Origin of the sequence: Pelagerythrobacter marensis (genome assembly GCF_001028625.1) — a bacterium.
Lineage (GTDB): Bacteria > Pseudomonadota > Alphaproteobacteria > Sphingomonadales > Sphingomonadaceae > Pelagerythrobacter > Pelagerythrobacter marensis.
Window position 1 is genome coordinate 1,355,012 of record NZ_CP011805.1, and the last position, 57,671, is coordinate 1,412,682.

The window sequence follows — 57,671 nt, forward strand, 5'->3', positions numbered from 1 at the left end:
CGAACAGCTCGACAACGCAACGGCCGAACGGTTCGACGCGCTGCGCGAGAAAAGCGAGGCATTTCGTGTCGATCTGGAGGGGCGCGAGATCGAGACCCTGGCGGCGCTGCGGCGCCGTGCGGATGCGCTGTCGCAGGAACTGCGCACAGCGCATGAAACGCTGGCGTCGGAAGAGGAAGAGGCACTCGTTTCGCTGCGAGCACGCCTTGGCGGCCTGCGTGATGAGACAAAGACGATCGGCAAGGCCCTGCGCGAGGGCGAGGAAGCCGCGATCGAGACCTGGAATGCGCAGATCGAGGCCATGCAGGCCCGCCTGACAGAAGCGATCGAAGTCATCAAAGGCGTCGATGAAAACGCCCTCGCCTCTGCCAATCGCAAGCTGCAGGCGTTGAAGTCCGATGCGGAAATCGCCGACCGCGGGATCGAGGAACGCGATCGGCAGCTCGAAGAACGCATGGCGGAACGTCACGCCGCGCTCGACGCAGCGCAAAGCAGCATCGCCGAAACGTTTGCCGCGCAGCTCGCCGAAATCGACGCTGCGATTGCGGAGCGGCGTCAGGCACATATTGCTCAGGCCGAGGAACTGGCCGGCAAGGGCGAAGCGATCACCGCCAGAATCGCGCAGTTGCGCGACGAAGTCGAAGCCATCGCACGCCACGGCGGCGAGACGGAAGAGGCGCTGACGGGCAGTCTGGATCGGCTGGAGGGCAAACTGGTCGCCAGCCGTGCCTCGCTGGATGGGACCGACGAAGCCGTCGCCGGCCTGACCGAAGCAAGCGTCCGGTTGCTGGAACTGCTGCGCGCCAGCAGCCAGCATTCCGCAGAAGATCTACCAGCCGCCATTGGCGAGGCGGAAGGGCGCCTTGCCGCTGTGGAAGAGCGTGCGACCGCGCTCAGGGATACGGTCGAGGAAGCGAGCCTCACCAGTGCGCGACTTTCCGAATATGTGACGGGCGCGCAAGGCACGGGTCGCGAAACGATCGCGGATATCGATGCGCTTCACGAGCGCTTTGCACAGGCGAATGAGACTTACGCCGCACAGATCGCCCAACTGCGCGAAACGATCACCAACCTGGGCGAAGACGGCACCGCCGTCGCCGGAAAGGCGCAAGACGATCTCCGCGAAGCGATCGAGGCGCTGGAAATGGCGGCACGATCGGCACGCGCGGCAATCGGCGAGGATGCGAGCGAGAGCATTCGCGAACTGGCCGAGCGGATCGGCAACGAAGCCTCGCGAGCCCTTGATGCGGTCATTCAGGAAAAGACGGAACAGTCGATTGGCCAGCTTGAGAAGGCCGCATCCAAAGCGTCCGATTCCAGCCGGCAGGCTGCGGTCCAGTTGCGGGATCAGTTGGCCAAAGTGGACGAACTGGCTGGCAATCTCGAAACCCGGGTCGTCCGCGCACGTGAGCGCGCCGAAGAGCAGGTGGATAACGATTTCGCGCGCAGGATGGCACTGATCACCGAAAGCCTCAATTCGAACGCCATCGACATTACCAAGGCCCTCTCCAGCGAAGTGACGGATACGGCCTGGGCGTCGTACCTGCGCGGCGATCGCGGTATCTTTACGCGGCGCGCCGTTCGTTTGCTCGACAATGCCGAAGCGCGGTCAATCGCCGGCCTTTATGAAGACGAGCCGGACTTCCGCGAAAATGTGAACCGGTATGTCGCAGATTTCGAAGGCATGTTGCGCACGATGCTTTCGACCCGCGACGGCAATGCCCTGGGCGTGACGATCCTCAGTTCCGACATGGGCAAGCTCTATGTTGCGCTGGCCCAGGCGATCAAGCGGCTAAGAGGCTAGGCGCGTCACATCGAGGTCGGAAACACCGATCCAGCGATATTGATAGTTGAGCGTGAACAGGCCGGTCAGAACGGCCGCCAGTATCGATGCGCGCACGATGACCCGCCACGGACGGAAATTGCCGGGCGCGCTATCGGCCTGCCCCGGCACCTTCTCCATCCCAAGCTCTTCATGAGTGCGAATGCCCCACGGGAGCATGACGAAGGCACTGAGCACCCAGATCAGGAAATAGATCGCCAGAATCGACGTCCACTGCATCGCATCAACCCCCGACTATCACGACTTTAACCTGTGGGCTCTTGCCCGACCAGCGGCGCGCGGCGCGGCGCGCGGCCAGTCGTGCGGCTTCCGACACTTCGGCGCGGTCATTGTGCGCGTTGCCGCGCAGCTTGCCGATCGCACCGAGTATGTCGGCCTTTGTCTCGGCAATGAATTCGTCCATGTCTTCTTCCAGCGGCAGGCCGAACGTTTCGACTTCCACAGTCAGCCGCGGCCCAAGGACGACGATCAGCGCGCCTTCCGCCGCAATGCGCCGCCGCATGACGATCCCTTCGCCATTTGCGGGCGCGATAATGTCGCCATCGAGAACAAGCCGGCCGGCGGTCACTTCAGCAATCTTGCCCGGTTCGCCCGGCGCCAGACGCACCATATCGCCATTCTTCTGCGCCACAGCGCGCGGGATACCGTGCGCCAGACCAAGACGAGCCTGTTCCTGCATGTGACGCATCTCGCCATGAACCGGAACGAGGATTTCCGGCCGCAGCCATTCGTACAATGCCTCAAGCTCCGGCCGCCCCGGATGGCCCGACACGTGAATCTCGCTCTGCCGGTCGGCCACCATCACAATGCCCCGCTCCGCCAACTGGTTCTGCACACGGCCAATGGCGATCTCGTTTCCGGGGATCTGGCGGCTGGAAAACAGGATGACATCGCCTGCGGTCAGCTCAATCGGATGATTGCCCTCCGCAATCCGCGCGAGGGCCGCCCGCGGCTCCCCCTGCCCGCCCGTCGCAATGATCAGCACTTCGCCCCGTGGCAGGCCCATGGCGGTGTCGAAATCGACGAGATCGGGCAGCTCTTCGAGATAGCCGTTGTCCTGCGCGACTTCGATGATGCGGTCCAGCGAACGCCCGGCAACGCAAAGCTGCCGCCCGGTGGCCTTGGCCACCTCACCCAGGGTATGCAGGCGCGCGACATTGGAAGCGAACGTGGTCACCAGCACGCGCCGCCCCCTGTGGCGCTTCACCTCGTCCATCAGCCCGGTATAGACCGCACCTTCGGAGCCGCTGGGGTTCGGATTGAAAACATTGGTCGAATCGCACACCAGCGCGAGCACGCCTTCGTCGCCAACGGCAACCAGTTCCTCTTCGGTGGTGGGCACGCCCACGATCGGATCTTCGTCCAGCTTCCAATCGCCAGTATGGAACACCCGGCCATAAGGCGTATCGAGCAGCAGCGCGTGACCTTCGGCGATCGAGTGCGCAAGCGGCAGATAGGAAATGCCGAATGGCCCCAGGTCGAACCGATCGGTGTCTTCGACCACGTTGAGTTCGACCTGCCGCGTCAGCCCCGCTTCGTCGAGCTTGCGCCGGACAAGGTCGGCCGTGAATGGCGTGGCATAGAGGGGGACACCCAGTTCGGCCGCGAAATAGGGAACAGCGCCGATATGGTCTTCGTGGGCATGGGTCAAAACGATGCCGACCAGATCCTTCGCCCGATCTTCGATAAACTCGAGATCGGCGAACACGAGGTCCACGCCGGGATACTCGCCGCCCGAAAACGTCATGCCGAGGTCGACCATCAGCCACTTGCCGTCGCACCCATATAGGTTGACGTTCATGCCTATTTCGCCCGATCCGCCGAGCGCGAGGAACAGCAGCTCTTTCTCAGGCGCGAAGTTCTTTTTCATGTAGATGCCCTTTCGGCGAGAATGGCGAGCCCTTCCAGCGTCAGATCGGCATCGACCGCATCGAAAATCTCGGTGTGTTCGTCAAACAGGATCGCCAGGCCGCCGGTGGCGACGACTTTTGCCGGTCGGCCAATCTCTTCCCGCATGCGGGCGATCAGTCCCTCCATCATGGCGACGTAGCCCCAGAAAACGCCGATCAGCATCTGATCTTCGGTATTGGTGCCGATCACGCTTGCCCCCCGCGGCGCCTCGATCGCGATGCGTGGCAATTTCGCCGTGTTGCCGACGAGGGCATCGAGCGACAGATTGATGCCCGGTGCAATGATTCCGCCCTTGTAGGCACCATTGAAATCGACCGCGTCGAACGTCGTCGCGGTGCCGAAATCGACCACGATCAGGTCGCCCGAATAGCGCGCATGGGCGGCAATGGCGTTGAGAGCGCGGTCGGCACCCAGAGAGCGCGGATCGTCGACATCGACGGCGATGCCCCAGTCCGCTGCCCCTTCCCCGGCGATTATCGGGGTCAGACCGAAGTATTTCTCGGCCAGCACCGTCAGATTATGGACCGCGCGCGGAACCACCGACGCGAAGATTATCTGCGTGATCGCATCGCGCGCGACGCCTTCGATCTTCAACAGTTGGAGCAGCCAGACCGCATATTCGTCACCGGTGCGGCGCGCATCGGTCGCGATCCGCCAGCGCGCCCGGACTTCCCGCTGTCCGTCGCCATCCCGCGAAAACAGGGCGAAGACCACGTTGGTATTTCCGACATCGACGGCGAGCAGCATGACAGTTTTCCTTCAACCGAGCGTGACGTCGCCTGCATGGATGGCACGGGTCGTCCCGTCTTCCAAGCGCAGGAGGAGAGAGGCATCCGCCGCAAGCCCGGCAAACTGCCCAAAGGTCGGCACCCCTTCGGCATCGTGGACGCGCAGCGGCGTGCCAATCGCATGTGCAGCCGCCAGCCACCTGCGTATCAACGGTTCTACGCCGTAACTGCGCCAGCGTTCCAGTTCGCGATCGAACGTTTCGGCCAGCGTTCGTGCGAATGCATCCCGATCGGGCGCTGGGCCGAGTTGCGCCAGGGCCACTGTCGGTCGGTCCGGCAGATCGGGCGCCTGCGCCAGATTGATCCCGATGCCGATGACCACGGCATCGCCCGCCCGTTCCAGAAGTATGCCCGAAAGCTTGGCACCGCGCAGCAACAGGTCGTTGGGCCACTTGATAACCAGCGCCTGGGGATCGGCGAGAAGCGGTAGAACCGCCTCGTAAGCCGCCAGGGCCGTCACCAGCGTCAGCGTGTGTGGCGGGGGATCGCCAGGGCCGGGCCTGACGATGGTCGAGCCCATGAAGTTTCCGGCACCGTCCGACCATGGGCGCCCCTGCCGGCCCCGGCCCGCAGTCTGGCGGTCGGCAACCAGCCAGTCGCCTTCCGCCATCCGCTCACCGTCGCGCAGGCGCGTGGTGAGATCGGCGTTGGTCGATCCGGTTTCTGCGACGACTTCGATCAAGCGACGAACAGCAGGGCCTCTGCCGCGCGGTCTGCGAGATCACCCAGAACGCGTGTCAGCAGATAACCGAGCGGCGAGACGATCACGGTCGTAACGCCCAGAATCAACCAGTGCGCCCAATCGCTCCGGGCAGTCGCAACCCCGACCGGTTCGTCGAAGTACATCACCTTCACGACCTTGATGTAGTAGAACGCACCGATCACGCTCGCGGCGATGCCGATTGCGGCCAGCACCAGCAGGTCCGCTTCCACCGCAGCCCAGAACACCACGAACTTGCCCCAGAATCCGAACAGCGGCGGTATGCCGGCGAGGCTGAACATCATCATCGCCAGGCACAGCGCCAGCAGCGGGCGTGTGCTGGACAACCCGGCAATATCGCCGAGGCTTTCCACCTGATCGCCCTGCGCGTTGCGCAACATCAGCACCGCAACAAAACTGCCGAGCGACATCGCAACATAGATCGCGAGGTAGACAAACATCGCCGAAACGCCGGCTGCGGTCCCCGCGGCAAGGCCGATCAGAATGAAACCGACATTGTTGATCGAGGAATAGGCCAGCAGCCGCTTGAGATTGCTCTGCCCGATTGCGCCCAGCGCACCGACCACGATGGAGGCAAGCGCGGCGAAGATCACGATCTGCCGCCATGCGTCCATCTGCATGCCGAACGCATCGAGCGCGACCCGCGCCGTCAGCGCGACCGCGGCGACTTTCGGCGCAGTGGCAAAGAAAGTCGTCACCGGTGTGGGCGCGCCTTCGTAAACGTCGGGCGTCCACATGTGGAACGGGACTGCGGCGATCTTGAAGGCAAGGCCGGCGAGCACGAAGATCAGGCCGAAGAGCAGCCCCATCGACAGTTCGCCCGACATCGCCGCTCGCACGCCTTCGAACGACGTCGTTCCGGTGAAGCCGTAAACGAGACTGGTGCCGTAGAGCAGGATGCCGCTGGCGAGCGCGCCGAGCACAAAGTATTTCAGGCCCGCTTCTGCAGAACGATCATCGCTGCGCATGAACGATGCAAGGACGTATGCAGAAAGGCTGTTCAGTTCGAGCCCGAGATAGAGGGTCATGAAATCGGTCGCCGAAACCATGATCGCCATGCCGAGCGCGGCGAAGAGCATCAGCACCGGATATTCGGGCCGGATACCCCCGTCTCGTTCGAAGAACCGCGGCGCCACCATCAGGCAGCCGATCGCGGACACGAAGATCAGGATCTTGGCAAACGACGCGAACGCGTCAGCCGCGAACTGCCCGCCGAACGCAAGCGTGTCAGGCCCCATTGCCCCGCCGCACAGCGCGGGAGCGACAAGGAAGCTCGCCCCACCCAGCGCCACTGCTGCAAGGATGCTGACCAGTCGGCCTGCATTGCGGCTCCATGCCGCGATCAACAGCAGCGCCAGCCCCGAAAGGCCGAGCAGAATTTCAGGCGCAACCAGCGCGAGAGAAGACGTCATGTCCATCAGTGCGCTCCCTCCGCCTCGCCATCTGTGGCGTCATGTCCCGCCTCATGCTCGCCGGCCACGGCGTTGGCCGCCTCCGCCCGTGGCGTTCCCGCCGCAAGATGCGCATCGCCATCGGGCGCGGCGCGTGACAGGCGTGCATCGAGCGCGGCGATATCCTGGCGCATCGGCGCGAGGAAGCTTTCGGGATAGACGCCCATCCACAGCACCGCCGCGGCGATCGGCGCCAGCATGGCCCATTCACGGGGGTTGAGGTCGGGCATGGCCGCAGCATCGGCGTTCTTCTGAACACCGAAAGCGATCCGCCAGTAGAGATAGAGCATGTAACCCGCACCGAGGATGATGCCGGTCGTGCAGACCAGCGTGACCCAGGAATTGGCCTGATAGATCCCGGCCAGGCTGAGGAATTCACCGACGAAACCGCTCGTGCCGGGCAGGCCGATGCTGGCCATTGTGAACAGCATGAAGAACAGGGCGTACTTGGGCATGTTGATCGCAAGCCCGCCGTAACGGTCGATTTCGCGCGTGTGCAGCCGGTCGTAGATCACGCCGACGCAGAGGAACAGCGCGCCCGACACAAGGCCGTGGCTGAGCATGACGATCATCGCCCCTTCCAGGCCCTGGACGTTGAAGGCGAACAGCCCGACCGTCACGATCGCCATGTGCGCGACCGAGGAATAGGCGATTAGCTTCTTCATATCCTGCTGCACCAGCGCGATCAGGCTGGTGATCACGACCGCTGCCATCGACAGGCCCCAGACCAGCCACACGAACTGCGCGCTCGCTTCGGGGAACATCGGCAGGCTGAACCGGATGAAGCCGTAACCGCCCATCTTCAGCAGCACGCCGGCCAGAATGACCGAGCCGGCCGTCGGCGCCTGAACGTGGGCGTCGGGCAGCCAGGTGTGCACCGGCCACATCGGCATCTTCACCGCGAAGCTGGCGAAGAACGCGAGCCAGAGCCAGGTCTGCGCGCCCGGCGGGAAGTCGTACTGCATCAGCGTGGGAATGTCGGTCGTGCCCGCCTCGTTCACCATCCACAGCATCGCGATCAGCATCAGGACCGATCCGAGCAGGGTGTAGAGGAAGAACTTGTAGCTGGCGTAGATCCGGTCTTGCCCGCCCCAGATCCCGATGATCAGATACATCGGGATCAGGCCGGCTTCGAAGAAGATGTAGAACAGGAACAGATCCTGCGCCGCGAAAACGCCGATCATCAGCAGTTCCATCAGCAGGAACGCGGCCATGTATTCGCCCACGCGCTTCTGGATCGCTTCCCAGCTTGCGAGGATGCAGATCGGCATCAGGAACGTGCTCAGCACGATCAGCAGCAGCGCAATGCCGTCGATGCCCAGCGCATAGCTGAAACCGGCAAACAGCTCGTAGCGTTCGGTATACTGCCACTGCGCGCCGCCGATATCGAAATTCAGCCACAGCGCTATGCCCAGCGCCAGATCGATGAGCGTAGCGGCAAGCGCAATCGTGCGCGCTGCCTTCGCTTCGGCGAACAGGCACGCGATGCCCGCCAACAGCGGCACCGCCAGCATCAGCGAAAGGATCGGGAAGCCCCCCATTACATCAGCACCCAGGTGATCGCGGCGACCAGGCCAAGCAGCATGATCAACGCGTAGCTATAGAGATATCCGGACTGCACCTTGCGCGCGACGACCGCACCGCGGGCGACGACCCAGGCGGCCCCGTCGGGCCCGAAGCGGTCGATCAGGCCCTTGTCGCCGCGCTTCCAGAGCTGCCGGCCGAGCCAGAACGACGGCCGGATGAACACCAGATGGTACAATTCGTCGAAATACCATTTCCGATAGACGAAATTGTGCACGAGGCGGAACTGCTCGACGAACTTGCCAGGGATCGAGGTGTCGCGAATGTAGGCCAGCCAGGCCCCGAACAGACCGAGCAGCATCACAATGCTGGCGGTCAGCTTCACCCACAACGGTACGGCGTGCATCTCGTGAATCAGCGCCTCGTTGTAGAAGATCGAACCGCCCCAGAAGGCCGGATCGTCGAGGAAGGCGTGGCTGAACACCCAGCCTGCGAAGATCGCGCCGATAGTCAGCACGCCGAGCGGGATCAGCATCGAAACCGGGCTTTCGTGCGGATGATAGCCGCCGGTGGTGTCCGCCCCTGCCTCATCCGGCGTCTTGTGGACGCTGTGCTGGATGTGTTCGCTTTCGATCCAGCGGGGCTTGCCCCAGAAGGTGAGGAACATGAGCCGCCAGGAATAGAAGCTGGTCAGCAGTGCCGCGACCGCGCCCATCCAGAAGGCGAAATTGCCCAGCTCCGTGCCGCGCGCGAAGGCGACTTCCAGAATGGCATCCTTCGAATGGAACCCGGCGAAGCCAGCGTGCAACCAGTAGATACCCACCCCGGTGATCGCCAGCGTGCCCGCCATCATGGCCCAGAAGGTCAGCGGGATATGCTTACGCAGCGCGCCGTAATAACGCATGTCCTGTTCGTGGTGCATCGCGTGGATGACCGAACCGGCGCCGAGGAACAGCAGCGCCTTGAAAAATGCGTGCGTGAACAGGTGGAACATCGCCGCGCCATAGGCACCGACACCCGCGGCGAAGAACATGTAGCCGAGCTGCGAACAGGTCGAATAGGCGATGACGCGCTTGATATCCCACTGCGTCGTGCCGATCGTCGCCGCGAAGAAACAGGTCGCGGCGCCGATGAAAGTGACGAGCCCCAGCGCGACCGGCGCGGTTTCGAACATTGGCGACAGGCGGCAGACCATGAACACGCCCGCGGTCACCATCGTGGCCGCGTGAATCAGCGCGGAAACCGGCGTCGGGCCTTCCATCGCGTCGGGCAGCCAGGTGTGCAGGCCGAGCTGCGCCGACTTGCCCATCGCGCCGATGAACAGGAGGATGCAGAGCACGTCCATCGTCTGCAGACGCATGCCGAGGAACCCGATCGAGCTGCCGCTCATCCCCGGTGCAGCCTCGAGGATCTCGGGGATCGAGGTCGTCTGGAACACCAGGAACGTGCCAAAGATGCCGAGCATGAAGCCGAGATCGCCGACGCGGTTGACCACGAAGGCCTTGATCGCGGCCTTGTTGGCGCTCGGCTTGCGGAACCAGAACCCGATCAGGAGGTAGCTGGCCAGGCCAACCCCTTCCCAGCCGAAGAACATCTGGACCAGATTGTCCGCCGTCACCAGCATCAGCATCGCGAACGTGAACAGCGAGAGATAGGCGAAGAACCGCGGCTGATCCGGGTCTTCGGCCATATAGCCCCAGCTATAGAGGTGGACGAGCGCGGAAACGCTGGTGATCACGACCAGCATCACGGCGGTCAGCGTATCCACCCGCAGCGCCCAGTCGAAGCTGAGCGCGCCGGACTGCACCCACTGAAGCACCGGCACGACCTGCGCCTCGGCGGTCCCCGCGACGAAGCCGAGGAAAATCGGCCACGAGAGCGCGCAGGAAACGAACAGGGCGCCGGTGGTGATCGACTTCACCACAGTGTTGCCGAGGGCCCGATTGCCCAGCCCGCCGACGATGGCCACGAGCAGGGGCAGGAAAACGATGAGGAGAATCGACGTTTGCACCGGTGTTTATCCCTTCATCCGGTTGACATCGTCGACCGCGATCGTGCCCCGGCCACGGAAATAGATGACCAGGATCGCAAGCCCGATCGCAGCCTCCGCCGCCGCGACGGTCAGCACGAACATGGCGAAGACCTGCCCCGTCATGTCGCCCAGGAAGGCGCTGAACGCGACCAGGTTGATGTTCACCGCCAGCAGGATCAGTTCGATCGCCATCAGGATCACGATCACGTTCTTGCGGTTGAGGAAGATCCCCAGAACGCCCAGCACGAACAGCACCGCACTGACGACGACATAGTGTTCGATCCCGATCACAGTTCGACCCCCTTGCCGATTTCCGGCTTCTTCATTTCGGTCGCATCGCCGGGGCGGCGACGAACCTGCTTGCCGATATCCTGATGGCCGCGTGCGCCCGCCGGGCGTTCACGATGGGTCAGCGCGATCGCGCCCACCATCGCCACCAGCAGGATGATGCCGGCGGTTTCGAACAGGAACAGGTATTTGCCGTAGAGCACTGTCCCCAGGCTTTCGATATTGCTGCGATCCATCATCGGCGCCGCGCTGCCATCGGGCACGCCCAGCTCCAGCGCCCCGGCGCGGTAAGCACCGATGCCCAGCACCAGTTCGGCCAGCAGAACCAGCGCGATTGCGATGCCGAGCGGGAAATTCTTGATGAAGCCGGCGCGCAGTTCGGCGAAGTCGATGTCCAGCATCATGACAACGAAGAGGAACAGCACCGCGACCGCGCCGACATAAACGATCACCAGCAGAGCGGCGATGAACTCGGCACCAACGATGACCATCAGGCCCGCTGCGTTGAAGAACGCCAGGATCAACCACAGCACCGAATGCACGGGGTTGCGGGCCATTATCGTGAACACGCCGCTGGCAAGCACGAGAACCGCGAACAGATAGAAGGCGAGAGTCTGGATCATGGGTCGGCGCGGCCCCTATCGGTAGGGCGCATCGGCTTCAAGGTTCGCGGCAATGGCCCGCTCCCACTTGTCACCGTTCGCCAGCAGTTTCGCCTTGTCGTAAAGCAGTTCTTCGCGCGTTTCGGTCGCGTACTCGAAGTTCGGCCCTTCGACGATCGCATCCACAGGGCAGGCTTCCTGACAGAAACCGCAATAGATGCACTTGGTCATGTCGATATCGTAACGCGTCGTGCGGCGGCTGCCATCGTCGCGCGGTTCGCTCTCGATCGTGATCGCCTGCGCCGGGCACACGGCCTCGCACAGCTTGCAGGCAATGCAGCGTTCTTCCCCATTGGGATAGCGGCGCAGCGCGTGCTCCCCACGGAAACGGGGGCTGATCGGGTTCTTCTCGAACGGATAATTGATCGTCGCCTTGGGCTTGAAGAAATACTTCAGCGTGAGGGCATGGGCCTTCACGAACTCCCACAGGGTGAACGATTTTATGAGATGGGCGACGCTCATGCGGCGACTCCGTAACGGGTGATCATCAGCCAGCCGCTCACCAGCACCACGAACAGCAGGCTCAGCGGCAGGAAGACCTTCCAGCCGAGGCGCATGAGCTGGTCGTAGCGGAAACGCGGGACTGTGGCCTTCACCCAGCTGAAGATCAAGAAGAACAGGAAGATCTTGGCGAAGAGCCAGATCCAGCCCGGAATATCGAACCACGGGATCAGGTCCACGTTCAGCGGGGGCAGCCAGCCGCCGAAGAACAGGATCGCGTTGAGCGCGCACATCAGCAGGACATTGGCATATTCGCCCAGCCAGAAGAGCGCGAAGCTCATGCTCGAATATTCGGTCTGATACCCGGCGACCAGCTCGCTTTCCGCCTCAGTAAGGTCGAACGGGGCGCGCGCGGTTTCGGCCAGTGCGGAAATCAGGAACATGACCCAGATAGGGAACAGCAGCGGGTTGAAGAAGAACCCGTTGACGATGCCCAGCCCGTGGCCGCGCTGCGCCTCGATAATCCCGTTCATATTGTTCGTACCGGCCCACATGATCACGCAGACGAGGAGGAAACCGATCGAAACCTCGTAACTGATCATCTGCGCCGCTGCGCGCATGGCGGAAAAGAACGGGTACTTCGAGTTGGAAGCCCAGCCCGACACGACGACGCCGTAGACGCCGAGCGAACTGATCGCGAGGACATAGAGCAGGCCGATGTTGATATCGGCCAGCACTGCCTCGGGTCCGAAAGGAATGACGGCCCAGGCGAGCAACGCGACGGTGAAGGTCAGGATCGGCGCGATCAGGAACAGGCCCTTGTTTGCGGCCGAGGGGATGATCGTTTCCTGCAGGAAGACCTTGAGCCCATCGGCAAAGCTTTGCAGCAGGCCGAACGGGCCGACCACGTTGGGCCCACGCCGCAGCGCGATCGCAGCCCAGACCTTGCGGTCGACGTAGATGATCATCGCGACGGCCAGCATCAGCGGCAGTGCGATCAGCAGGATGCCGGCGATCGTGGCAACGAACCACGCCCACTCGTAGCTCATGCCGAGAGATTGGAAGAAGGCGGTCATTACCTGCGACTCCCGAAAACCGACTTGGGAATATAACCAAATAGGTTGCAAAAGTCAAGAACAAAATGCGAACAAATGCGCATAGTCCTCCCCTTCTGGGGGAGGGGGACCGCGACGCGAAGCGTCGTGGTGGAGGGGGTGTACGCCTGGAACGCCCCCTCAGTCAGCGCTACGCGCTGCCAGCTCCCCCAGTGGGGGAGCATCTGAGTGACGCCAATCATTCCGCCGCCTCCAGGATTTCCTCGCCGTGGAGCAATTCGGCCGAACACTGTTGCATCACCGCGCTGGCACGGGCGATGGGATTGGTGAGGTAGAAGTCTGCGATAGGATACGAAATTCGCCCCTCGGCTTTAACCGACTTCGCCTTGGGCAGCTTGCCGTAATCGGCGAGGCCTTCTTCGCCCAACGCGGGCACTTCGGCAATCATCGCGGCCTGCAGCTCGGCGAAGCTGTCGAAGCCGACCTCTACCCCCAAGGCATCGGCCAGCGCGCGCAGGATCGTCCAGTCCTCCCGCGCATCGCCCGGTGCAAACACAGCCTTTTCGGCGAACTGCACGCGCCCTTCGGTGTTGACGTACGTACCGTCTTTTTCGGCATAGCTCGCCGCCGGCAGGATGATATCCGCCGCGTGCGCGCCCTTGTCGCCGTGGTGGCCGATATAGACTTTCAGGCTCTGGTCGAACGCCGACCAGTCGACCTCGTCCGCACCAAGTGCCAGCACAACTTTCGGCTGCGCCTTCGCGATATCGGCCATCCCGCCCTTCTGCGCGTAACCGAGCATGAGCCCGCCCATCCGCGCCGCGGCAGTGTGAAGCACGTTGAAGCCGTTCCAGCCATCGCGCCGCCAGCCCTGCGACAGCCCAAGCGCGGCGTCGAAGGCGCCCGCGGCAAGCCCACCTGCGCCGACGATCACTGCAGGACGTTCCGCCTTGTCGAAAGCGTCGGCCACGTGTTCGGGAAGATCGTGCAGGATGCCTGCATCTTCGCCCAGAAACTCGGCCGGATAAGTCGTTTCCCAGTGCGGGCCGACCACGAAGACTTTCGCCCCGCGCTTCACCGCCTTGCGCAGCCGCACGTTGACCAGCGCCGCTTCGTGCCGGACATTGCTGCCGACGATCAGAACGGCGTCGGCGGTTTCGATCCCGGCAAAGGTCGAATTGAACGCGACCGCCGCCATATTGTCGGCGGGATAATCCATCCCGGTCTGCCGCCCTTCAAGCAGTGTGGAGCCCATTGCGCCGAGCAGGGTCTTCGCCGCGAACATCGTTTCGCAATCGACCAGATCGCCTGCGATCGCGGCGATACTGGCACCCGGCTTTGCCTTGGCAATGGCCTTGAACGCCTCTTCCCAACTCGCCTGCTGGAGCTTGCCGCGCTTGCGGATCCAGACCTTGTCGAGCCGGCGACGGGTCAGGCCATCGACCATGTAGCGGCCCTTGTCCGACAGCCATTCTTCGTTGACGTCGTCGTTATTGCGCGGGAGCGCGCGCATGACTTCGCGGCCCCTGCTGTCGAGCCGGATATTCGCCCCGACCGCGTCGCTGACGTCGATCGAAAGCGTCTTCTTCAGCTCCCACGGCCGTGCCTCGAAGGCATAGGGGCGGCTGGTCAGCGCGCCGACCGGGCACAAGTCGATCACATTGGCCGACAGCTCGTGCTGGGCCGCCTGTTCGAGGTAGGTCGTGATCTGCATGTCTTCGCCGCGACCGACAGCGCCGATCTCGTCCACGCCCGCAATCTCTTCGGAGAAACGGACACAGCGGGTGCAGTGGATGCAGCGGGTCATGATCGTCTTGATCAGCGGGCCCATGTACTTTTCGGTCACCGCGCGCTTGTTTTCTTCATAGCGCGAGCCGCCGCGGCCGTAGGCGACGGCCTGATCCTGCAAGTCGCACTCGCCGCCCTGATCGCAGATCGGGCAATCGAGCGGATGGTTGATGAGCAGGAATTCCATCACGCCTTCGCGCGCGGTCTTGACCATCTGGCTGTCGGTGCGGATTTCCTGGCCGTCGGTGGCCGGCAGGGCGCAGCTTGCCTGCGGCTTGGGCGGCCCGGGCTTCACTTCGACCAGGCACATGCGGCAATTGCCGGCAATGCTGAGCCGTTCGTGATAGCAGAAGCGCGGAATTTCCTTCCCCGCCAGCTCGCACGCCTGCAACACGGTCGCGCCGTCGGGAACCTCGATTTCCTGACCGTCTACGGTGACTTTAGGCATTATTCCGCGGCCTCCGCGAATTGCGCGTTATGTTCTTCGATCCGGCGTTCCAGCTCGGGGCGGAAGTGGCGGATGAGGCCCTGGATCGGCCAGGCCGCCGCGTCGCCCAGGGCGCAGATCGTGTGGCCTTCCACCTGCTTGGTCACCTGATGAAGCATGTCGATTTCCTCGATCGCCGCATCGCCCGTGCGCAGGCGCTCCATCACGCGCCACATCCACCCGGTGCCCTCGCGGCAGGGGGTGCACTGGCCGCAGCTCTCGTGCTTGTAGAAATAGCTGATCCGGCTGATCGCGCGGACCACGTCGGTGGACTTGTCCATCACGATCACGCCCGCCGTGCCGAGGCCGGAGCCGAGTTCCTTCAGCCCGTCGAAATCCATCGGGGCATCCATGATCTGCTCTGCCGGCACCAGCGGCACCGACGACCCGCCGGGGATAACGGCGAGCAGATTGTCCCACCCGCCGCGAATGCCGCCGCAATGCTTCTCGATCAATTCGCGGAACGGGATGCTCATCGCTTCCTCGACCACGCAGGGTTTTTCCACGTGGCCGGAGATCTGGAACAGCTTGGTGCCTGCGTTGTTCTCCCGCCCGAAGCCGGAGAACCAGCTCGCGCCGCGACGCAGGATCGTGGGGACGACGGCAATCGATTCCACGTTGTTCACCGTGGTCGGGCAGCCGTAGAGGCCGGCCCCGGCCGGGAACGGCGGCTTGAGCCGCGGCTGCCCCTTTTTGCCTTCGAGGCTTTCGATCATCGCGGTTTCTTCGCCGCAGATATAGGCGCCCGCGCCGCGGTGCATGAACACGTCGAAATCGTATCCGGTACCGCTGGCATTCTTCCCGATCAGACCGGCATCGTACGCCTCGTCGATCGCCGCCTGCAGCGTCTCCGCCTCGCGGATGAACTCACCGCGAATGTAGATGTAGGCGGCCCGCGCGCGCATCGCGAAGCCGGCGCAGAGCGCACCTTCGATCAGCTTGTGCGGATCATGGCGGATGATTTCGCGGTCCTTGCACGATCCGGGTTCGGATTCGTCGGCGTTGATGACCAGAAAGCTGGGCCGCCCGTCCTTACTTTCCTTGGGCATGAACGACCACTTGAGACCGGTCGGGAATCCCGCCCCGCCGCGCCCGCGCAAGCCCGAAGCCTTCATCTCGTCGATGATGGCGTCCTGCCCTCGCCCGATCAGCGCCTTGGTATCATCCCAGTCGCCGCGCGCCTGCGCCGCCTTCAGGCCCCAGTCCTGGAAGCCGTAAAGATTGGTGAAAATGCGATCCTTGTCAGCGAGACTCACGCGAAACCTCCCTGCGAAACGAACCAGACCGCCGCGACGGCGATCAGCGCGATCGCGCCGAACTTGACCAGACCGACGAGAACCTTCCACGCGATGAACACCAGGATCAGCGCGACGATGATGGTGACGATGTCCATTACCATTCGCCCCGGTAGTCGTGATTGCCCTCGACCATTTCCTTCAGCGTGCTCGGGCCGCCGAGCGGCTCGCTGGTGTGGCGACCGGGTTCCTGCGTGCCAGCTTTGGGCTGCTCGCCCCTGGCCAGCGCGTCGAGCACCGCATCGAGCCGCTCGGGCGTGAGGTCCTCGTAGTTGTCGTCGTTGATCTGGACCATCGGCGCGGTCGCGCAATTGCCCATGCATTCGACTTCGGTGAGGGTCCAAAGCCCGTCTTCCGACACCGCGCCCTTCTTCATGCCGCGCTTCTTGCACGCTTCCATCAGCCCGTCCGACCCGCGCAACATGCACGGCGTCGTACCGCAGACCTGCACGTGGTACTTACCCACGGGCTTCAGGTTGTACATGAAATAGAAGGTCGCGACTTCGAGCACGCGGATCACCGGCATGTCGAGATAATCGGCGACATATTCGATCACCGGCAGCGGCAGCCAGCCCTGCGTGTTGGTTTCGTCGCCGACCTGCCGCTGCGCAAGGTCGAGCAGCGGCATCACGGCGGAGCGCTGGCGCCCCTCGGGATAGCGCGCGATCGCCTTGTCGGCTTTCGCCTTGTAGTCCGTCGTGAACGCGAACGAACCCCAGCGCTCTCGCAGCTCGGGGGTATCGGGGGTGGGTTGACGGTCAGCCATCAGCGATCACACTCCCCGAAGACGACGTCGATGGCGCCGAGGATGGCGGTGGCATCGGGCAGCATGTGGCCTTTCGACATGAAATCCATTGCCTGCAGGTGGCTGAAGGCCGTCGGGCGGATCTTGCAGCGATAGGGTTTATTCGACCCGTCGCTGACCAGGTACACGCCGAATTCGCCCTTCGGGCTTTCGGTCGCGACGTAGACTTCGCCCGCGGGCACGTGGAACCCCTCGGTATAGAGCTTGAAGTGGTGGATCAGCGCTTCCATCGACTGCTTCATCTCGCCGCGCTTGGGCGGGGAGACTTTGCCGTCGGTGCTGGCGATCGGCCCTTCGGGCATTTCGGCCAGGCACTGCTTGATGATTTTCGCGCTTTCGTAGACTTCCTTCACCCGCACCATGAACCGGTCGTAGCAGTCCGAATTGGTGCCGACGGGAATCTCGAAATCCATCCGGTCATAGACGTCGTAGGGCTGCGACTTGCGCAGGTCCCACGGAATGCCGGCGGCGCGGATCAGCGGGCCGGAGAACCCCCAGCGCAGCGCGTCTTCCTTGCTCACCACCGCGATATCGACGTTGCGCTGCTTGAAGATGCGGTTGTCGAGCACCAGGCTCATCGCGTCGCCGAACAGTTCGGGCAGGCGCCCGTCGACCCAGTCGCCGATGTCGGTCAGCAGCTTCAGCGGAACGTCCTGGTGGACGCCGCCGGGGCGGAACCACGCGCTGTGCATCCGCGCGCCAGAGGCCCGCTCGAAGAAATTCATGCAGTCTTCGCGCAGCTCGAACACCCAAAGATTGGGCGTCATCGCGCCCACGTCCATCACATGCGCGCCGATGTTCAGCATGTGGTTCGAAATGCGCGTCAGCTCCGCAAACAGGACCCGCAGGTACTGGGCGCGGATCGGCACTTCCACATTGAGCAGCTTCTCGATTGCCAGGACGTAGCTGTGTTCCTGACACAGCGGCGAACAGTAATCGAGCCGGTCGAAATAGGGCAGTGCCTGCAGGTAGGTCTTGTGTTCGATCAGCTTCTCGGTCCCGCGGTGCAGCAGGCCGACGTGCGGATCGATCCGTTCGATGATCTCGCCATCAAGCTCCATCACCATGCGCAGCACGCCGTGCGCCGCAGGGTGCTGGGGTCCGAAGTTGATCGTGTAGTTGGAGATCACCTCGCCTTCGGTGGTCGGCGAGGCTTCGGCTACGAAACCGCTCATTCGCCCTTCTCCTTCGGCTCTGTCGCGGCCTTGGTGTCGCGCGCCTTGCCCTCGCGTTCGGACCGGTCTTCGCGATCTTCGGTCGGCTCGGGAGCAGTCTCGTCGATTTCGCTATCGTCTTCCGCAGGGGCGCCTGCGCTGACCTTGTCCGCGGCTTCCTCGTCGGCTTTCGCACCGGCACCGGTCTGGGACGGCTTGCCAGTCGTCTTCGGGTCGGAAACCGGCGGTGTCGCGGCCTTCTCGTCACCCGGCAGGACGTAGTCGGCCCCTTCCCACGGGCTCATGAAATCGAACTGGCGCAGATCCTGCGGCAGATCGACCGGCTCGTAAACGACGCGCTTCTCCTCTTCGGAATAGCGCAGTTCCTGATAGCCGGTGAGCGGGAAGTCCTTGCGGAAGGGGTGCCCTTCGAATCCGTAATCGGTGAGAATGCGGCGCAAGTCGGTATTGCCTTCGAACAGCACGCCGTAGAGGTCGAAGACCTCGCGTTCGAGCCAGCCGGCATTGGGCCACAGCGTCGTCACCGTGGGCACCGGAGTCCTTTCCGATGCCGTCACCTTCAGCATCACGCGGTGGTTCCGCGTTACGCTGAGCAGCATGTAGACAACTTCGAACCGCTCGGCCCGCTGGGGATAATCGACCCCGGCGATTTCCATCAGCTGCTGGTATTCATGCTCGTCGCGCAGAAGACGCAGCGCGTCCTCGATCGAATCGCGCTTCACGGTCAGCAGGATTTCGCCATGCTCCTCGTGCGCATCGACGAGCATCGCGCCGAGCGCCGCGGACAGCGCATCCTTCACGCCTTCGTTGGAGGCGAACCTGGGGGCGGAATGAACAACGGTCATTGTCGGGCAATCACCTTTCGATCGTACCTGCGCGCCGGATCTTCCGCTGCAACTGCATCACGCCGTAAAGCAGCGCCTCCGCAGTCGGCGGGCAACCCGGGACATAGATATCAACCGGCACGATGCGGTCGCAGCCACGCACGACGGAATAGCTGTAGTGGTAATAACCGCCGCCATTGGCGCAGCTGCCCATCGAAATCACATACTTCGGGTCCGACATCTGGTCGTAAACCTTGCGCATCGCCGGGGCCATCTTGTTGCACAGAGTGCCGGCGACGATCATCACGTCGCTCTGGCGCGGGCTGGCGCGCGGGGCGGCACCGAAACGCTCCATATCGTAACGCGGCATGTTGACGTGGATCATCTCCACCGCGCAGCACGCGAGGCCGAAGGTCATCCACCAGAGGCTGCCGGTGCGTGCCCACTGGAACAGATCCTCGGTGCTGGTGACAAGGAAACCCTTGTCGTTCACCTCGGTCTGCAGGGCGCGAAAATATTCTGCGTCGGCCTGGCGAATTTCGCCGGGGCGGGCTGCGGGGGTGACTTGGTTCATAACTTATTCCCAATCCAGCGCGCCGGACTTCCATTCGTATATGAAGCCGACGGTCAGGATGCCGAGAAAGACCATCATTGCGATCCATGCGGACCAGCCGAGATCGAACACCGTCACTGACCAGGGGAACAGGAACGCCACTTCGAGATCGAAAATGATGAACAGGATCGCGACGAGGTAAAACCGCACGTCGAACTGGCTGCGCGAATCCTCGAACGCGGGGAAGCCGCATTCATATTCGCTGTTCTTCTCCGTGCTCGGATTGTGTGCACCGGTCAGGCGCGACACGCCCATCGGCAGGAACACGAACAACGCCGAGAGTCCCAGCGCAATGATCAGAAAGATCAGGATCGGAAGGTATTGGCTCAGGTCGACCACGCTGGTTCCTTGGAGGCGGTTTTCCTTGGGGCGATTCCCGTGGGGCGGATGGTTCGCGCCCGCCTCTAGGCCGCTCTCCCGCGCGGCGCAAGGGCGCGGAAATGCGAACCTTTCGCAATAAATGTGCCCGGCGCGGAACGCCTCCGACGAAGGCTATTTCATGAGGCCGCGCACTGCCTTTTCAGTCGCCGCGCCATAGGGGGGCTTGAAGCCGCCGAGCTTCGCCACGTCGATCTTCGGCTGGGTATAGACAGAACGCGCGTGGCTGAATTCGCGGAATCCCTCGACCCCGTGGTACGAACCGATCCCGCTTGGCCCCACGCCCCCGAACGGCAGATCATCCATCGATACGTGGAAAATCACGTCGTTCACGGTAACCCCGCCGGATATCGTTCGGGTCAGCACCTGCTCGCGCTCGCCAGCATTCGTTCCGAAATAATAGAGGCCCAGCGGCCGGTCGCGCTGGTTCACATAGTCGATCGCCTCGCCGACATCGCGATAGGTCTTCACCGGCAGGACAGGGCCGAAAATCTCCTCCTGCATCGCTTGCATCTCGTCGGTCACGTTGCGCAATATGGTCAAAGGCATCTTGCGCGCGTTGGTGCCGGAAAAATCCTCCTTGCCCGGATTGACCTCGATCACCTCGGCGCCCTTGTCGCGGGCATCCTCCACCAAGCCTTTCAGCCGGTCGAAATGGCGGTCGGTGACGACCGAGGCGTAGTCGTCGTTTTCCAGCAGGCTCGGGTACATTCGGTGCACGCCCAGTTCCACCGCGGCGATCGCGGCGTCTTCCTGGTCTTGCGGCACATACATGTAATCCGGCGCCAGGCAGATCTGGCCGGCGTTCATCATCTTGCCCATCGCGATTCGTTCGCCGGCCTGCTCCAGATTCGCCCCGCGCCCCAGGAACACCGGCGATTTGCCGCCCAGCTCCAGCGTGACCGGGCACAGGTTTGCGGCCGCCGCCTCCATCACCTTGCGCCCCGTCGCGGTCGATCCGGTGAACACGAGGTGATCGAAAGGCAGCGAGGAAAATTCGTGCGCCACTTCCGGCCCGCCGGTGACGAAGGCGACCTCGCTCTCGTCAAAATACTTTGCGCACAGCTCCGCCGACAAATCCGAGGTTTTCTCGGTGAATTCGCTCGGTTTGATCATCGCGCGATTGCCGGCGGCGAGCACCTGCATCAACGGGCCGAAGCTGAGGTTGACCGGGAAATTCCACGGGCTGAGGATGCCGATCACCCCCTTTGGTTCGTACCGCAGTTCCGCCTTCGCGCCCAACAGGCCCAGCGGGAACTGGACGTGCCGCTTTTCCGCCCGCGACCATTTGTCGAGATGCTTGAGGCAATATTTGCCAAAGGAAACCGTCCCGGCAACGTCGGTGATCATCGACTGGTGCGGGCTGCGATTCCCGAAATCCGCGCTCATCGCATTGCACAGCGCTTCGCTGTTTTCCCTCAGCAGGGCGATCGCGCGCCTGATCCGGTCGCGCCGTACATCGAGCCCCTCCGGCCGCGCAGCGGTGAACGCCTCGCGCTGCCTGCTCAACAGATCACGCATCGTGGAAGTGTCTTGCCCGGCCATCGATCTCTCCATTGGTTTTGCTTTGCCACCGATTGTCCACCACCCGACCGCCATTGGCAAGCGCACACCTGAGTCATTTGCCTTTGCCGCAGTGCAGCATTAGGTAGCTCGCCAACAACGATCTCCAGTGAAAGGCATCGTCTCCATGGCTCAGTTTTCCGCGAACGACCCCGTCGTCATCCTTTCCTACGCACGCACGCCGATGGGCGGGATGCAGGGTGCCCTGGCCGCTGTCAGCGCGACCGAACTCGGCGCCACGGCGGTGAAGGCATCGGTAGAGCGTGCCGGCGTGGCCGGCGACGATATCGATCGCGTCTATATGGGCTGCGTTCTGCCTGCCGGCCTGGGCCAGGCCCCTGCCCGCCAGGCCGCGATCAAGGCCGGCCTGCCCAAATCGGTCCAGGCGACGACCGTCAACAAGGTTTGCGGCAGCGGAATGCAGACGGTCATCATGGGGTCGGAGGCGCTGGCATCGGGTACGATCGACATCGTCGTCGCTGGCGGGATGGAAAGCATGACGAACGCCCCATACCTGCTCAAGAAACACCGTTCGGGCGCGCGGATCGGCCATGATACGGCTTACGATCACATGTTCCTCGACGGGCTGGAGGACGCCTACGAAGAAGGTCGCGCAATGGGCACCTTCGCGCAGTCCACAGCCAACGACTATCAGATGACGCGCGAGGAAATGGACGATTACGCGATCGAATCCCTGCGCCGCGCCAATGCCGCGATCGACAGCGGTGCGTTCGCAGACGAAATCACCCCGGTCACCTTTTCGACGCGGGCGGGCGAAACCGTAGTCGACACCGACGAACAGCCCGGTCGCGGCAAGCCGGACAAGATTCCGACGCTCAAGCCGGCCTTCGCGAAAGACGGCACGATCACCGCCGCCACTTCCAGCTCGATCTCCGACGGTGCGGCCGCCGTGGTGCTGACGCGCGCGAGTGTCGCGAAAGACAAGGGCCTGGCCCCGGTCGCCCGGGTCGTCGCCATGGCCGCTCATGCGCAGGAACCTGCGCAGTTCACCGTCGCCCCCATCGGCGCGATTCAAAAGGTGCTGGACGAGGCCGGATGGTCGGTCGACGATGTGGAACTGTGGGAAGTCAACGAGGCATTCGCCTGCGTGGCGATGTTCGCGATGCGCGACATCGGCATCCCGCATGACAAGATCAACATCAATGGCGGCGGCACTGCCCTGGGACATCCCATCGGCGCCAGCGGCACGCGGATCATCGTGACCCTTCTCAATGCCCTGAAAAAGCAGGGCAAGAAGCGCGGTATCGCTTCGCTGTGCATTGGCGGCGGAGAGGCCACGGCCGTGGCAGTGGAACTGGCCTGACCGGACGCCGGGGACAAATCAAAGGTCGAAATTTGCTGCCGCGGTTCAGGGCGCGTATCACCCCAATACCTCCAACACATAAGGAGAATTGGGAGATGAGAAAGACTGTTCTGACCGCGGCTATCCTTGCCCTTTGCGCATGTTCGCAACAGGGCGAGGAAGCGACTGCGGAGACTGAGACGGCGGAACCGGCAAACGCGGAACCGGCCACTGCCGCCCTGTCCGGCGACGATGTCGAAGGGGACTATTCTGTGACCTGGGCCGACGGCTCCGTAACCACGACCCGGATCAACGCGGACGGCACGTTCGCCGATACCGCGGACGGTGCGGAAACATCCCGCGGCACATGGGAAATTCGGGACAACCGGACCTGCTTCACACCCGAAGGCGGGGCGGAACTGTGCTGGACCGACAGTGCACCGGCCGAAGATGGGAGCTGGGTCGCCACCGCCGAAGACGGCACGACCGTAACGGTCATGCGCCAGACCGCAGAATCCGGCGCCTGACCACAGATTGCCCGAAGCGCAATCGATAGATGGGGGCGGCGAAAGGCCGCCCCTCTCTTTCAGCCATTAACTGGCCCAGGCCCGCATCAGGGTTCGCCGGCGCCCCACAAACGTTCGGCCCTGATCCAGCCTACGCGGCCATCGACGTCGAAACTGCACCATCCGGTTTCACATTCGCCGAGCTTGCCGACCACGCCGGGCTCAGCATTCCACTTCAACCGTGCATTGTCGGCAGGGGCCGCACGCAATGCCGCCAGGCCTTCCCCAACGACGATCGCCCCGCGATCCGCGCTCAGCATGCGCGCCACGACCCAGCCCTGATCGCCAGCGGGGTCGCGGATAAGGCGCCATCCGTCGATTACGCGGACGACCTTCACCGGCAAGCCTTCGCGGCGGTAAACCCACTCGATCCTGTAATTGACGCTCGGCCCGACCCGCATGTTCAGTTCGGTGGTGTCGATCGTCGCCCAGTAGGGCACCTCGCGTTCTTGCCCTGCGGCGGGCGTGGCACTGGCGATAAACGCCGTGAATAGAACAACAAAGAGCCTGTACATGACCCGGTGCCATAAATCGTGGACCCCCGGCGCATCAAGTCATGTTCCACGCCGCTTGACCGGAAGGCCCCCGGCGTCCTAGCGCAAACGCATGGAACAGACGGGAGCGGACTCGAACCGGCGCGTTGCGGGCAAACCGCGCGTGATAGTGACACGGCACCTTCTCCCGTCGATCGAGACGCGGATGGAGGAACTGTTCGACGTCCGCCTGAACCCTGCCGACGCCGCCCTGTCGCGCGATGAACTGATAGCCGCGATGCGCGATTGCGACGTTCTGGTTCCGACCGTGACCGACCGGATCGATGCCGAATTGCTCGCCGAGGCGGGCGATCGGCTGGGGCTGATCGCGAGTTTCGGTGCGGGAACCGATCATATCGATCTGGCCGCTGCTGCAGCACGGAAAATCATCGTCACCAATACGCCGGGCGTCTTCACCGATGATACGGCAGATCTTACGATGGCCCTGATCATCGGAGTGCCACGTCGGCTGCGCGAAGGTACCGCGCTGATCCGCCATGAACGTTGGACCGGCTGGGCCCCTTCGGCAATGCTTGGCCGCAAACTGGGCGGCAAAGTGCTGGGGATCGTGGGCATGGGGCGGATCGGCCAGGCGGTCGCATCGCGCGCCCGCGCCTTCGGCTTCGAAATCCGTTATCACAATCGTCACCGATTGCCTGAGGCGGTGGAAACCATGTTCGGCGCCAGGTTCGAGGGGGATCTGGACCAGCTCGTGGCCGAATCGGATATTCTCACGCTGCACTGCCCCTCCACGCCGCAAACGCGCGGGATGATCGATGCCCGCCGCGTTGCGTTGATGAAGCCGGGCGCAGCACTGATAAACACCGCGCGCGCCGATCTGGTCGATTACGAGGCGATGATCGAAGCGCTGGAGAGCGGCCATCTGGGCGGCGCGGGGCTCGACGTTTTTCCCGAAGAACCGAAAGTCGATGCGCGACTGGTCGCCTTGCCCAACGTGATTGCCCAGCCGCATATCGGCAGCGCCACCGTCGAAGGGCGCGAGGCTTCGGGAGACAAGGTCATCGCCAATATCCGTTTCTGGGCCGATGGGCACCGTCCGCCCGATCAGGTCCTGGAAGCGCTAGTCTAGCCACGAACGGAAACAGCGCGATGCGTAGATGCCTGGGCATTACAGCTCTTTTCGGGTTCGCATCGTTGGGTGCCGCCGCCCCGCTGCATGCGCAGGAGCTGGTGCAGTTCGCCGCCAACGACGGGGGCGACACCGCATGGATAATGGCGGCATCGGCAATCGCCCTGCTGGCCGCCCTGCCCGGCCTGGCGCTTCACTATGCCGGGCGAGGACCTGTGCGAACCGCCACCTCGGTCGCAATACAGGTCGGAGCCATCGCCGCGGCGGTATCGCTCGGCTGGATCGTACTTGGTTACACGCTGGCGTTCGGCCCGGTCACGGTCGGGTGGCTGGGCAACCATGCCCATTTAATGCTCGCCAATCTCGGAAATGTGCGCGTGGGCACGCTGTTGCCCGAAAGTGCGTTCGTACTGTTTCAGATGATCTTCGCAATCATCGCGGCCTGTCTGATGACCGGCAGCTGGATCGGTCGTGCGCGTTTTGGCTGGGCGGTCGGGTTCGCCGCGCTTTGGGCCGTAGTCGTCCACGCCCCGGTAACCCATTGGCTATGGGGCGGAGGGTGGATAGCCCGGACGCTGGGCGTGCTCGATTTCGCCGGCGGGCTGACGATGCATGTCACGGCGGGTGTCTCCGCACTCGTCGTCGCGTTGTTGCTGGGCCGCCGGGCCGCCGTTCCATCCGGCGGCGAAGCGGAATCCAGACCGGCCCTGGGCCTCATCGGCGCGGCGATGATGTGGATCGGCTGGCTGGCGTTGAGTGGCGGTTCTGCGCTCGCGGCGACCGATGATGCCTCGACCGCGATCCTCAGTGCTCACGTTGCCGCCTGCACCTCGGCGTTGTGCTGGCTTGCCCTCGAACGTTTCGCGACCGGTCGCACGACCGCTGGCGGCCTGGCGCTGGGCCTGCTCGCGGGTCTTGCGGCGATCGCGCCCGCATCGGGCTTCGTTTCGCCAGGTGCATCGGTGATATTCGGCGTCGCAGCAGCTATCGTCTGCCGCGGTGCGTTATCGCTGGTTTCGGACAAGCTGGGGGTCGATGATACCCTGGGTGTTTTCGCGATCCACGGTGTCGGTGCCATGGTCGGTGCGATCCTGCTCGGCGTGTTTCTTTCCGAAACGCTTGGCGGTGTCGGTTATGCCGAAGGGATGACGATGGGCAGCCAGGTGATCGCTCAGCTTATCGGCACTGCCGCCGTCGCGCTGTGGAGCGCGATCGCCACGGCGATCATCGCGCTGATGATCAGCCTGATTGTGCCCATGCGCGTTTCAGAGGACGAAGAGCGCGCTGGCCTCGACACGGCGTGCCATCGCGAACCTGCTGGCTGAGAATCGGGCGGCAAAAGGCTCCCCGCCCACTAGGCGGGAAACCATCTGCCGAGCCTGCCCCGCCGCTCAGTCGCCGGTCAGGATGCGATCGACGAGCTGCTTCACCGTAGGGGTGAAATTGTTCGAATAGAACGGGTCCTGCTTGAAACGATAGGCCGCGTGTCCCGCGAAGGCGAGATTCTGCTCCACGTCGCCGCCGTGGGCGATATCCTGCAGGGTTTTCTGGATGCAGAAGCTGCGCGGATCGGCCAGCCGACCCGTGGTGTAATCGTCGTGATCCTTCCACGACGAGAATCCGCAATGCGACAGACAGCCCATGCAATCGGCCTGGTCCTTGCGAATTTCGGCACGGCTTTCCGGCGTCACGAACACGACCGTATCGTCGGGTGTCTTGAGCGCCTCGGTATAGCCTTCGGCCGCCCAGCCCCGTGCCCGGTCGCGATCCTTGGGCGTTACCCAAAAGTTCTTGCCCTTGATCCCGACGTCGAGCTGGACGGTATGTTCGCCCGCCTCAACCTTGGAATAGGGTATCTGGCGTTCGCTGCGATGGATCAGATCCCACAGGAACGGATTCTTGACTGCCGAGGAATAGAAGCCGGTGGGAGAGAACTTGTGCAACAGCACATCGCCCGGCTCGATCGTGCGCAGCATTTCCTTCCACTGCAGCGGGATCGGGCTTTCTTCCGTCAACAGCGGACGGGTGCCGAACTGGAATGCGATCTTCCCCAGCTCGGGATTGTCGATCCAGTTTTCCCACTCGCGCAGGAACCAGACGCCCCCGGCCATGACGATCGGCACGTCTTCCGACACACCTTCCTTGCGCATCGTTTCGCGCAGGGCCTTCACCCGCGGATACGGGTCTTCGGGCTTGGTCGGATCTTCCGCGTTGGAAAGACCGTTGTGCCCGCCGGCAAGCCAGGGATCTTCGTAGACCACAGCCGCCATCAGATCGCTGACCTTGTGATAGCTGCGCTTCCACAGCGCGCGGAACGCGCGTGCGGAACTGATGATCGGCAGATAGCTGACGTTGAACCGCGCAGCGATCTCGGCCAGCTTGTAAGGCATCCCCGCGCCGCAGGTCACGCCGGTGACCAGACCGCGCGTACGCTCCAGCACGCCTTCCAGCACTTGCTGTGCGCCGCCCATTTCCCACAGGACGTTGATATTGATCGCGCCCTTGCCGTTGGAGACATCGTAAGCCCGGCGAACCTGCTCGGTCGCACCGTCGATCGCGTAGCGGATCAGCTGTTCGTGACGCTCTTTCCGCGTGAGCTGGTCGTAAACCTGCGGAACGATCTTGCCTTCGGCGTCATAGCTGTCGGCGTTGACCGCGCTGACGGTGCCGATACCGCCGGCAGCAGCCCATGCGCCGGAACTCAGGTGATTGGTTGCCGAAACGCCCTTGCCGCCTTCTATGAGCGGCCAGACTTCGCGTCCGCCGTATACGATTGGGCTGAGCCCCTTGAATGCCATCGAACTGATAATCCTTGTGGCGGCGTTACGACGCCGCGTTGCCTTTCGCCCTGCCCACCGTTCCGCGGCAGGGCCTGATCTCTTCCGGTTCGGGCCTCTTAGCGGCCCGCTTGAACTGTGCATAGTACCCCGCCAGTTCCGGCGCATCGCGGAACGTGTCGAGTTCGAACCCTACAGCCTTGAATTCACATGCAAGCAGCAGAGGTTCGATACCATGCTGGTCGGCGGGTCGGTCGACATCGACCACGATCACCCGCCCGCCTTCGCGCAGGGCCGGCCACAGACGCCACAGGAAGGCGTAGGGTTCGCGCACCTCATGATACATGTGCACCATGAACACGCGATCGAAGCTGCCGGGCGGCAACATCGGATCATCGCCCTCCCCCAGCTTGATAGAAACATTGCCCAGCCGCTGGCGTTCCACACGCAGGGCCAGGCGGTCGAGTGCCTCGCGATCGATATCCTGCGCCAGAACCCTGCCGTCTTCGCCCACACGATCGGCGAGGCGCACGGTATAGTACCCTTCGCCGGCACCGATATCGGCCACGCTCATGCCGGGGGCGATTTCGGCCAGGTCCATGACCTTGCTCGCTTCCCCCACACTGTCGCGGGCGGTCTCGGTGGAAAACTGGTTCGTGCCCAGGTCCGACACCGCTCGATCGGGTGTCGGAAACGCCTGCGCGGTTTCGGGGCGATCGGGATCGACCGGCTCGCAGGCGCTTATGCCAAGCGCCAGGACGGTGCAGGAGAGGGGCAGAAGGGTTCTCATTGTCCCGATCGCACTAGCGCGGCGCAGCTATCCTGGCAAAAGCCTTTGGCGGCCCCTGTCAGTCGACGTCCTCGACCTCGACCGCCTCGCCGGTCACCCGCTGGGCCAGTGCGGCGGAGATGAACGGGTCGAGCGCGCCGTCGAGAACATCGTCAGGCGATGTCGATGTGATCCCGGTGCGCAGATCCTTCACCATCTGATAGGGCTGCAGGACATAACTGCGGATCTGGTGGCCCCAGCCAATGTCGCTCTTGCTCGCATGTTCGGCGCTGGCGGCTTCTTCCCGCTTGCGCAGTTCTTCTTCGTAGAGACGGGCACGCAACATGCCCATCGCCGTATCGCGGTTCTTGTGCTGGCTGCGATCGTTCTGGCTCGCGACCACGATGCCGCTGGGCGTATGGGTAATGCGAACTGCCGAATCGGTCGTATTGACGTGCTGCCCACCCGCGCCGCTGGCACGGTAGGTATCGATCTTCAGATCCGCCGGATTGATCTCAATCGCGATGTTGTCGTCGATCACCGGATAGACCCAGACGGAACTGAAACTGGTGTGACGCCGGGCCGCGCTGTCATAGGGACTGATGCGGACCAGCCGGTGCACGCCACTTTCGGTCTTGGCATAGCCATAGGCGTTTTCGCCCTTGAGCAGCAGGGTCGCGCTCTTGATCCCCGCCTGCTCGCCCGCCTGATATTCGACCGTTTCGACCTTGAAGCCGCGACGTTCGGCCCAGCGGGCATACATACGCAGCAACATTTCGGCCCAGTCCTGGCTCTCTGTCCCACCTGCGCCGGCGTGGATTTCTACGTAAGTGTCGTTGGCGTCGGCCTCCCCTGCGAGCAGCGCCTGCACTTTGTCCGCATCGGCACGAACGGCGAGCTTCTCGAGGCTTGCGAGACCATCGGTGACGATATCGTCGTCCCCCTCTGCCTCGCCCATATCGATGAATTCGATCGCGTCGTTCTTCTCGCTTTCGATCTCGCGCACGGTGGTGATCGCGCTTTCCAGCCGCTTCTGTTCGCGTGTGATCGCCTGCGCTTCGCGGGGATCGTCCCACAGTGTCGGGTCCTGAACGCGCGCGCTCAGTTCATCGAGACGGCGCAGCGCGCGATCCCAGTCGAGCGACTGGCGAACGAGAGCCAGGGCAGCGTCGATACGGTCGATATGGGCCTGCCCTTCGGCACGCATGAATTCAGTCTCCGATCAGGAATTGGCGGCCCGCTTAGACGAGCGCGCCCGATTGCGAAAGGGTCCCGCCTCAATCGCCTTCGGCCAGCTTGCGTACAGCCGCCAGTGTCAGGCGAACATGGTCGCGGTAATCGGCATCCGAATGGGCGAACACGATCCGTCCGTCGCGATCGATCACATAGCTGACCCGCTGGGCCATACCGGTCGCGCGCCCTTCCCGCACCAGCGCAGCATCGTAAGCCGCGATAATTGCCGGGCTGGCCACGCCGACCGCGAACCGATCGCGGCACTCCTCCACAGAAAACCGCTTCAACGTGTCGAGATCGTCAGCCGACATGCCGATTACGGTCGCGCCGGCGGCCGCGAAGGCGTCGGCCGCTTCGGCAAATTGCCGCGCTTCCAGTGTGCAACCCTGCGTGAAGGCGCGCGGGTAGAAATACAGAACGACCGGGCCCTTTGCCAACGCCGCGCGCAAGTTGAACGCCATCGCTTTGCCGCCCAGCGCGGCGCGGGTTGAAAATGCCGGGGCCTGCGTGCCGGGTTGAAGCTCGGCAGCGGCAGGCGCGGTCAGCATCGCGGCGAGCATCGCGGCCATGATCGATCGCAACATGTCGTACTCTCCTCATCCGCAGATATCGCGGCTTAGTAGATCCCGCCCTGATCTTCGACGAAGTCTGACGGTTCGTTATGTCCCGCAGTGCCCGAAACCGGCGCGCGGCGTGCGGCTTCGCCCCGGCGGATTAGTTCCAGGATCTCGCGCCGCCTGCTCTCGATCGCGTCGGCCCGCGTGCGCCGCGGCGGTTCGGTATCCGGCTTGAAAGCCTCCCAGATAATCGCGGAGAGCGGATCGCGGCCTGGCCAACCATCGAGAACCCGTTTGCCGGAACGGCGATCGATCCGCACCATGCGGACCCCTGCCGGGGCGACGAACGGGTCATCAGACCAGTGATCGCGCGTCTTCTGCACGAACTCCTTGAACATCGGCGCGGCGGTATTGCCGCCCTGCACCCATCCGCCCATGTTTCGCGGCCGGTCGAAGCCAAGATACATGCCAGCAATCATGTCGGGCGAACCACCCACGAACCAGGCATTTGTCGGCCCGGTGGTTGTCCCCGTCTTGCCAAACAGCGGAATCCCCAGATCACGCAGCCGCACGGCGGTTCCGCGTTGCACGACGCCTTCCAGCATGTGGACGACCTGGTATGCGGTCCGCGGGTCCATGACCTGCTTCCCGCTCAATCCGGGCCGGGGCATCGGTTTGCCGTCCCATTCGGGCATGTTGCATTTCTGGCACGAACGCTTATCCGCGCGCCAGATCACCTTGCCGTGCCGGTCCTGCACATAATCGATCAGGGTCGGCGCCTGCTGCCGACCGTGGTTTGCCAGCGCCGCATAGGCGTTGACCATCTTGAGAACAGTGGTGTCGCCGGCCCCCAGTGCGAAGGCAGGATAAGGCTCGTAGCTGCCGATCCCCACGCGCTCGAACGTCTTGATGACTTCGGGCATACCCGCGTCCATCGCGACGTGCACGGTCATCAGGTTGCGGCTCTGCTCCAGCCCCCAGCGCATCGTGTGAACGCCGCCGCCGCCGCCGCCGAAGTTACGGAAGCACTTTTCGCCGAGCCGCGAACCCTGATAATAGCAGAAGGTCTGGTCGGGCACCTGCGATGCCGGCGTCATCCCGTGATCCAGGCCAGTGGCATAGACGAACGGCTTGATCGTCGATCCCGGCTGTCGCTCGGCCTGGGTCGCCCGGTTGAAATCGCCCAGTCGGCTGTCGAAGCCCCCCTGCATCGCCAGGACACGCCCGGTCAGCGGAGCCATCGCGACGAAGCCGCCCGATACCTCTGGCACCGAACGCAGGCGATAACCTGTTCCGGCCTTTTCGACCGCGACGACATCGCCAAGCTTCAGCGCGTCGGGAAATCCCGCAAGGGGATAGGTTTCACCGTCGGTCAGCCCAATCGTGGCCGTCGATCCGCTGCGGCCCGTCACCACCCCGACGCGCCAGCCGCGATAATTGATCCCGAGATTGGAGGAGCGCAGTTGCGAAATCAGATCGCCGTTGTCGGGATCGATCGTCGCCACCGGTCCGCGCCAGCCACGGTTTCCGTGGTAGCGCAGCATCCCGCCGCGCAGCGCATCGCGCGCGGCAGACTGCAATTCGGGATCGAGCGAGGTGCGCACCCACAGGCCCCCGGCATAGACGCTGTTCGCACCGTCTTCGGCAGTTTCGCCGAAATCTTCCATCAACTGGCGCCGTACTTCCTCGAAGAAATACCCGGCATCGGCCGTGCTGTATTGCGGGCGCGCAGGCTTGAGACCCAATGGTCTGGCGCTCGCTTCCGCCGCTTCTGCCGAAGTGATGAAATCGTTTGCCACCATCTGTTCGAGCACGAAGTTGCGCCGGTCCAACGCAAGCTCGCGATGTTGGCTGCGGCCATAGCGTTCGGGCGCCTTGGGCAGGATGGCGAGAAAAGCCATTTCGTGCAGATCCAGCTCGCCCACATCCTTGTCGAAATAGGCGCGCGAAGCGGCCTGAACCCCGAAGCTGCGGCGCCCCAGCGGAATTTCGTTCAGATAGAGTTCCAGGATCTGCTGCTTGGTCAAGGCATCCTCGATCCGCCGCGCCAGGATCATTTCCTTCAGCTTGCGGGTGACCGAATATTCGTTCGACAGCAGGATATTCTTCGCCACCTGCTGCGTGATCGTTGAACCGCCTACGGCCCGTTCCCCCGAACCGAGCTTGCTGACGTAATCGATGACCGCCCCGGCCAGGCCGCCCACGTCGATCCCGCCGTGCGTGAAGAAAGTCTTGTCCTCCGCCGCAAGATAGGCCTCGATCAGGGTTTCGGGAAAGTCCGAATACTGCAGCTGAACGCGCCGCTCGCGCGCATAGGAGTGGACGATCTCGCCGTCGGCAGCCCGGACCATCGTGGGCAGCGGGGGTTCGTATTCCAGCAGCGTTTCCGCGTCGGGCAGCCCCCGCGCCAGCAGGGCCCAGCCCGCCAGCCATACGGCCAGCGCCACACAGAAAAGGATCGCCCCCCAGCGGAACCAGCGCCTTTCGCGCCAGTTTGCCGCGAGCCAGCTCAGCGCGCCCGAAGTGTCACGTCGGATGCGGTAGCGAAAATATTCGGTGGAGGAAGGTTCGACCATGATCGGGGCGTCTCTAGCACGCGATTTCGGCGTTGCGCCATATGGTTTCGGGCCGAAACACTAGGCGCCAGCCTGACGGGCAAAATAGATACGGATCGCCCGCGCCATGACTTCGGCGAAACGATTGCGCGATTCCGGGCTCGTCAGGCGCGCAGCGTCCGTCGGGTTGGTGATGAAGCCCGCTTCGTAGAGGACCGCCGGGACATCGGGTGCGCGCAGCACGGCCAGGGCGGCCGAACGGCGCGGCCGGGGATGGAAAACCAGCGCTCCCTCGCCCTCGCGCACGACAAGACGGGCAAATTCCGCCGAAGATTCCTGAACGCGGCGCTGCGACAGTTCGACCAGTATCGCGCTAACATCCGCGCTCTGCCCCTCGATCCGAACGCCGTTGAGCCTGTCCGCGCTGTTTTCCCGTTCGGCAAAGCGCGCCGCGGCTTCGCTCGATGCCTGGGCCGACAGAGTATAAATGCTGGCGCCGCTCGCCTCGCTTGCCTCGCCCGCAGAATCGGCATGGATCGACACGAACAGGTCGGCATTCATCCGTCGGGCGATTTCGGGGCGTTCCTCCAGCACCAGGAACGTGTCATCCTCCCGCGTCAGGGCCACTCGCACCCCGCCATCGGCGATCAGACGATCGCGCAGCGCGAGCGCCAGGGCCAGGGCAATGTCCTTCTCGCGGTAGTTCGCGGCACTCGCCCCGGGGTCTTTTCCGCCGTGCCCCGGATCGATCAGCACCAGCGGGCGCGACCGATCGGGCGGGCCATGAACTTTCGGCAGGCCCACCGGATCTCCGGCTTCAGGCAAAGCAATTTTCACGACATAGTCGCGGCCCAGATGCGGTACGGGAATCGACAGACCCAGCGCATATAGCGCGATCAGCAGGACCGGCGGCGCCAGAAAGATCAGCCATATCTGAAGCCGCATCGACATTGCGGACGGTTGTTAGGGCGTTGCAGGCCCATTGCGCAACATGGTTGCCGAACGAAAGCCGGGATGCTAGCGCTGCAAGGCCGAAAATCCGGCCCGTGAAAGCTCGATCCTGCCATTCGGCAAGCGCGCGAAACGGGTCGCAGGCTCGCCGGCAGCTTCCTGCTCCGGCGTTCGCAACAGGTTGATGCAGTTCATGAGAAGCCTCTCCCCCAGCATGACGACGCTGCCCCAGGCAGGCATAGTCGCGCTAGCGGGCCAGGCGGCGCGACACAGGCGCATTCGCATGATTGCAGACACATCATTCCGGCATGGCGAAACCGTTCGCCGTGTCCGGTCCGACATTGCCGCCCATCGCACTGCGATCGGCGGTTCCCACTTATTTGCGCAGACTCTCCCGGCTGGCCTGAGCCCGCCCGGACGCGCACGGAGAATACCAAATGGCAACGCGCATGCTGATCGATGCGCGCCACCCGGAAGAAACACGGGTGGCGGTCCTCAAAGGCAACCGGATTGAAGAATTCGATTTCGAATCCGCCGAACATCGGCAGATCAAAGGCAACATCTATCTCGCCAAGGTAACGCGGGTCGAACCCAGCCTTCAGGCTGCGTTTGTCGATTTCGGGGGTAACCGGCACGGTTTCCTCGCCTTCAGCGAAATTCATCCCGACTACTATCAGATCCCGCGCGAAGACCGCGAGCAGTTGCTGGCGGAAGAAGCCGAAGCGGCTGAAGAAGAAGCGCGCCTGCGCGCCGAGGAAGAAGAGCGCGGCGACCTGCCGGGCGACGAATACGACGCCGACGACGAAACGGGCGGCGCGCTGGTCGAGGAATTCGCGGAAGACGGTGTCGAGGAAATCGACACTTCCGAGAAAGACAAAGTCGCCACGTTCGAAGAAGGTCAGCTCGCCAACGGCGATAGCGACGACGACGATGATGATGACGACAGCGACGATGACGGCGACGAAAACCGGGGCGGATCGGATTCGCGCCGTGGCCGCCGCGGGCGTGGTCGCCGCCAGTCGAAGGGGCGCCCCCGCGCCAAGGAAGTGGACGAAGTCCGCGCCCGGCGTCAGGCCCTGCGCCGCCGGTACAAGATTCAGGACGTGATCCAGCGCCGGCAGGTTCTGCTGGTCCAGGTGGTCAAGGAAGAACGCGGCAACAAGGGTGCGGCACTGACCACTTATCTCAGCCTGGCCGGCCGCTACACCGTCCTGATGCCCAACAGCAGCCACGGCGGCGGTATTTCGCGCAAGATTTCCAGCGCCAGCGATCGCAAGCGGCTGAAGCAGATCGTGGGCGACCTGAAGCTTCCCCGCACGATGGGCCTGATCGTCCGCACCGCCGGCCTCCAGCGCACCAAGACCGAGATCAAACGCGATTTCGACTATCTCGCCCGCCTGTGGGACGAGATTCGCGAGAAGACGCTTTCTTCCAGCGCGCCCACGCTGATCCATTCGGACAGCGACCTGATCAAGCGCGCCATTCGCGACATCTACAATCGCGAGATCGAGGAAGTCGTGGTCGAGGGTGAACCGGGGTATCGCTCGGCCAAGGAATTCATGAAACTGCTGATGCCCAGCCACGCGCGCCGGGTGAAAGCCTATTCCGACCCCGTCCCGTTGTTCCAGCGCTATGGTGCGGAAGATCAGCTGCGGGCGATGTACGACCCCGTCGTCCAGTTGAAGAGCGGCGGCTATCTGGTCATCAACCCGACCGAAGCGCTGGTATCGATCGACATCAACTCCGGCCGTTCGACCAAGGAACACGGTATCGAGCAGACAGCGCTGGCGACCAACCTGGAAGCTGCGAAGGAAATCGCGCGCCAGTTGCGCCTGCGCGATATGGCAGGCCTGGTCGTGATCGACTTCATCGACATGGAGTACAACTCCAACAACCGTAAGGTCGAACGCGCGCTGAAAGACGCGTTGAAAAACGACCGCGCGCGCATCCAGGTCGGCCGCATTTCGGGCTTCGGCCTGATGGAAATGAGCCGGCAGCGCCTGCGTACCGGCGTGCTGGAAGCAACCACCCGCGAATGCCCGCATTGCGACGGCACCGGGCTGGTCCGCACCGCATCCAGCGCCGGCCTGTCCGCACTGCGGCTGATCGAGGACGAGGCCGCCAAGGGCAAGGGCACCGTGATCACACTCGCGGCAAGCACAGAGGCCGCCGTCTACCTCCTCAACTCCAAGCGCGACGATCTGGTGGAGATCGAGCGCCGCTATGGCGTAAACGTCGAAGTCGTGCCGGAAGGCGAGGAAGAAGGCGCGAAGATGAGCGTCTCCAGCTCAGGCCCGAAACCCACCGAGGCGCCGAAGTTCGAGCCGATCGTCGATGAGGAAGAGCCGGAAGCGGAGGAAATCGAAGCCGATACCGATGATCGCGGCGACGATGAGGACGACGACGGCAACAAGAAGCGGCGCCGGCGCCGGCGCGGTGGACGTGGCCGGAACAAGAGCCGAAATGGCGACGATTCGTCCGAAAACGCCGAAGATGACAGCGACGATAGCGACGAGGAACGCGACGACAGCCAGTCCTCGGGCGAAGACGAAGGCAGGCCGAAAAAGCGCCGCCGCCGCGGCGGACGCCGCAGGCGCGGAGGTCGTGATCGCGAGGATGGCGAGAGCGAAGGCGATGGCGACAACGGTCAAGCTGCCGATGGTGGCGATGCAGCCGAGGCAGTCGCTGAGCGTGTAAGCGAAGACATGGCAGTCGCGCCGGCTCCCGATGGGGAGAGCGCATCCCCGGACGGAACCGAAGAGCAGGCGAGCGAGGAAGCTCCGAAGCCGAAGCGGCGCACGCGCCGGGCAAAAACGGCCGAAGAACCTGCAGAAGCTCCCGCCCGCAAGCCGCGCGCCTCCCGGGCGAAGGCGAAGCCTGCCGCAGAGCCTGCAAACGAAGCAGCCGAAGCGCCGCCTGCCGAGGCTGATGCTGAGGAAGCTCCGAAGCCGAAGAAGCGCACCCGGCGCAAGAAGGCGGACGAACCGGCAGCAGCCGAAGCCGCCCCAGCCGAAAGCGAGCAACCGCCCGAAAAGCCGAAGCGCACCCGGCGCAAGAAGAAGGTTGAGGAAGAACCCACGACCGAAGCGGCTGCTCCTGCGCAACCTTCCGGCGACACTGCGGAAGAAGCCGTCGCGGAAGCGCCCGCTGCCGCAAATGACGCAACACCCGCGGATACGCAGGACGGGAAGGACGAGAAGTCCGGCTCCCCCCGCCGCGGCTGGTGGCAACGTACGTTTGGCCAATAGTCTGATCGGCGGCACCTGTCTGCACACACGTTGCGGACAGGTGCCGCCGGGCACGGCACCGGCGTTCCCGTTGATTTTGCGAGCGGCGGTACTGGCGGCCACGACCGTTCGCGCTTAGATGGCCGCCAACCTGCAGCCGCGAGAGCCGATATGTCCGATTCCCTCGAAGCCCTTCGCATCCCGGATGACGCCAAAGAGCGCGTACGCCTGCTGTTCATGGCCAAGCATGTGCTCTGGGGCGGCGGGATGCACCCCGAGGACGGCAATCACGCGATCTACCACCACGAAGTGCGCACGACCCTGGAAAGCCTGGGGCTGAACCTGCAGTTCGCGAACAATTACAAGGTTCTGTTCGAACAGCCCGAAGCCGATTTCGTCTTCCCGCTGCTTAATCGTGGCGGGTTCGTGAACAGCGAGATGCTGATCCCACTGCTGTGCAACATGCACCGCATCCCTTACCTGGGCGCGATGCCGTTCCTGCGCGGCATGGGCGACGACAAGTCCGTCTCCAAACTTGCCGCCGCCCACGCCGGTGTGCCGACAGCACCCTGGTTCTGCTTTCGCCGCGGCGGGCCGGTTCTAGAGAAGGACCTGCCCCCGGCCCCCGGCGGTCGCTGGGTGATCAAGCCCAATGCCTCGTCCGCAAGCTGGGGCATTTCCGACGCATTCGACTGGAACGGTGTGGCCAACGCCGTCGCCGACATCCACGGTCAGGGCCACGATGCCATCGTGGAACCCTATCTCGACGGTTACGATATCCAGTGCGCGTTCATCACCATTCGCGACGAACCCGTCCCGCTCCCCATGCTGTGGTACGAGCGCGAGGATACGCAGAAGCTGTGGACGTACTACGAGAAACGTGACCTGGTGCAGAACACCGAAAAGGCCGCGCTCAAACGTTTCGATCACGCAGAATTCGCCCCGCAAATCGAAGCTATGGCGAGGAAGGTCGCGCAGGAATTCGTCCCGTTCGATTATGGCCGGATCGAATTCCGTCTGGACCTGGCCACCGGCGACATCAATTTCATCGAGATCAATCTCAACTGCAATCTGTGGTCTGAAAAGGTCATGGCGAAGGCCGCCGCACAGGCCGGTTTCAACCATGCCGATCTGATCGAAACGCTGCTGGCCGAATCCTGGCGGCGGAGCGCGCTGATCGCCGGCTGACGACTTCGCGGCGTCGGCAACGCCTGATCAGGCCGCCACTGCCGGTTGACGAAGCGCACTGGCGATGGCGCCGAAATGGTCCGCAAACGTGCTGTCGCGCTGCGATGAATCCTGCTCCGCCAGAACGACGATTTGCGGCATCGACAGGCCAAGCCGCAAAGTCCCGCCCCAGCCGCCGCCCGGCAGGCGCACGCTCTTGACCGGTTGCCCCAGACGAACACCGGCGCATGCCAGCGCAGCGTGGAGCGCAACGGCCTGATCGAACGTCCCGGCAGGGGCCAGCATCGAAACGTCGAGCGTCACCAGCGTGGAGATAAGATCAGGGTCCACCGCAGCGGCACGGGCCGTCTCTTCGCCCGAAGTTCTGACTTCGCGCAGGCCCAGTGGCTCAATCAAATCGCGTCGCAACGCCTGTTGAAACGATCCGACGACATCGGTGATCGTTGCTGCTGGAAGCGCCCAGAAGCGCTCCATTTCGAACAGGGCGCCTTCCAGTCGCGCTGCCAGCCCGGGATTGTCGCCATCGGGCAGCGCCTCGCCCCCTGGCCAGCCCTCGGGCCATTCGGCCCGGCGGAAGAGCGCGTCGAACCCGGCAGGTAGCGGCGGAGCGGCCTGCCCGATGCTCGCGGGAATCAGCGCGAACCCGCTGAACGGAACGCCGCCTACGAACTTGGACCCTGTCATGAGGACGATCGCACCGCGATCGAGATAGGCCGCCACTTCGCTGGCGCCGAGGCGGACCTGACAGGCATCGACGACCAGTGTCATGGCATCGCCCCACCGCGACTGAAGCCGGTCGAGTTCACGCGTTTGCGGCAGGATGAGGCCAGTCTTCGATCCGTGAACAACGTGGACCAGTGCGTGCTGCCCTTCGGCCTCGGCGGTTTGCACCTCGCGATCTATCGCCGCCGCGATCTCTTGGCTGGTGCGGGCATGCCCCTCCCCGCAGCGCACCGGAATGTCCGATAGTGAGACTGCCTCCAGCCCCGGAACGCTCGCCGCGACATCGACGGTGCGATCGAGCGCGGTGCGACCGGTAAAGAAATTCCCGGCGGCCGACTGGATACACCCGCGCCCGACCTCGTCTGCACCGAGCAGAATATTATGCACGCCGGCGGGCGCGCGGGGGGTGACCGCCGCAAGCGCCACGTATTCAAGATCAGTGCCCGATGGCGCAAAGACCACTTCAACACTGTCCTCCAGCGCGAAGACCTTGCGCAGTCGGGCCCGCATCGCATCGAGAACGGTGCGATAGTCCGCCCCCTCCAGCGTCGTCCGGTCCAGCAGATGTCGGAAAGCCGGGAGCGAAATGTCGTTCGCGGTCGACGATGCATAAGCGAGGATATCGCGCGGATAGGGCCCCGACATATACCGGTTCAGCCCGGTTTGCGGGTTCAGCGCGAGGCGTTCGTCCCCTCCGCTCGCCAGCAGCCTTATCAGCTCTTCCGCCCGACGGTCGGCGGCGAATTCGGGCGGCAGATTGCTGGTGGATATTGGCATCGACAATCCGGCTGGCGTTTTCCCTTGCGCCCAGCCCTAACAGACTTAGTGACGCAGGCCACCGCAATTGCTGCGTTGCGACAATTTCCGCCGCATCAGAAAGGGGCTGCCTTCGTGACCGAACTTCGACCCATGACGATCGACCCGGCGACGAAGGAACGGTTGCGAATCCTGTTCATCGCTAAGAACGCGATGTGGGACGGCGATCTTCACCCCGAAGATGGCAACCACGCGCTCTATCATCGCGAGATGCGCCAGGTGCTCGAAGGGCTCGGCCTCGATCTCATGCTCGCCGACCGGTTCGAGATTCTGTTCGAGGACCCGGAAGTCGACTTCGTCTTTCCGCTCCTCAATCGGGCCGGCTTCTTCAATTCGGAAATGCTGTGTCCTCTTCTTTGCGAGCGCAAGGGCATCCCCTATCTTGGCGCCAGCCCGATCCTGCGCGGGCTTTCCGATGACAAACACCTCGCGAAGCGCGCCGCGCGCGTCGCCGAAGTGCCGACCGCACCCTGGGCGATTTTCCGCCGCGGCGCTCCGATCGACCTGGCACTGGTGCCGCAGGGCGAGCGGTACGTCATCAAGCCCAACGCATCCTCGGCCAGTTGGGGCGTCAACGATGCCACCGATCTTGCCAGCGTGGAACGGGCCGTGGCCGACGTCCACGCTCTGGGACACGACGCTCTGGTCGAACCTTTCCTCGACGGCAGCGACGTCGAAGTGCCCGTCATCACCGTACGAGGCGAGCCTACGATCCTGCCGATGATGATCTTCCGCCAGGCCGATCCCTCGCATTTGCGCACATACCAGGAAAAGCGCGACCTGGTGGACCGCAGCCAGAAATACTCCCTCGATCCTTTCGAGAATGCGGACATGGCCGCACGGATAGCCGACCTGACGCGCAAGGCGTGGAACGAGTATCGGCCGTTCGACTATGGCCGGTTCGAATTCCGCGTGAACGAGGACACAGGCGAGATCACGTTCCTGGAACTCAATCTCAACTGCAATCTCTGGTCGCAGAAGGTGTTCGGCCGTGCAGCAGCCTTGGCGGGATGGAGCCAGTCGCAATTGATCGAAACCATCCTGGCCGAAAGCCTCGTGCGCCACGGGCTGATGGCGCAGTGAAGTTTGCGCGCTGCCCTTGCCAGCGCAATGCGAAGCGCTAGAGAGGCTGCCAAAGCAACAGGATCGAACGATGGCGACCTTCACCCTCCCCAAGAACTCCAAGATCTCGCGCAAGGGCAATGTTCACCGGGCCGATGGTGCGGCGCGGGTCCAGAAGTTCCGGATCTATCGCTACGACCCCGATAGCGGCAACAACCCGCGTTATGACACGTTCGAGATCGATCTCGACGATTGCGGGCCGATGGTTCTCGACGCACTGATCAAGATCAAGAACGAGGTCGACCCGACGCTGACCTTCCGCCGTTCGTGCCGCGAGGGGATTTGCGGATCCTGTTCAATGAACATGAACGGCAAGAACGGCCTCGCCTGCACCACGGCAATGGAAGATCTGAAGGGCGAAATCCGCATCACCCCCCTGCCCCACATGGACGTGGTGAAGGACCTGGTGCCCGATTTCTCGCACTTCTACGCCCAGTATGCTTCGATCCGCCCGTGGCTGCAGACCGTCTCGACCACGCCCAGCGGCAAGGAACGGTTGCAGAGCCCCGAACAGCGCGAGAAGCTGGACGGCCTCTACGAATGCATCCTGTGCGCCTGCTGCTCCACCGCGTGCCCCAGCTACTGGTGGAATTCGGACAAGTTCCTCGGCCCGGCGATCCTGCTCCAGGCCTATCGCTGGCTGGCCGACAGCCGCGACGAAATGACCGGTGAGCGGCTCGACGCACTGGAAGACCCGTTCCGGCTCTATCGCTGTCACACGATCATGAACTGCGCCAACGTGTGCCCCAAGGGGCTCAACCCGGCCAAGGCGATCGGCGAAACCAAGAAGATGCTGGTCGAGCGCCAGATCTGAGCGTGAACAGCGAATCGTCGGCGTTCGAGTATCGGGAGCATCCCGATCATCCTGGCTGGCACACCTGGCGCCTGCGCGACGAAACGCGGTTCAACCCCGTGGTCATGGGCGAATTGCTGGTGCGGACCGAAGGCGACAGGTGCCGCCTGCGGATGTTTCCCGAGCGGCGGCACACCAATCTGCAGGATATGATCCACGGCGCGGTGACGCTGGCGCTGATCGACATTTCGCTGTTCGCAGCCATGCGGACCCTGACCGATGGCGATGCCGGACCGGCGGTGACGCTGGAGCTTTCAACCCAGTTCATCGGTGCCGGCAAAGTGGATGAACCGCTCGACGCAGTGATTGAGGTTCTGCGCGAAACCGGACGGCTGCTGTTCCTGCGCGGCGAAGTGGTCCAGCGCGATCACCTGGTGGCCGGCTTCACCGCGCTGGTGCGCAAGGCCAGCCGCAAGTGAGCGGAATGCTCGCGCGCTATGAAGCGTTGGTGGCGGCGGGGGAACTCCGGCCCGATCCGCAGCAGCAAGCCGCCGCCGAGCGCCTGCAGACCTTGCAGGAAGCGCTGGAACGACGCGGCGAGGCGGGTTTCTTCGATCGCCTTCTTGCCCGCAAGCCGGCTCGCCCCCGCGGCATCTACATGTGGGGCGGCGTGGGCCGCGGCAAGTCCATGCTGATGGACCTGTTCGTGGAAACGCTGGATATCGAGCGCAAGCGCCGGGTTCATTTCCACGCCTTCATGCTCGAAGTCGACGCACTGATCCGCGAGGAACGGGCGAAAGAAGCCGGCGACCCCGTCGCTCCGGCAGCGGCTCGCATTGCCGAAGGGGTCCGGTGCCTCGCGTTTGACGAAATGGTGGTCAACAACACCGCCGACGCCGCGATCATGAGCCGGCTGTTCACTGCCCTGATCCGCGACGAGGGGGTGACGGTGGTCACCACCAGCAACCGCCCCCCGCGCGACCTCTACAAGGACGGGCTCAACCGTTCGCTGTTCCTGCCGTTCATTGATCTGGTGGAGGACGAACTGGACGTCCTGGCGCTCAACGGCCCGGTCGATTACCGACTCGACCGGCTGGGCGAGATCGCCAATTGGCACACACCGCTCGGTCCCGACGCCACAGCCCAGGTCCGCGAGGCTTTCTTCCGCCTGACCGACTACAAGCCTGAAGATGCCGCCCACGTGCCAAGCGCCGAGCTCGATCTTGGCGGCGGACGCACCCTGCATGTGCCCAAGAGCCTGAAGGGCGTCGCCGTGTTCAGCTTCAAGCGGCTATGCGGCGAAAACCGCGGCGCGGCCGACTACCTGGCCATCGCCCGGGCTTATCACACCGTGATCGTGGTCGGCATTCCCATCATGGGGCCGGACCGCCGCAACGAAGCCATTCGCTTCACCAAGCTGGTCGATGCGCTCTACGAACTGCGGGTAAAACTGTTCGCGACAGCGGATGCCGAGCCCGCCGGTCTCTACCCTTCCGGTGACGGCAGCTTCGAGTTTGCGCGGACGGTCAGCCGGCTGGAGGAAATGCGCAGCGCCGATTACATGGCGCTGGGTCACGGTGCGGAGAGCTGACACGCCGATCGGGCCGCTGATCGGTCCCACCAAGGCTCGCCTCAGGCTGCCTTGGCTAGACGCGCCTGTGCGGCCACAAGCCGGCCCATCACCTTCAGGTCCTGTTCCCGCAGCTGCAGCGCGGAATCCGCCCATAGCTCGGTAATGCGGTTGAGTTCGGCCAGTTCGAGATCCCAGGCGACTTTCATCGCCCGGCGCGAGTTGACCAGGCCGGCGTGGCGCCGCTCCGACTTCTTGATGAAGTCGCGGCACGTCGCGAGGCCCTGCCCGTTTTCCGCCAGGCGGTGAACCAGCCCCATGTCGTACATCTGTTCTGCGGTGTAGGTTTCGTTGGAAACGATCAGCCGGTCGGCCATTGCCCCGCCCAGTTTGCGGCTCAGCAAGGCATGAGCGCCCATTCCCGGAAACAGGCCGAACATGATTTCGGGCAGGCCGAAGGTCGCCCCGCGCTCCGCCACGATGTAATCGAACGACAACAGGGCTTCGAAACCGCCGCCTAGGGCAGCCCCTTCCACCAGCCCGACCGTCAGCATCGGCAAATCCAGCGACGCCATGTTGCGGTAAAGGATCTTGCAGCAACGGTGCCCGTAACGGACGAGCGCATCGCGATCCCGTTCGCGGATCAGGCGCTGGAAAAGATCGAGATCGCCGCCGAAACAGAAAACCCCCGGTGCACGGCTGCCGAGTACGAGAAAGCGCAGCGGTGTCTTTTCAGGGCCGAAACCCTGTTCAATATAGGTTTGCCAATTCTCGAAATCGCCCAGCATGGGCGGGGTAAAACTCGGCCGCCCTGCAGGATTCATATATGTCCACAACGTCTGCGTGTCATCGTCGTAGAAAACGTCCAGCTCTTGCAGCTGAAACAATCCTTCCGGGATAGAAGAATGAAGCCGACTTTGTTCGACTAGAGCTTCTTCCCGCGTATCCAACTGAATAGTTGGTGTTTTTGAGGCCGAACCGTCTTCGTCGTGATCCGACCTTGAACTTACCCGATCCATAGGGATTCCCCCGCTCGTCTGGCGGCATCGCTCTCTCAATTTACATAGGGGTAATCGAAGCCGGTCTCGTCTGGCAAATGATTAATCAATCATTCCCTGCCGCGGTCCCACTTTGGGGCATGGCCCATACCAGGCGGCACGCTCAGCCCGAAATCCCCAGATTGTCCAGCGAGCGATCGAGCATCAGGAGTTGCCAAAGCAGGCGCGAGTTGTCCGAACGACCGGAGATATGCGATTCGGCAATTCGCGAGAGCCGTTCGGGATCGAACCACCCGGTTCTCGCCAGCCGGGCCCCTGTCGCAATGGCACGCGCATCGCCCGCCAGCGGCCCACGCAGCCATTGCGCGATCGGGGTGACGAAGCCCTGCTTCGGGCGAAACAGCACGTCATCGGGCAGGTAACGCCGCATGGTATGCTTGAGCAGCCACTTGCCCTGACGACCGCGGATCCGCTGCCGCTGAGGTAGCCCGGCGGCAAATTCGATCAGACGATGGTCCAGCAGCGGCTCGCGCGCTTCCAGCCCGACATTCATGCTGGTTCGATCGACCTTGGTAAGGATATCGCCGGGCAGCCAGAATTTGAGATCGGCATATTGCGCCCTGTCGAGGCCATTGCGCGCCGGTGCTTCGCGCATCAGCCGGGTAAAGGCATCCTCTGCGCGATACCCATCAAGTTCGCGCCCGAACCGATCTGAATAGAGCCGTTCGCGGGCTTCCGGGGGGACGACGCCAACCGCGCGCGCATAACCGTCCGCACCATCCGCGGCGAGAGACAGCAGGGTCGTCTTCGCCCTCAGCGGACGCGGAGCCCAGTCGGCCTTCGGCCAGATCGCGCCCAGGCCGCCGAACAGGGGGCCGCGAAGGCCGCCGGGAATGATCCCCCGGGCCTGTTCCTCCCGCGCGTGGAAGACCTGGCGACGATATCCGGCAAACGCCTCGTCCGCACCATCGCCCGAGAGGGCAACCGTCACATTCTCGCGCGCGAGCTGGCAGACGCGCCAGGTCGGCAGGGCCGAAGCATCGGCAAACGGTTCGTCGAACATTCCGGCGATCCGGTCGACCGCCGAGAAATCATCGGGATCGACCGATCGCGCATGATGATCGGTGGCGAACAGGCGCGCCACCTTTTCTGCATATTGCGTCTCGTCCAGCGCTGCGACATCGAAGCCGATCGAACATGTGGTGACCGGATCGGCGCTGCTTTCCGCCATCAGCGCTACCACGGCGGACGAATCCACACCGCCCGACAGGAACGCACCAAGCGGCACGTCCGCGATCATGCGCGAACGCACGGCTTCGCGCATGTGGTGGAGCAATTCCGCCGACAGGTCCGCAGTCGAGCCGCCGCGACGCCGGCTGAAGTCGATATCCCACCACTGGACAGGCGCCGCAGGGGGAGCGTCATGCCGCAAGATCTGGTAATGGCCAGCAGGCAGCTTCCCCACCCCTTTCAGGATCGAGCGGTGATCGGGCACGTAGCCCCAGGCCAGATAATCGTCGATCGCATGGGGATCGGCTTCGCGCCGCAGCAGAGGGTGGGCAAGCAGGCCCTTGAGTTCGGAAGCGAATGCCACGCTGCCATCGCTCAGCTGAGCGGTGAACAGCGGCTTTACCCCCAGTCGGTCACGCGCGAGCACGAGTTCGCGCCGATGCGCATCGTAGAGCGCGAAGGCGAACATCCCGTGAAGACGGTTCAGGCAGTCGATCCCCCAGCGCGACCATGCCGCGAGGATCACTTCGGTGTCACCGTCGGTACGGAACTGCGCGCCCTGCCCTTCCAGTTCGCGGCGCAGCTCACGAAAATTGTAGATCTCGCCGTTGAACACAATCGTCGTGCGCCCATCAGCCGAATGCATCGGCTGGGGCGACCCTTCGATGTCGATGATCGACAGACGGCGATGTCCCAGGCCCACACCCGGGCCGGTCCATACCCCCGAGCCGTCCGGCCCGCGGTGCGCAAGCGCATCCGACATGCGCGCGACGCGCTCGGGATCGACCGGCTTGGGGGTGCCGCAATGAAAGATCCCGGCGATGCCGCACATAGCCCGCCCCTATCGCAGCCCGGCCGTGCGGTCCATCCATGCACCGCGCCCGCCCGTCGCGCCGACGAACCGATCTATCGCCTCTGCGCTTTCCTGAACGCCGCGACCTTCAACCGACAGGATCAGCGTCGCGGTCGGTCGCCGCCGCAACAGCAGCCGATCGCGCATCGTCGCCAGTTTGAGCCGGGCGACACTCCCCGTCGTGAGGTTGCCCGTGCGCCAGCTGGTTTCCGCGATGCGGACGACATGCCCATTGGCGAGCAGAACCGCACCCGCGGCCTCGGGAAAGCGCCGGCCAGGCTCAACCCAGCGCCAGGGGGTTTCGGGCACCAGCGCGCCTTCTCCATAAGCAGAGGCATCGCGCCGATCGTCCTGCGCCGGATAGAGCGCGAAGAAAACATCCACCTCGTCGCCCGCATCGCTGCGGTAGCGCGCAATCAGCCGATGGGCCGCCCCGCTGGCGCGCGGTGCCCAATCCACCTGCGGCGCGTAGTCGACCTGCTGCCATCCCGGCACTTCGGGAAAGGCGATTCTGGCGGGCATTTCCGCCTCCGCCCGCGAAGCATACCCGGCCCAGAGTGCGAAACCGGCGGCCAGCATCACGATTCCGGCAAGCGCCACATTCGCTCCTACCGTACCGCGGCTCAGCCGGTCGATCGAACGGGAGCGCAATAGAGCCTGAGCGTCGATACCGGGATCCTCGGGATCGCGATCGAACCAGCGCCACGTCAGCGCGAGAAGGATGCCGACGACGAGTGCGAAGAAGATCCACCCGTAGAAGATGTGATCGAAGCCTTCGGCAAACGCGATCCCCTGAGACTGGGCGATATAGATCGTACCCCAGGCACGCACCCCGTTGGCAAGGATCGGCAATGCCAGAGCCAGCGCGAGAAATCCGATGCGCCTGCCCCAGCCCCGGAAGCAGGTCTGCGCAATCAGCACGCCCAGCGCCAGCATGGCGACGAGAAACTGCACGCCGGAACAGGCTTCCGCCACTTCGAACAGTCCGACGGGGGTGTCTATGAAGACGCCTTCGATATGCGCTGGAATGCCGCTGAACCGGGTGAGCCAGATCACGATATCGGCTGTCACCATCTGCAGCGCGGGCACCAGCTCGTCGCCGAAGGGAACCAGAAACAGCATGTAAACGATCGGAAATGCCAGCCCGGCGGTCACTCGCGGGCCCAGAAGCGCCGGAACCACCGCCTGCAACGCCAGAACGGCCCCCAACTGGCTGGCGCTGTTGAAGCCGGCAAGCGTGCCCAGCAGCCACAGGAACAATGCCCCTGCCAGCAGGACCAGACCCGGGGCCCAGCCCTGCGGTGCGATCTGCGCCAGCTCCCCCCGGCGATTCCACATCAGCCATCCGACGATCAGCGGAACGAACAGGACGTGGTTGTAAGTGGAAACGTTCCACCACTTGTCGGCCATCGTCAGCCAGTCGCGCCCGGTCAGCAGGAACAGAACCAGCCAGGCCAAACCCAGCCGCGCAAGCGGAAGCCGCCAACGATCGGGAATCCTGTCGAAAAGCCGGGCCGCGGGCGACGGGAGATAAGCCTCATGCCGCATCGCGCTGCCCACCGCGCGGTCGCGCAAACCCGACAAGATCGGCCAGCGGCGCAAGCATTGCCGGCCAGCCCTGATGCTCAACTACATAGCGCCGCGCGGAAGCGCCCATTTCCCGCGCACCGGCTGGATCGGCCAGCAACGACAGCGCGCGTTCGATCAGTGCCCGATCGCCCTCGCCAATCGCAAAATGCTCCCCATCCGTGGCGTCGATCCCGGTTGCCGCTTCGGGTGTCAGGACGACAGGCCGGGCCATCGCCATCGCTTCCAGCACCTTGTTCTGGATGCCGCGCGCGATCTCCAGCGGGGTCAGGATCAGATCCGCATTTGCCAGAAACGGGCGAACGTCGGGCACTTCGCCCCAGACTCGCACACCCTCCCGGCGCTCAAGTGCGCGGACATCGGCCGTCGGTGCCCGTCCCACGATATGGAAAACGGCGTCGGGATACTGCCGACGAATCGCGGGCAGGATACACTCGGTCGCCCGCTGCACGGCTGCGACATTGGGCGCGTAATCCATCTGTCCGGTAAACACGAGATGCGGCCCCGAACCGCTGAGCAGATCGGGATGCGGCCCCGTCTGCCCTGGATCGAACGTCACAGTATCGATCCCGTTGCGCAGCGCATGAACGTCAGCCTCGGCAGAGGCGGTCAGGCGGCTGCGAAACAATGCCGCTTCCGCTTCGCTCACCAGCAGGGTTGCGTCGGAGCGGCAGGCCAGCCGCTCTTCCTCACGCGCCAGCAGGCCTGCTTCCCGCCGGTCGATCCATCCGCGCGGGCCGCCGTGCTGCGCCCCGTAAACTTCGAACTTGGCCGAATCGACATCGCACAGATCGGTGACGACGCGCCCACGAAATCCTTCGGGAACGTACTGGCCCATCTGGCCGGAGAACACGAATATCGTGTCGATCGGGCGTTCCGTCAGCGTCGCGTCAACCCAACTGCGCAACCGCACGTGATCGAAGGCAGCAAGGCTGACGGGCACTCCGCGCAGGATGGCCTCCACGCCCGCAGCAACGAGGCTGGTTTTGCGGCGGACAAGACAATGGCTCGCCGCCAGACCTTTCAACGCGCCTTCCTGCGCCATATCGCTCGCCGTTTCGCCCAGACATCCGACGTGGACCGGGGCGATTGCCGCCAGAGCCTTCAGCAGATGATGCGAACGGATCTTGTCGCCGCGATCGGGCGGGAACGGCACCCGATGCGCGAGAAAGAGGATTTCGCCGGCCATCAACCGAGCCCGCGCGCGATATGCGGCCCGATGCGATTGGCCAGGCTCAGCGGCAGGCGCTTCCACAGGGCGATCTTGGCCGAATAGCTGTCGTCCGTCGGGTCCACATTCCGCTTCGCGCCGTCCGAGGCATTCCACACCGCGTAAGTCAGCGGTTCGGGCGAGAAGCCCCAATTCTTCTTGTAGGCCGCGGGGCCACTGCCAACCTTGGACCGGCCGAAATCGAACCGGGCGCAGCCCCGCCGCCGCGCGTGCAGCATGAGTTCGAAATACATGCGTTCGTTGGCTCGCAGGCGCCGGGCGGCCAATGTGCCCCCTCCCCAGTAAGGCAGCACGGTGTCGTCGTGATAGAACGACAGCACACTGGCGACGGGTGCTCCGCGATCGAACACGGTCAGGATATCGCTGTCGAGTTCGTCCAGCGCGGCATCGAACAGGCTGCGCGGGAACACCGGCGTGCCGAGGTTGCGCACGCTTTCCGCGTAAACGGCGTAGTGTGCGGCGCGATCGTCTTCCTCGCGGCCGATCCGCACCGAAAGATCGCCGGTCAGGCTCTTGCGCACTTCTGCCCGCTGCTTGCGCGGGACGGCCAGCAACTGCGCCTCGTCGTCATCGGCCAGCGCGGCGGCAAAACCGACGTGGGCATCGCTGCGAAGATCCCAGGCCCGGGGCATTGTTCCGCCCCGCAGCTCGATTGTCGGACAGCTGAGCCGGCCAGCCAGTTCGCGCGCGCCATGCGCCAGTCGATCGGCGGTTCCGCCGTCTTCGGCAAGTACGCCCCCACCGACGGCGAACCCGCTCGACACCAAAGCACGTCCGAAGATCGGCGAATGCACTTCGGAAAGCGGTAGCCAGCCCGTGATCGTGCCCCCGCGCCGGGCGACGATGCCCAGCCCGCGCTGCGCCGTGCCGCGTTCCACTGCGCGCAGCCATGCCGGGCGGTGGAACAGCGTTCCGCCTGCTTCTGCCACGAAGGCTTCGATCCGCGCGGCTTCGCCCGGATCGCTCGGATCCGCCAGCGCGAGCCGGGTCGTCGTCAGGGCAAACGGCGCGCTCATGCCGCCAGCGCGATCGCGCCCTGCGCCTCCCGGCGGGCGATCTCGTCCATTCGGCCCCAGGCGAAATCGCGCAACAGGTCGCGCAACTTGGGCGTCATGCGGCGCAAGTTGGTGTAATGGCGCAGACGCGATTTGACCGATGCGTCGGCCACTCGCGGCTGATCCGGGTCGATTTCCCACGGATGGAAATAGAATATCGCCGGTCGCCGTTCGCGCCGGTTGACCTGCTGGATGGCCCAGCGGGAAAAACCATACGGCAGAACGCGGAAGAAACCGCCCCCACCCGCCCCAACTCGGCGTCCGCCGAGGATCGCGGTGGTCACCGGAATTTCAATCAGTTCGGCATCCGCGACCGGGCGAAACGCGAAACGGGGCGCATCGCGCCATCCGTAGTGATCGTGCACGACCGGCGCGACACTGGAGGAATAGGTGTAACCCTGCTCGATCAGTTCGGCATGAGCCCAGGGTGTGCGGGCATCGATCGAGAAACTGGGGGCGCGGTAGCCGGTTATGGGGGTGCCGGTGGCATCTTCCAGAATTTTGCGCGTGTGAAGTATGTCGTTTGCAAAGCGGCGGCGGTCGAGAGTGAAGACGCGCGCGTGGTCGTAGCCGTGGCTGGCCAGTTCGTGCCCGGCATCGACGATGCGGCGCATCAGCGGGCCGTTGCGTTCCGCCACCCAGCCGAGCGTGAAGAACGTCGCCTTCACCCCCGCTTCGGCGAACAGGTCGAGGATGCGCGCGACGTTGTCCTCTACCCGCAGCGCGAGGCCATCCCAGTCCTTCCGGTCGATCACCTGTTCGAAGGCGCCGACCTGGAACCAGTCTTCGACATCGACCGACAGGCCGTTGACGATCCGGTGTTCGGCCATGAGCGCCTCCTCAGGCCGCGACGCGGGGCGGCTGGCCGGTTTCGATCCACTCGATCAGCATTGCGAGAACCTCGCGCACCGATCGTTCCTGCTCGTCGAGCCGGCGCCCGAATGCGTCGATCCGCTCCACCAGCGCGGCATTCTCGTCTTCCCGCCCGCGTTCGGCCGCCTGCGACAGTTCGATCACCGCCTGCTGGAGTTCGGCAATCTGGGCATCGCGTTCGGCAAGCATGCCGATCACGTCGACAAGCGGCTCGGCAGGGGAAGCCTGAGGTTCCTCCACCGCATCGGCGCGCGCCGCGTGCTTGACCGGCCCCGACACGGGTGCGGGGCCGAGCTTCGGCATTGGGCCGGGTGCCGCCTCGGGGAAGGCATTGTCGCTCTGCATTTCCTTCAGCACGGCGCGCAGCATGGCGCTGTCGATCCGGGTGCGCTGTTCCACCGCGCCGAGCAGCAGCAGCCGCGTCGCAATCTGATTGACCTTGCGCGGAATGCCGCCCGCCGCCTGATGCAGTTCGGCAAAGACCCGCTGATCGAATTCGGGATTGCCGTCCCACCCCACGCACTGGAGGCGATGGCGGATGTAAGGCTCTATCTCGTCCTGCCCCATCGGTTCCAGATGGTGGGTGGCGATCACCCGCTGGCGCAGCTGTTCGAGGTCGGGATGTTCGGCAAGCACCTGGCGGAATTCCGGCTGGCCCAGCAGGAGCGTCTGCAGCAGCGGATGCGAACCGAGCTGGAAATTGGACAGCATCCGCAGTTCTTCCAGCGCTTCCACGCTGAGGTTCTGCGATTCGTCGACCACCAGCATGCAGCGGCGGCCGCTGCGCGCCTCTTCATGCAGGAAAGCCTCGATCGCGCCCAGCGCGCCGGCCTTGTCGTGCCCTTCGATATCGAGGTCGAAGGCCTGGGCCACGACATGGACCAGTTCTTCGCCATCGAGATTGCTGGTCACGATCTGGCCCACGGTCATCTGGCTGTGATCGATCTTCTGCATCAGGTGGGCGACGAGGGTGGACTTGCCCGCGCCGACTTCGCCGGTGATGACGATGAAGCCTTCACCCTGCGCCATGCCATAACCGAGATACGACAGCGCCTTACGGTGGGTCGTGCTCTCGAAGTAGAAGTTGGGATCGGGCGTCAACTGGAACGGGCGCCCGGTCAGCCCATAGAAATCTTCGAACATCGTCACATACCCCTCAGAAATCGTAGCGCAGGCCGAGCAGCGCGGAAGCCGACGTATAGTCTTCGACCGTTGCCTCGCTATCGAGATGGTCGATGGCGACGGCCGCGCGTGCGGACAGGCGATTGGTTATCGAACGGCGATAGGCAGCGGATGCGCCGAGTGCGAACACCTCGCCATCGGCGGAAAAGCCGCTATCGATCCAGCTCGCATAAGCGTTGGCGCCGAAGCCGGCATTGCGGCCGAGCTGGGCGTTCAGATAATAATTGACCCAGTACGCCTCGTCGACGACGCCATTGGCGCTTTCCAGCACGGTGCCGGGCGCCGCAATGAACTTGCGCCGCTGATACCCGGCGCCGACTCCGGTATCGACCCGGCCCAGACGCACGCCGTAACTTGCCGCAACCCCGCGCGAGCGGAAGACCGACGAACGGACGGAGCCCAGTACCCCGGCAAGGCAATCGGCCCCTTCGTCGCTGCCGACGCAGCCGGTGAAATCCCCGCTCAACGCATTGCGCGCGGCGCTGAATTCGGTCGGAAGATTGGCCAGGGCATTGTTGAGCAGTCCGCCGAAACCCGAAACGGTATCGTACACCGCGACATTGACGTTGCTGCGTGAATTGGGCGCCCAGGCGAAAGTGCCGTAATAGGTCGTGGAATCGTAACGCCGGCCCACGTGCGCTTCCAGCGCGGTCCGCGCGCTGGGCCGCCACATGACACCGACATCCCAGATCAGGCCGGAAACGTCGTAGGCGATTTCGCGCGGCTCGCTCTTGTCGGTGACGAAGCGGCCATCGTCGCCGATCACGGGGTTGCCGTCGACATCGCGAACCGCATCGCGGCTGGACACTTCGACATCTTCGTATCCGACGCCGCCCACGAAGGCGAGATTGCGCCCCAGCGGGACCTGCACGTCGCCGCGCACGAACCGGTCGCGCACGCGCTGATCGAGGTTCGCCACATCTTCCTGGACCCAGCCGCCCCCTACGCCCAGGCCAATCGGCAGGGGTTCGCCGGGTTTGGTGCCGAGATGGAAGCCCGCGCTCTGCACCAGGCTTTCGTCGAACACGTCGACGCGGTTTTCGCCCGGTTCCAGGATCACGGCATCGGGCGCTTCGACCCGGGTATAGCCGATGCGGTAATTCGCATTCACTTCCACATCGCCCGCACTCGTGTGCAGGTTCGGCCCTGCATAGGCGGAATAGATGCGGCTTTCGCTGTCGTCGCCGACCAGCGGGTTGAGCGTGGCGCCCCCATTGCCATCGACCCGCGTGCGCGCCGCAAGGGCCCCGCCCTCTATCGTCAGCGCACGGGGCACGATCGTCGCATAACCGCGCGCGACACCGCTGATGGTGTCGGAATCGCGCATGTCATCGTCATAGCCGATGTTGCGTTCGTAGCGCAGCGAAACAGAACCGCCGTTGTTGCGCCCGGTCAGGCTGGCATCGACCCCGACCGCGACCTGCGTGTAGGTGACGACATCGTCGCCCGGAGAAAGCTCGGCAACGAGGACCTGCGATGCCTCGATATAGGGATCGACCGACAGGCGGCGATCGCCGCGCTCGGCGCCGGCATCTTCATTTGCCGTCTGCTGGGCTGCGGCCTGTACCGAACAGGCCAGCGACGCCAGCGCGCATGACGCAAAGAAATAATTGCGTTTCATCGGGTTACTCCCCGTACCCATAATATGTTCCGAACTTGCGGCCGCTGGGGCTGAAATGCGCGTCGTTCAGCATCAATTTCACGTCGGGACATCCCGACAGAAGCTCCACCGCATCTTCCAGCGCGCTCTGCGATGTGAAATCGGCGCGGGCGACCAGGATCGCCTGCCCGGCATGTTTGGCCAGTTCCGCCGCGGGCGAAGCCGCCAGGGCCGGCGGTGAATCGAAAATCAGAATGCGATTGGGCGCCCCGATGCTGAAACGATCCAGCACCTCGGCAGTGCGCCGGCTGGACAGGTATTCGCTGTCGACATTGGTCTGATTGCCGGCGGGGAGAACCCACAGGCCGGGAATATCGGTCCCGATAACCAGATCTTCCGGCACGGCGCGATCGTCGGCGAGGCAGTCCATGAACCCCGGCCCCTTGGGCAGGCCGAAGGTGGAAAGGATCGAAGGCTTGGCAAAATCGGCATCGATCAGCAGGACTTCGCTGTCGCGTTCCGCCGCCAGCGCAATCGCCAGATTGCTGGCGCAGAATGTCTTGCCTTCGCCCGTATGCGGCGAACAGATAAGCACCCGGCGCGAACGGGCCGTTCCGGTGTCCCGCGCGGTTTCCAGCACGCGGCGCTTCACGATCCGGAATTCTTCCATCAGCGCGTTGACCGCCCCGTCGGGAACGATCAGCCCCTGTTCGCGCAGCAGCTCGCGATCGACCGGGAAGCGCTTGCCCTGCAGCGCGACCGCGCCGACCTGACGTTCTATCGTGATATGGGACGGCGGAATTTCGGCAGGCAGGGTGTTGGGGACTGCGGCCGCTTCCGCCTCCGGTGCCGGCTCCGCCCTGGCTTCGGCGCGGGGCGTGCGACCGGCATCGTCGCACGCTTCGGCGTGAACGCCTTCGGCATCGCGCGCTTCGCCGCCACGATCTTCGGAAAGGTCCTGCTTCGCGGCCGCATCGGCTTGCTTGCGCTTCACTTTGGCGCGTTTCATCGTCTCGTCGGCCAGACGATGCGGGACCGGGGCAGGCTTGAACGGATCGAACCCGAATGCCCCGCTGGCCCGCTCCAGAAGCGAGCTTTCCTTCTTCTCTTCGGGGGGAGAGGGTATTTTCTTGTGTTCGGTCATTGTCCTGTCCTCAGCCCACCATTCCGCGCTGCACGAACTCGGCCGCCAGCAGCAGCACGCAGACACCGCCCAGCGACGCGCATCCGGCGGCAAACATCCGCATCCGTTTGCGCGCGATTGCCCGCCTCGCGTCGGTCATCGCGTGCGAGATCGTGCCGATCACCGGCAGGCCCAGCGATCGTTCCAGCTTGGAACCGGTGGCGAACGTGGAACGGATCTGGCTGAACGCGAACGCCGCGCCCACACCGGCACCGATCCCCACGATCAGCACGCCGATCAGCAATATCGGCCGATTGGGCGCAGCCGGTGCGCGCGGGGTGGAAGGCGGATCGATCACTTCGAAACTGAACGAACTGCGCTCGCTTTCGACCTGGCCGCGCAGGCGCATTTCCTCGCGATCCTGCAGCAGTTCGTCGTACTTGGTCTTCAGCACTTCGTAATCGCGGCTGATGCGGTTGGCTTCGGCAGCGACGGCGGGTTCGTCGGCCTGGCTGGCCATCATGCCGCTCAGGTCCGCCTGCAGCGCGGCCTTGCGCGCCATCAGCGCCTGCACATTGGCATCGCGCTCGGCCCGGATCGCGACCAGCGAGCTATAGGCCGGGTTGACCGTGCCCGATGCGTTCGGCCCTTCGTTCGCCGCCTGCTTCGCCAGCAGATCGATCTGCCGTTGCAGCGCAGCCACGTCGGGGTGGTTGCCGGTCAGCCCGCGCGCCTGCATCGCGGCGAGTTGCGAACGCGCCTGCATCAGCGCGCCGCGGGCCCCGCCCGCCTCGCCAGCAGTAACGACCGTGCGCGGGGTTCCGGCGATCTGGCCGTTGACTGCCGCAAGGGCGCTCTGCGCCGCCGCCAGATCGGCATCGACGCCGCGCATTTCCGAACGAAGCTGTTGCAGGCGGGTGGACAGGGTGGCCGTGCCGCCGATCAGTTCGGGATGCTGGGCCTCGAACGCGAGGCGGCGCTGTTCGGCTGCCTCCAGCTCACGCTTGCGGTCTTCCAACTGCTGGTCGAGGAACACGATCGTTTCGGCCACCTCGCCCCGGCTTCCGGCAATGTTTTCCTCGCGGAAGATGTCGATCATCTTCTGCACCACATCCTGCGCCAGCGCGGCGTTCTGCGCGTCGGACAGGCTGGACTTGCCGATCTGGGCGGTGATTTCGAACAGGTTGTCTTCGGTGCTGACGACCTTCACGCTTTCGGCCAGGCTGGCGACCGTGCGTTCCATCTGCGACGGGGTCGTCACATCGGTGCCGAGACGGGTGGAACGGACGACTTTTTCCAGGTTCACCGAACTCGCCAGCGTCTTGCGGACGCGCTCGATCTCGCCCTTGCCGGCATTGGCGATGCCGATCTGCTGCGACAATACGTCATCCAGTTGCACGAACACGCGCGCCTTGGATTCGTATGTGTTGGGGATCATGGCGACGGCCAGCCAGCCTAGGATACAGACGCCCCAGGCCACCCCCAGAACCAGCCAGCGCCGGTGCCAGGCCGAATGCAGTGCCGCCTGCAGCTCTTCGAAGACCTCGTTCATCTGATCGTGGCCTTTCTCAGAACATGCTTTCGGGGATGATGATCACGTCCCCGGGCTGGAGCATGACGTTGGCGCGGCTGTCCCCGTCCTTCAGCAGGTCGCCCAGCCGCAGCGCATATTCGCGCTGGCGGCCGGCCTGCTTGTCGAACCGGATCAGCTTGGCGCGGTTGCCGGCGGCAAATTCGCTGAGACCGCCGACCGCGATCATCGCGTCCAGCACGGTCATGTTGGCGCGATAGGGGATCGATGCCGGCTGCGCGGTCGCGCCGATGACGCGGATCTGCTGGCTGAACGTGCCCGCAAAATTGGTCACGATCACCGAAACCAGCGGCTCTTCGATATATTGGGAAAGCTGCAGGCGGATATCCTCCGCCAGCATCGCCGGCGTCTTGCCCACCGCGGGCATGTCAGCAACCAGCGGGGTCGTGATCCGTCCGTCGGGCCGGACCTGGATCTTTTCCGCGCCCAGTTCCGGGTTGCGCCAGACGTGGATCGTCAGTTCGTCGAGCGGGCCGATGACATATTCCTCGCCCGGCCCTTCCTGCATCGCGACGAAGGATGCGGGCGGCAGTTCCGTCCCGCTGCCGGAAGCACAACCGGCCAGAGCGAGAACCGCCAGCGCACTGCTGGCGAGAGAAGTTGGTATTCGAGCGATTGGCATCGATGCGCGTCCTTGCCTGTCGTGCGGGCGTTGTGAGCGACAGGCGAGGAGCGACCCCACCTGCCGCACCCGCGGTTCACAGGCGTTCTTCCTCGCGAAAAAGGGTGAATAATCTGTTAGCCAATCCCGCCTGATGTCGGGCAGTCCCGGATTGGGACGCCCTGCGCGCGAAGGTTAACGCGGCGCGGCGCCGATCAGCATTTCGCGCGCCGGGCCCTGCCCCAGGAACTGGGCCGGCGATGCGGTCGCGCCGTAGGCGCCGGCGCAGAAGACCGCGATCAGATCGCCGACGTCCGCGCGCGGCAGGTG

Annotated in this window: 52 protein-coding genes (2 of these 52 running past the window's edge); 11 read left to right on the forward strand and 41 right to left on the reverse strand. The window is 64.0% G+C overall.

Annotation, left to right across the window (positions count from 1 at the left end):
- A protein-coding gene (locus AM2010_RS06525; protein WP_047806378.1) for a coiled-coil domain-containing protein crosses the window boundary here: on the forward strand, window positions 1-1,804 show its 3' portion. 836 nt of this gene lie to the left of the window's left edge; 1,804 of the gene's 2,640 nt are visible here — the last part of the coding sequence; the start codon falls outside the window, past its left edge; it ends in the stop codon at window positions 1,802-1,804.
- Here AM2010_RS06525 and AM2010_RS06530 read toward each other — a convergent pair.
- The 20 genes from AM2010_RS06530 to AM2010_RS06625 form a co-directional block, all read right to left on the reverse strand.
- Window positions 1,793-2,062, reverse strand: a complete 270-nt coding sequence (locus AM2010_RS06530) for a DUF1467 family protein (RefSeq protein ID WP_047806379.1) — start codon at window positions 2,060-2,062, stop codon at window positions 1,793-1,795. The genes AM2010_RS06525 and AM2010_RS06530 overlap by 12 nt on opposite strands.
- A 4-nt stretch (window positions 2,063-2,066) precedes the next feature.
- Window positions 2,067-3,713 (reverse strand): ribonuclease J, encoded by a 1,647-nt coding sequence (locus AM2010_RS06535; protein ID WP_047806380.1) that lies wholly within the window; start codon window positions 3,711-3,713, stop codon window positions 2,067-2,069.
- Window positions 3,710-4,501: a type III pantothenate kinase gene (locus AM2010_RS06540; protein WP_047806381.1), complete on the reverse strand. Its 792-nt coding sequence runs from the start codon at window positions 4,499-4,501 to the stop codon at window positions 3,710-3,712. Before AM2010_RS06540 ends, AM2010_RS06535 begins: the two co-directional genes overlap by 4 nt.
- 12 nt (window positions 4,502-4,513) lie before the next feature.
- Window positions 4,514-5,224, reverse strand: a complete 711-nt coding sequence (locus tag AM2010_RS06545) for a biotin--[acetyl-CoA-carboxylase] ligase (RefSeq protein ID WP_047806382.1) — start codon at window positions 5,222-5,224, stop codon at window positions 4,514-4,516.
- A complete protein-coding gene (gene nuoN / locus AM2010_RS06550) occupies window positions 5,221-6,681 on the reverse strand; it encodes an NADH-quinone oxidoreductase subunit NuoN (protein ID WP_047806383.1) in 1,461 nt (486 codons plus the stop codon). Before nuoN ends, AM2010_RS06545 begins: the two co-directional genes overlap by 4 nt.
- The gene (locus AM2010_RS06555) at window positions 6,681-8,255 is read right to left on the reverse strand and encodes an NADH-quinone oxidoreductase subunit M (protein WP_047806384.1); all 1,575 of its coding nucleotides are present in this window, start codon (window positions 8,253-8,255) and stop codon (window positions 6,681-6,683) included. Before AM2010_RS06555 ends, nuoN begins: the two co-directional genes overlap by 1 nt.
- On the reverse strand, window positions 8,255-10,249 hold the full coding sequence (gene nuoL / locus AM2010_RS06560; protein ID WP_047806385.1) for an NADH-quinone oxidoreductase subunit L: 1,995 nt from the start codon (window positions 10,247-10,249) through the stop codon (window positions 8,255-8,257). The genes AM2010_RS06555 and nuoL overlap by 1 nt, the downstream gene beginning before the upstream one ends.
- Before the next feature lie 6 nt (window positions 10,250-10,255).
- Window positions 10,256-10,561 carry an NADH-quinone oxidoreductase subunit NuoK gene (nuoK, locus tag AM2010_RS06565; protein ID WP_047806386.1) on the reverse strand — a complete coding sequence of 102 codons (306 nt, stop codon included), beginning with the start codon at window positions 10,559-10,561 and terminating at the stop codon, window positions 10,256-10,258.
- Complete coding sequence (locus AM2010_RS06570; protein ID WP_047806387.1) at window positions 10,558-11,181, reverse strand: NADH-quinone oxidoreductase subunit J; 624 nt, start codon at window positions 11,179-11,181, stop codon at window positions 10,558-10,560. The genes nuoK and AM2010_RS06570 overlap by 4 nt, the downstream gene beginning before the upstream one ends.
- 15 nt (window positions 11,182-11,196) lie before the next feature.
- Window positions 11,197-11,682, reverse strand: a complete 486-nt coding sequence (gene nuoI / locus AM2010_RS06575; RefSeq protein WP_047806388.1) for an NADH-quinone oxidoreductase subunit NuoI — start codon at window positions 11,680-11,682, stop codon at window positions 11,197-11,199.
- A complete protein-coding gene (gene nuoH, locus AM2010_RS06580) occupies window positions 11,679-12,737 on the reverse strand; it encodes an NADH-quinone oxidoreductase subunit NuoH (protein WP_047806389.1) in 1,059 nt (352 codons plus the stop codon). Before nuoH ends, nuoI begins: the two co-directional genes overlap by 4 nt.
- Window positions 12,738-12,954: 217 nt before the next feature.
- A complete protein-coding gene (gene nuoG / locus AM2010_RS06590; RefSeq protein WP_047806391.1) occupies window positions 12,955-14,952 on the reverse strand; it encodes an NADH-quinone oxidoreductase subunit NuoG in 1,998 nt (665 codons plus the stop codon).
- Window positions 14,952-16,247, reverse strand: a complete 1,296-nt coding sequence (gene nuoF / locus AM2010_RS06595) for an NADH-quinone oxidoreductase subunit NuoF (protein WP_047806392.1) — start codon at window positions 16,245-16,247, stop codon at window positions 14,952-14,954. Before nuoF ends, nuoG begins: the two co-directional genes overlap by 1 nt.
- Window positions 16,244-16,384 (reverse strand): hypothetical protein, encoded by a 141-nt coding sequence (locus AM2010_RS14270; protein WP_162492227.1) that lies wholly within the window; start codon window positions 16,382-16,384, stop codon window positions 16,244-16,246. The genes nuoF and AM2010_RS14270 overlap by 4 nt, the downstream gene beginning before the upstream one ends.
- Window positions 16,384-17,052 (reverse strand): NADH-quinone oxidoreductase subunit NuoE, encoded by a 669-nt coding sequence (gene nuoE / locus AM2010_RS06600; RefSeq protein WP_047806393.1) that lies wholly within the window; start codon window positions 17,050-17,052, stop codon window positions 16,384-16,386. Before nuoE ends, AM2010_RS14270 begins: the two co-directional genes overlap by 1 nt.
- On the reverse strand, window positions 17,052-18,266 hold the full coding sequence (locus AM2010_RS06605; protein ID WP_047806394.1) for an NADH-quinone oxidoreductase subunit D: 1,215 nt from the start codon (window positions 18,264-18,266) through the stop codon (window positions 17,052-17,054). The genes nuoE and AM2010_RS06605 overlap by 1 nt, the downstream gene beginning before the upstream one ends.
- Complete coding sequence (locus tag AM2010_RS06610; protein ID WP_047806395.1) at window positions 18,263-19,111, reverse strand: NADH-quinone oxidoreductase subunit C; 849 nt, start codon at window positions 19,109-19,111, stop codon at window positions 18,263-18,265. Before AM2010_RS06610 ends, AM2010_RS06605 begins: the two co-directional genes overlap by 4 nt.
- Window positions 19,112-19,121: 10 nt before the next feature.
- Window positions 19,122-19,664, reverse strand: a complete 543-nt coding sequence (locus tag AM2010_RS06615; protein WP_047806396.1) for a NuoB/complex I 20 kDa subunit family protein — start codon at window positions 19,662-19,664, stop codon at window positions 19,122-19,124.
- Window positions 19,665-19,667: 3 nt separating this feature from the next.
- Window positions 19,668-20,042 carry an NADH-quinone oxidoreductase subunit A gene (locus tag AM2010_RS06620; RefSeq protein WP_047806397.1) on the reverse strand — a complete coding sequence of 125 codons (375 nt, stop codon included), beginning with the start codon at window positions 20,040-20,042 and terminating at the stop codon, window positions 19,668-19,670.
- Window positions 20,043-20,195: 153 nt separating this feature from the next.
- Window positions 20,196-21,626 carry a coniferyl aldehyde dehydrogenase gene (locus AM2010_RS06625; protein WP_236699426.1) on the reverse strand — a complete coding sequence of 477 codons (1,431 nt, stop codon included), beginning with the start codon at window positions 21,624-21,626 and terminating at the stop codon, window positions 20,196-20,198.
- Window positions 21,627-21,771: 145 nt separating this feature from the next.
- Here AM2010_RS06625 and AM2010_RS06630 point away from each other — a divergent pair, with 145 nt between their 5' ends.
- Both AM2010_RS06630 and AM2010_RS06635 read left to right on the forward strand, forming a co-directional pair.
- Window positions 21,772-22,968 carry an acetyl-CoA C-acyltransferase gene (locus AM2010_RS06630; RefSeq protein ID WP_047806398.1) on the forward strand — a complete coding sequence of 399 codons (1,197 nt, stop codon included), beginning with the start codon at window positions 21,772-21,774 and terminating at the stop codon, window positions 22,966-22,968.
- 95 nt (window positions 22,969-23,063) lie between these two features.
- Window positions 23,064-23,474, forward strand: a complete 411-nt coding sequence (locus AM2010_RS06635) for a hypothetical protein (protein ID WP_047806399.1) — start codon at window positions 23,064-23,066, stop codon at window positions 23,472-23,474.
- An 86-nt stretch (window positions 23,475-23,560) separates the two neighbouring features.
- On the opposite strand, the gene AM2010_RS06640 is transcribed toward AM2010_RS06635, so the two are convergent.
- A complete protein-coding gene (locus tag AM2010_RS06640) occupies window positions 23,561-24,028 on the reverse strand; it encodes an SH3 domain-containing protein (RefSeq protein ID WP_047806400.1) in 468 nt (155 codons plus the stop codon).
- Between the two features lie 91 nt (window positions 24,029-24,119).
- Between AM2010_RS06640 and AM2010_RS06645 the strand changes: the two genes are divergently transcribed.
- The gene (locus AM2010_RS06645) at window positions 24,120-25,136 is read left to right on the forward strand and encodes a 2-hydroxyacid dehydrogenase (protein WP_047806401.1); all 1,017 of its coding nucleotides are present in this window, start codon (window positions 24,120-24,122) and stop codon (window positions 25,134-25,136) included.
- 20 nt (window positions 25,137-25,156) lie between these two features.
- Window positions 25,157-26,461, forward strand: coding sequence for an ammonium transporter (locus AM2010_RS06650; RefSeq protein ID WP_047806402.1), 1,305 nt, complete (start codon window positions 25,157-25,159; stop codon window positions 26,459-26,461).
- Window positions 26,462-26,527: 66 nt separating this feature from the next.
- Here the strand turns inward: AM2010_RS06650 and AM2010_RS06655 are convergent, their stop codons facing one another.
- The 7 genes from AM2010_RS06655 to AM2010_RS14175 form a co-directional block, all read right to left on the reverse strand.
- A complete protein-coding gene (locus tag AM2010_RS06655; protein ID WP_047806403.1) occupies window positions 26,528-27,934 on the reverse strand; it encodes an NAD(P)H-dependent flavin oxidoreductase in 1,407 nt (468 codons plus the stop codon).
- Window positions 27,935-27,959: 25 nt separating this feature from the next.
- Complete coding sequence (locus AM2010_RS06660) at window positions 27,960-28,703, reverse strand: class I SAM-dependent methyltransferase (protein WP_047806404.1); 744 nt, start codon at window positions 28,701-28,703, stop codon at window positions 27,960-27,962.
- Between the two features lie 58 nt (window positions 28,704-28,761).
- Window positions 28,762-29,889, reverse strand: a complete 1,128-nt coding sequence (gene prfB / locus AM2010_RS06665; protein ID WP_047806405.1) for a peptide chain release factor 2 — start codon at window positions 29,887-29,889, stop codon at window positions 28,762-28,764.
- A gap of 70 nt (window positions 29,890-29,959) precedes the next feature.
- Entirely contained in the window at window positions 29,960-30,499 is a 540-nt protein-coding gene (locus AM2010_RS06670) for a peroxiredoxin (RefSeq protein WP_047806406.1), read from the reverse strand.
- Between the two features lie 32 nt (window positions 30,500-30,531).
- Window positions 30,532-33,048 carry a penicillin-binding protein 1A gene (locus AM2010_RS06675; protein ID WP_047806407.1) on the reverse strand — a complete coding sequence of 839 codons (2,517 nt, stop codon included), beginning with the start codon at window positions 33,046-33,048 and terminating at the stop codon, window positions 30,532-30,534.
- A gap of 60 nt (window positions 33,049-33,108) precedes the next feature.
- Window positions 33,109-33,978, reverse strand: coding sequence for an N-acetylmuramoyl-L-alanine amidase family protein (locus tag AM2010_RS06680; RefSeq protein WP_047806408.1), 870 nt, complete (start codon window positions 33,976-33,978; stop codon window positions 33,109-33,111).
- Window positions 33,979-34,044: 66 nt separating this feature from the next.
- The gene (locus tag AM2010_RS14175; protein ID WP_156178713.1) at window positions 34,045-34,218 is read right to left on the reverse strand and encodes a hypothetical protein; all 174 of its coding nucleotides are present in this window, start codon (window positions 34,216-34,218) and stop codon (window positions 34,045-34,047) included.
- A 197-nt stretch (window positions 34,219-34,415) separates the two neighbouring features.
- On the opposite strand from AM2010_RS14175, the gene AM2010_RS06685 reads away from it, so the two are divergent.
- Complete coding sequence (locus AM2010_RS06685; protein WP_047806409.1) at window positions 34,416-37,226, forward strand: Rne/Rng family ribonuclease; 2,811 nt, start codon at window positions 34,416-34,418, stop codon at window positions 37,224-37,226.
- 150 nt (window positions 37,227-37,376) lie between these two features.
- A complete protein-coding gene (locus tag AM2010_RS06690; RefSeq protein ID WP_047806410.1) occupies window positions 37,377-38,393 on the forward strand; it encodes a D-alanine--D-alanine ligase family protein in 1,017 nt (338 codons plus the stop codon).
- Window positions 38,394-38,420: 27 nt separating this feature from the next.
- Here AM2010_RS06690 and AM2010_RS06695 read toward each other — a convergent pair whose 3' ends face one another.
- The gene (locus AM2010_RS06695; RefSeq protein ID WP_047806411.1) at window positions 38,421-39,893 is read right to left on the reverse strand and encodes a hypothetical protein; all 1,473 of its coding nucleotides are present in this window, start codon (window positions 39,891-39,893) and stop codon (window positions 38,421-38,423) included.
- Between the two features lie 114 nt (window positions 39,894-40,007).
- Here AM2010_RS06695 and AM2010_RS06700 point away from each other — a divergent pair, with 114 nt between their 5' ends.
- From AM2010_RS06700 to zapE, 4 genes are all read left to right on the forward strand, one after another.
- Complete coding sequence (locus AM2010_RS06700; RefSeq protein ID WP_082132819.1) at window positions 40,008-41,015, forward strand: D-alanine--D-alanine ligase family protein; 1,008 nt, start codon at window positions 40,008-40,010, stop codon at window positions 41,013-41,015.
- Window positions 41,016-41,085: 70 nt separating this feature from the next.
- The gene (locus AM2010_RS06705; protein WP_047806412.1) at window positions 41,086-41,868 is read left to right on the forward strand and encodes a succinate dehydrogenase iron-sulfur subunit; all 783 of its coding nucleotides are present in this window, start codon (window positions 41,086-41,088) and stop codon (window positions 41,866-41,868) included.
- 2 nt (window positions 41,869-41,870) lie between these two features.
- Window positions 41,871-42,326 (forward strand): PaaI family thioesterase, encoded by a 456-nt coding sequence (locus AM2010_RS06710; protein WP_047806413.1) that lies wholly within the window; start codon window positions 41,871-41,873, stop codon window positions 42,324-42,326.
- The gene (zapE, locus tag AM2010_RS06715; RefSeq protein ID WP_047806414.1) at window positions 42,323-43,438 is read left to right on the forward strand and encodes a cell division protein ZapE; all 1,116 of its coding nucleotides are present in this window, start codon (window positions 42,323-42,325) and stop codon (window positions 43,436-43,438) included. Before AM2010_RS06710 ends, zapE begins: the two co-directional genes overlap by 4 nt.
- Before the next feature lie 41 nt (window positions 43,439-43,479).
- Here the strand turns inward: zapE and AM2010_RS06720 are convergent, their stop codons facing one another.
- From AM2010_RS06720 to AM2010_RS06775, 12 genes are all read right to left on the reverse strand, one after another.
- Window positions 43,480-44,304: a crotonase/enoyl-CoA hydratase family protein gene (locus AM2010_RS06720; protein ID WP_236699427.1), complete on the reverse strand. Its 825-nt coding sequence runs from the start codon at window positions 44,302-44,304 to the stop codon at window positions 43,480-43,482.
- A gap of 274 nt (window positions 44,305-44,578) precedes the next feature.
- Complete coding sequence (locus AM2010_RS06725; protein ID WP_047806415.1) at window positions 44,579-46,477, reverse strand: XrtA/PEP-CTERM system amidotransferase; 1,899 nt, start codon at window positions 46,475-46,477, stop codon at window positions 44,579-44,581.
- Window positions 46,478-46,486: 9 nt separating this feature from the next.
- The gene (xrtA, locus tag AM2010_RS06730; RefSeq protein WP_236699428.1) at window positions 46,487-47,956 is read right to left on the reverse strand and encodes an exosortase A; all 1,470 of its coding nucleotides are present in this window, start codon (window positions 47,954-47,956) and stop codon (window positions 46,487-46,489) included.
- 79 nt (window positions 47,957-48,035) lie between these two features.
- Window positions 48,036-49,274 carry a TIGR03087 family PEP-CTERM/XrtA system glycosyltransferase gene (locus AM2010_RS06735; protein ID WP_047806416.1) on the reverse strand — a complete coding sequence of 413 codons (1,239 nt, stop codon included), beginning with the start codon at window positions 49,272-49,274 and terminating at the stop codon, window positions 48,036-48,038.
- A complete protein-coding gene (locus tag AM2010_RS06740; RefSeq protein ID WP_047806417.1) occupies window positions 49,274-50,332 on the reverse strand; it encodes a FemAB family XrtA/PEP-CTERM system-associated protein in 1,059 nt (352 codons plus the stop codon). Before AM2010_RS06740 ends, AM2010_RS06735 begins: the two co-directional genes overlap by 1 nt.
- Window positions 50,329-51,201, reverse strand: a complete 873-nt coding sequence (locus tag AM2010_RS06745; protein ID WP_047806418.1) for an XrtA system polysaccharide deacetylase — start codon at window positions 51,199-51,201, stop codon at window positions 50,329-50,331. Before AM2010_RS06745 ends, AM2010_RS06740 begins: the two co-directional genes overlap by 4 nt.
- Before the next feature lie 10 nt (window positions 51,202-51,211).
- On the reverse strand, window positions 51,212-52,387 hold the full coding sequence (locus AM2010_RS06750) for an XrtA/PEP-CTERM system-associated ATPase (RefSeq protein WP_047806419.1): 1,176 nt from the start codon (window positions 52,385-52,387) through the stop codon (window positions 51,212-51,214).
- Window positions 52,388-52,400: 13 nt separating this feature from the next.
- Window positions 52,401-54,047: a MipA/OmpV family protein gene (locus tag AM2010_RS06755; RefSeq protein WP_150115245.1), complete on the reverse strand. Its 1,647-nt coding sequence runs from the start codon at window positions 54,045-54,047 to the stop codon at window positions 52,401-52,403.
- A 4-nt stretch (window positions 54,048-54,051) separates the two neighbouring features.
- The gene (locus AM2010_RS06760; RefSeq protein WP_047806421.1) at window positions 54,052-55,170 is read right to left on the reverse strand and encodes a nucleotide-binding protein; all 1,119 of its coding nucleotides are present in this window, start codon (window positions 55,168-55,170) and stop codon (window positions 54,052-54,054) included.
- Between the two features lie 10 nt (window positions 55,171-55,180).
- Entirely contained in the window at window positions 55,181-56,701 is a 1,521-nt protein-coding gene (locus tag AM2010_RS06765) for an XrtA system polysaccharide chain length determinant (protein WP_047806422.1), read from the reverse strand.
- A 16-nt stretch (window positions 56,702-56,717) separates the two neighbouring features.
- Entirely contained in the window at window positions 56,718-57,362 is a 645-nt protein-coding gene (locus AM2010_RS06770) for an XrtA/PEP-CTERM system exopolysaccharide export protein (protein WP_047806423.1), read from the reverse strand.
- A 174-nt stretch (window positions 57,363-57,536) separates the two neighbouring features.
- Window positions 57,537-57,671: the 3' end of a pyridoxal-dependent decarboxylase, exosortase A system-associated gene (locus AM2010_RS06775; RefSeq protein WP_047806424.1), read on the reverse strand. The gene runs 1,107 nt beyond the window's last position; 135 of the gene's 1,242 nt are visible here — the last part of the coding sequence; its start codon lies off the right edge, out of view — the gene reads right to left on this strand; it ends in the stop codon at window positions 57,537-57,539.

Bases quoted from the DNA above. Each gene is read 5' to 3' on its own strand.
- AM2010_RS06765 (WP_047806422.1), bottom strand. From the start codon at position 56,701: ATGAACGAGGTCTTCGAAGAGCTGCAGGCGGCACTGCATTCGGCCTGG.
- AM2010_RS06630 (WP_047806398.1), top strand. From the start codon at position 21,772: ATGGCTCAGTTTTCCGCGAACGACCCCGTCGTCATCCTTTCCTACGCA.
- AM2010_RS06680 (WP_047806408.1), bottom strand. From the start codon at position 33,978: ATGTCGATGCGGCTTCAGATATGGCTGATCTTTCTGGCGCCGCCGGTC.
- AM2010_RS06670 (WP_047806406.1), bottom strand. From the start codon at position 30,499: ATGTTGCGATCGATCATGGCCGCGATGCTCGCCGCGATGCTGACCGCG.
- AM2010_RS06530 (WP_047806379.1), bottom strand. From the start codon at position 2,062: ATGCAGTGGACGTCGATTCTGGCGATCTATTTCCTGATCTGGGTGCTC.
- AM2010_RS06535 (WP_047806380.1), bottom strand. From the start codon at position 3,713: ATGAAAAAGAACTTCGCGCCTGAGAAAGAGCTGCTGTTCCTCGCGCTC.
- AM2010_RS06770 (WP_047806423.1), bottom strand. From the start codon at position 57,362: ATGCCAATCGCTCGAATACCAACTTCTCTCGCCAGCAGTGCGCTGGCG.
- AM2010_RS14175 (WP_156178713.1), bottom strand. From the start codon at position 34,218: ATGCCTGCCTGGGGCAGCGTCGTCATGCTGGGGGAGAGGCTTCTCATG.
- AM2010_RS06640 (WP_047806400.1), bottom strand. From the start codon at position 24,028: ATGTACAGGCTCTTTGTTGTTCTATTCACGGCGTTTATCGCCAGTGCC.
- AM2010_RS06635 (WP_047806399.1), top strand. From the start codon at position 23,064: ATGAGAAAGACTGTTCTGACCGCGGCTATCCTTGCCCTTTGCGCATGT.
- AM2010_RS06705 (WP_047806412.1), top strand. From the start codon at position 41,086: ATGGCGACCTTCACCCTCCCCAAGAACTCCAAGATCTCGCGCAAGGGC.
- AM2010_RS06750 (WP_047806419.1), bottom strand. From the start codon at position 52,387: ATGTTCGAAGATTTCTATGGGCTGACCGGGCGCCCGTTCCAGTTGACG.
- AM2010_RS06675 (WP_047806407.1), bottom strand. From the start codon at position 33,048: ATGGTCGAACCTTCCTCCACCGAATATTTTCGCTACCGCATCCGACGT.
- AM2010_RS06650 (WP_047806402.1), top strand. From the start codon at position 25,157: ATGCGTAGATGCCTGGGCATTACAGCTCTTTTCGGGTTCGCATCGTTG.
- AM2010_RS06725 (WP_047806415.1), bottom strand. From the start codon at position 46,477: ATGTGCGGCATCGCCGGGATCTTTCATTGCGGCACCCCCAAGCCGGTC.
- AM2010_RS06745 (WP_047806418.1), bottom strand. From the start codon at position 51,201: ATGGCCGAACACCGGATCGTCAACGGCCTGTCGGTCGATGTCGAAGAC.
- AM2010_RS06645 (WP_047806401.1), top strand. From the start codon at position 24,120: ATGGAACAGACGGGAGCGGACTCGAACCGGCGCGTTGCGGGCAAACCG.
- nuoI (WP_047806388.1), bottom strand. From the start codon at position 11,682: ATGAGCGTCGCCCATCTCATAAAATCGTTCACCCTGTGGGAGTTCGTG.
- AM2010_RS06660 (WP_047806404.1), bottom strand. From the start codon at position 28,703: ATGAGAACCCTTCTGCCCCTCTCCTGCACCGTCCTGGCGCTTGGCATA.
- nuoG (WP_047806391.1), bottom strand. From the start codon at position 14,952: ATGCCTAAAGTCACCGTAGACGGTCAGGAAATCGAGGTTCCCGACGGC.
- nuoH (WP_047806389.1), bottom strand. From the start codon at position 12,737: ATGACCGCCTTCTTCCAATCTCTCGGCATGAGCTACGAGTGGGCGTGG.
- AM2010_RS06685 (WP_047806409.1), top strand. From the start codon at position 34,416: ATGGCAACGCGCATGCTGATCGATGCGCGCCACCCGGAAGAAACACGG.
- AM2010_RS06540 (WP_047806381.1), bottom strand. From the start codon at position 4,501: ATGCTGCTCGCCGTCGATGTCGGAAATACCAACGTGGTCTTCGCCCTG.
- nuoE (WP_047806393.1), bottom strand. From the start codon at position 17,052: ATGGCTGACCGTCAACCCACCCCCGATACCCCCGAGCTGCGAGAGCGC.
- AM2010_RS06610 (WP_047806395.1), bottom strand. From the start codon at position 19,111: ATGACCGTTGTTCATTCCGCCCCCAGGTTCGCCTCCAACGAAGGCGTG.
- AM2010_RS06690 (WP_047806410.1), top strand. From the start codon at position 37,377: ATGTCCGATTCCCTCGAAGCCCTTCGCATCCCGGATGACGCCAAAGAG.
- AM2010_RS14270 (WP_162492227.1), bottom strand. From the start codon at position 16,384: ATGGACATCGTCACCATCATCGTCGCGCTGATCCTGGTGTTCATCGCG.
- AM2010_RS06605 (WP_047806394.1), bottom strand. From the start codon at position 18,266: ATGAGCGGTTTCGTAGCCGAAGCCTCGCCGACCACCGAAGGCGAGGTG.
- AM2010_RS06695 (WP_047806411.1), bottom strand. From the start codon at position 39,893: ATGCCAATATCCACCAGCAATCTGCCGCCCGAATTCGCCGCCGACCGT.
- AM2010_RS06655 (WP_047806403.1), bottom strand. From the start codon at position 27,934: ATGGCATTCAAGGGGCTCAGCCCAATCGTATACGGCGGACGCGAAGTC.
- nuoN (WP_047806383.1), bottom strand. From the start codon at position 6,681: ATGGACATGACGTCTTCTCTCGCGCTGGTTGCGCCTGAAATTCTGCTC.
- AM2010_RS06760 (WP_047806421.1), bottom strand. From the start codon at position 55,170: ATGACCGAACACAAGAAAATACCCTCTCCCCCCGAAGAGAAGAAGGAA.
- AM2010_RS06555 (WP_047806384.1), bottom strand. From the start codon at position 8,255: ATGGGGGGCTTCCCGATCCTTTCGCTGATGCTGGCGGTGCCGCTGTTG.
- prfB (WP_047806405.1), bottom strand. From the start codon at position 29,889: ATGCGTGCCGAAGGGCAGGCCCATATCGACCGTATCGACGCTGCCCTG.
- AM2010_RS06625 (WP_236699426.1), bottom strand. From the start codon at position 21,626: ATGGCCGGGCAAGACACTTCCACGATGCGTGATCTGTTGAGCAGGCAG.
- AM2010_RS06735 (WP_047806416.1), bottom strand. From the start codon at position 49,274: ATGGCCGGCGAAATCCTCTTTCTCGCGCATCGGGTGCCGTTCCCGCCC.
- AM2010_RS06755 (WP_150115245.1), bottom strand. From the start codon at position 54,047: ATGAAACGCAATTATTTCTTTGCGTCATGCGCGCTGGCGTCGCTGGCC.
- AM2010_RS06615 (WP_047806396.1), bottom strand. From the start codon at position 19,664: ATGAACCAAGTCACCCCCGCAGCCCGCCCCGGCGAAATTCGCCAGGCC.
- AM2010_RS06570 (WP_047806387.1), bottom strand. From the start codon at position 11,181: ATGATCCAGACTCTCGCCTTCTATCTGTTCGCGGTTCTCGTGCTTGCC.
- AM2010_RS06740 (WP_047806417.1), bottom strand. From the start codon at position 50,332: ATGAGCGCGCCGTTTGCCCTGACGACGACCCGGCTCGCGCTGGCGGAT.